Source organism: Nocardia xishanensis NBRC 101358 (assembly GCF_001613365.1).
In the GTDB taxonomy this organism is placed as follows: domain Bacteria; phylum Actinomycetota; class Actinomycetes; order Mycobacteriales; family Mycobacteriaceae; genus Nocardia; species Nocardia xishanensis.
Map to the genome: position 1 here is coordinate 1 of NZ_BDCF01000058.1, position 51,555 is coordinate 51,555.

The following is a 51,555-nucleotide window of genomic DNA, read 5'->3' on the forward strand; positions in this document are numbered from 1 at the left end:
TGTCTCGGCGATTGAGTGTGTCCGCTGAACGCGCGCTCGTGCCGATGACAGCTAGTCATGAACTTCAGCGGTGCGAGATGGAGGTTGCCAGCCGGAGCGGACAATACGCGCTCATCACAGCCCTCGTCGCGGCCATCGTCTCGAGCTAAGTCTCGGCCGGTTCCGCAGTGTATGTCAGCATCAACCAGTCGAACCGGAGCGATCGGCTGGCGGTGGTCCAAGCACTTCGAACCGATCGTCAGAAGATCTACACCGACTACTCAACGGCGTTGTTCGAGCTGGCAGCTCAGCTCGGGAACATCGCCAGTCAGCTGAGCGCGCACTACAGCAGGGGCGCGGTTCACGACGCGATCGTCACCTTCGGCCAGACAACAGTGAAGTTCCTTGCTCAGCAGAACCTCGTCATGATGGTCGGAAGCGATGACGTGCGAGGTGTCGCAGGGGGTTCATCGAGCCCTTGAGCCGCTTCACCAGCGAGCGCCTGTCGCCGTTCACCACGCTGTGGCCCCGCTATCCCGCCACAGGAGCGCCGGACGAGGCAGGATGGGAACGAGCCGAGGACAAGCTGCTGACCGCGGTCCATGCGCTCCTCAAAGAACTGGACGATCTCAATGTCAGGTTCGTGGATGCCGGACAGAAGGACCTTCGGTAGCGGTACTCGGCAACCGTGCGCTATTGCCGCTGTGCGCGGTCCGCCATTGCGTGCCGCGGATGTCAAGCAGGATCGTGACGCTAGAGTTCGCCGATACGACATCCAGTCGCCCTCGGCCGCCGTCGAAATTCGCCGATCGGCGACGCCATAGATCACCGATATAGCCACCCAAGTCATCCGACTAGGTGGCCACCGATATCGGGCCCGTCATCTATTGACCGGAATAAGACCTGACACAACAGCCTGCATCCGGCGCATGCGGTGCTCGCTGAGAGAGGCGCAGGTTGAAGGGATGCGGACTCGCTTCCACGAAAACCTCGACCAGCTTGCCGCCCAACTGCGGGTCGTGTGTCTGCGCGACCGCGCCGCCGTGGCGACCGCCACGAACGCGTTGCTGCGCGCGGACGTGGAATTGGCCGAGCAGGCCATCGACATCTGCCGAGAACTCGACACCATGCGCGATGACTGCGAACACGCTGCCGTGACACTGCTGGCGTTGCAGGCCCCGGTCGCCTGCGAACTGCGGCGGGTAGTCACCGCATCCAGCTCTCCGGCGACCTCGCTCGAATGGGCGCGTTGTCCGAACACATCGCCAACATCGGGCGCCGCCGCCACCCCGCGGATGCGGTCCCGGAATCGGTCCAGCCGATCGTTGCCCGCATGGGTGCGGCCGCGATCGCCATGGCCACCACCGCCGCCGGGGTGCTGGACTCTGGTGATCCCGACGTCGCCGCCCAGCTCGACGGCGACGACGACATGATGGACCGTCTATATCACGAGGTTCGCCGACCACGCCGTGCAGGTCGGCCGACGCACCATCTTCATGCGACCGGCCAATCGCCTGACGAGTGGCCAGCGCCCGGCGACAAATGACCGGCTAATCCAGAGAACAATTTGTGCCCAAAACCGGGCGGCGTGTCGGTGTTGTGATCGAGTCAGGTTGTGCAGGTGCGAGTTGGCGCGCCCGTAGGGTTGCTGCTATGGCGGAACCGGATTGGTATTGCGATGAGGTCATTCCCCGTGTAGCCGATGTCGATGTCGTGGTCGAGACAGATCACGTGCTGGCCTTCCGGCCGCCGATTCAAGGGTTTCGGAACCGAGCATGTGATCGTGGTACCAAAACGTCATGTCCGGTCGTTGCTGGAGCTGGATCCGGCGCTCGGGGCTCATCTGCTGTCGGTCGTCCAGGATGTCGCGCAGCGCGTTGTCGATGAGCACGGCGGCTGTCAGGTTCTGACCACGCTCGGCAGCGAACAACACAACCGGCACCTTCATCTGCATGTCGCCGCTGGTGACGTAGTGGCGCGGTTCGTCTCCCGCAAGTAGCCCCCGCGTCCCGCCGGATGGCGGCACACAACTCGTTGGTGTTCAACAAGTTCTGTCCGGCGTTTCGCCCACATTCCGGGTGGGACCGAGCCGTGGCAGAGTGCCGGGCTGAACCGTCACGGGTTCGGGACCAGCTTCGGTGTCAAACCAGCGCCGGCAGTGCTGGTTTGCCTTCCTGACGGGCGCCTTCGATGAGCTCACCCGCAAGGTCACGCACGGCCAGCACATCGGTTCCGTCCACCCCCTCACCACGCATGCGGTAGGCGGCGGCGCGCTTCCACAGATCCGGTTCGGCCGAGGACTTCTCGACCGTGGTGCCCATACCTGTCTGGTTGTCTATCACCAGGAACACCACCGGCAGCCGCCACAGCGCCGCGATGTGACGAATCCCTCGTCTCGCCGAAGGTCTTGGCCCGGGCCGAGTGCCGCGAACGGGAACTTGGCGGTGATCACCTCATGACCGGCAGCGCGGGCGGCGTCTTCGGTGAGACCGACGCTCGCGATCTCCGGGTGGGTGAATGTCGCGGCCGGGATCACCGAATAGTCGACGTGAGTGCCGTGCCCGGCGATCACCGTGTGGCGCCACACCCGCCGTGGCGACAAGTACGTTGAGTATCCGTTCCTTCATGCGTTCCTGGCGCACGACGATTCCTGCCCCGCAGCGCCACCGAATCGCTGAACTTCGTCCAAAACGCCTGCGGACCACCATGCCCGCCGGGACTATCACGGACGCATCAACCGCAGCAGCCTCGATCGACCTGGACCACGAAACCCGGGCATGGCCCGGGTTTCGGAGAGTGACTCGGAAAGACCCGCGATGTCAGCGTGTGGCGATGATGGCCGAGCCGTGGCCGAAGAGGCCCTGGTTCACCGCGATACCCGCGCGGGCGTTGTCCACCTGGCGGCCGTGGGCTTGGCCGCGCAGCTGCCACGTGAGCTCGCAGATCTGGGCGATGGCCTGTGCGGGAATCGCCTCACCGAAACAGGCCAGGCCGCCGGAGGGGTTCACCGGCACGCGTCCGCCCAATGTTGTTGCGCCGCTGCGCAACAGTTCCTCCGCACCGCCCGTCTCGCAGAGCCCGATGTCCTCGTACCAGTCCAGCTCCAGCGCGGTGGACAGGTCGTAGACCTCCGCGAGCGACAGGTCGGCGGGACCGAGCCCGGCCTCCTCGTATGCGGCGTGCGCGAGTTCGGAACGGAACGGACGGGGCGGTGCCTCGACGGCCACAGCGGAGTCCGTCGCGAAATCCGGGAGGTCGAGAACGGTTTTCGGGAACGTTGGTGTGACCGTCGACAGCGCCCGGATGCGGACCGGGTCGGCGACGCCGTGCCGACGCGCGTACTCCATCGACGTCAGCACCAGTGCTGCCCCGCCGTCGCTGGTCGCGCAGATGTCGAGCAGCCGCAACGGGTCCGAGACGATCGCCGAGGCGGCGACTTCCTCGACCGAAACCTCCTTGCGATAGCGGGCGTACGGGTTGTTCAGGCCGTGCCTGGCGTTCTTGACCTTGACTGCGGCGAAATCGTCGAGCGTGGCACCGTGCAGCGCGATCCGGCGGCGGGCATACAGCGCGAAATAGATGGGATTGGTGGCGCCGAGCAGGTGGAAACGCAACCAGTCCGGGTCATCGCGGCGTTCACCGCCGACCGGCTGGAAGAAGCCCTTGGGGGCGGCATCCGCGCCCACCACCAGCGCCACGTCGCACAACCCCGCCAGGATCTGGGCGCGTGCGTTGGCGATGGCCTGCGCACCGGAGGCGCAGGCGGCATAGCTGCTCGAGATCCGCGCACCCGACCAACCCAGCGCCTGAGCGAAAGTCGCGCCCGAGACGAAACCGGGGTATCCGTTGCGGATGGTGTCCGCGCCGGCGATATAGCCGACGTCGAGGTGGTTCACCCCGGCATCGGCCAGCGCCGCGCGGGCTGCGACCAGCCCGTATTCGACGAAATTGCGTCCCCACTTGCCCCACTGGTGCATGCCGGCACCGAGGACGGCGACGTCGCGATCATTCGTGTCAGTCATTGACCGGCCTCCACATCCACACCGTGTACTCGGCTTCCGCGTCGGCGTACAACATGCCGAGAGTCAATTCGACAGGCATGCCGACAGCCAGGTCGTCCACCGTGAGGCCGCGCACGACCTGCCCGAGAATCACCATCTGCTCGGCCTCGAGCTCCACTGCCGCAACGACATACGGCTCGAACGGATCGGGCGAGACATAGGGCGCCGGAGGTTTGTACCGGGCGTCGGCATACGACCAGATCCGCCCACGTCTGGAAAACAGATGCTCGACGAGCTCGGAGCCATCCCTCGGACCGGAACACTGCGGATTCCGGCAGGCCAGCGTGTTCCGCGGGAAATACGGTGTGGCGCAATCCTTGCAGCGACTTCCCTTCAGACGCACCACGCCGTCGTCCGCAGTGAACCAGTCTGCCACGGCGGGCCGTTGTTCTTTCTGCACAGCCCGACGGTATAGGAACACGTTCTACTTTGGGGCCGAATTCCGCTCCAGCGATCCGCGGGCGGAGGTACGGTCAGTCTGGATCGAGGACGTCCCGACACCTCGAGTCGATCTGGAGTACCACAGCGCGATGGGCACCAAAGCCATTGATCCACAGACAATCCGCAACGTCACCATCATCGGCGACCCCGACGAGACCACCCGAGTGGCCCACCTCATCCGCCGCCGCTCCGGACAGCCCGGCTCCGGCACCCGGACCACGGTCGATTGGACGACGGGCCGCGTCGAGCACGCGATCCGCATCACCGCGCTGACCAGCCATGCGCCCATCGCGGATCTCGAGCGGTCCATCCGCGTAGCCGACGGCGTGATCGCGGTCATGAACGCCACCGCAAACCCCACCCCACACCTCGAGACGATGTTCCGGGTCGCCGACGACTACCAGGTCGCCCGCCTGTGCCTGATCAACGGACTCGACCACCCCGCAGCGGATTTCGACCGCTGCGTCCGCACGATCGCCGACACCCGCGGCGCGGTCCCACTGACGCTGCAGATCCCCCTCGGCGCCCACCCCACGTTCGAAGGCGTCCTCGACCTGCTCCCGCTGTGGGCACTCGAACCGCTGGCCGCCGAACTCTACGGCAGTCAGTGGGAACTCGCCCAGCGGTGGTACGTCAACCTCGTGAAAACGGTCATGGAACAAGCCCCCTCGGATCCGAACGCCTCCCCAGCCCCGCGCGACATCCCGCTCGACCAGTTGAATCACCGCATCCGCTACCTCACCCGCATCGGTGACGTCGTACCCGTCCTATGCTGTGCAACGCCCACCAGCGATGACATCGCCACGCTCCTGGACACCATCGCCCGCTACCTGCCCTCCCCCATGGATGTCTGCCAACCAGAACACGCCCTCGACTATTGAGGCACTCGCGCCGGCCGTCACCGGCTTACCGGCCGGCTCATCCAGGTCGACCACGGCCACGGCGCGGCCGTCCGAGGCCAGGCGGCGGGAGACGGCGGCGGTCGCTACGCCACACAACACCGGCTACGCAGACGGTCAGAGGAATCTACCGAGCGGCAAACTCGAAGACGGGGAAGATGTCGTGGACGCGGTCATCCGCGAAACCCACGAAGAGATCGGGATACAGCTCGACCGCGACGAGGTACGCCTTTGTTTCCTCGACCCGCTACAAGGCGCCCGAAGGACACAGCCGCATCCCTTGCAGCACAGCATCTTCCGCGCGCAGCAACGCCACTCCATCGACGAGCTTTCCGAGGACTGCCGGCGTTGGCCGTCGGTGTCGTTGCTGTACGAGAGCGTCGGCTCCTACCAAACCGTCACCGTGCTGTAGCCACGTTGCCTGATCGAAATCGGCACAAACCGCTCGCTGTCGCTTGGCTCGGGGTGCCTGTCGCTGACGATGTCGGGTCCGAGTGGCACACCATTTGCTGCTGAGACTGCATCGCCAGCGAGCTCGACTCCAGGCCGATTCGCCGTGAAATCGCCAAGTGGCTACTGGCTAGTGGCTTGTTAGGGGGATCTCCAGATGTACGGTTTGGAATCCGAATTGCGGTTGGCGGGCGTCGTGGATGATGTGGCCGAAGGTGAGCCAGAAGTCCAGGGCGCCGGGGGTTCTGGCATCGGTGTGCAGGTACAGCCGGTCGAATTCCGGGGTGGTACTTACGTATTCGACCGCCGTCCTGACCAATCGTGTGGCCAGGCCGCGTCGGTGGTGTTCGGGTCGGACGTAGACCCGGAACAGTTGTGCGGTGTTCGGGTCGGGGAACTGTTCGGCCAGCCACGCGGGGTGGGGTGGGTGGCGGGGCCCCTGGGCGCGGATCGCGGTGGTGGCGACGATGTGACCGTCGTGTTCGGCGATCCAGAGCCGGTTGAGTGGGTGGCGGAGATACACGGTTTCGGGGTCGATCACGTCGTGGTGGTGTTCGGGCAGATAGCCGATGCCGAACACGTCATAGAAGGTGTCGAGCATGACGCTGCGGGCGCCGGGGACATCTTCGGGACCGGCCACGCGGACCTGGTAGCCGGTGGACGCGGGCGCGCTCAACGCTGTGCTCCGAGTTCGCGGTCGAGCACTTCGAGTCCCTCGACGGCGACTGGCCCGGGCCCGGTGTAGCCGAAAGGGACGGCGATGACGCGGTTTTCGCGGATCGCGTGCAGCCCGGCGAGTTCGGGTCGCTCACGCAGGGCTGTGCGGGCGGATTCGGGGGTTTGGGTGCCTTGGGTGAGCAGGATGATCACTTCGGGGTCGCGCTGGATGAGTGTTTCGGTGCTCGCGTCGAAGTTACGTTTGGCGACGTCGTCGAACACGTTGTCCAGGCCGAGGATCCGCATCTGAGTGGCGACGGTGCTGGTGCTGCCGTAGGCGCTCAGTTTGGCGCCGTCGCGGGAGATGATCAGCGCTGCGGCTGGACGGGCTGTCCGGTCGGCGCGGTGGCGGTCGGCCACGGCCGCGACTCGCTGCTTCAAGGTGGTGACCTCGGTGTTCGCGGCGGCGGACGTGCCGAACAACCGGCCGTAGAGTTCGATGTCGGCGAAGATGTCGTCGTAGCTTCCTGCGGCGTCGCGGCAATAGCCGCGGCTGACCAGCAGCGGAATGTCAACTCGCGCCAGGTCGTCGGGGGTGACCGCGGCGCCTTCGAAGCTGACAACCAGGTCGGGGGTGCGGTTGATGATCTCCTCGCGTGCGAGTTCGCCGGTGGGGGCGGTGATTTCGGTGTTCTTCAGGGCGTCGCGGTATTGGCCGGGAAACGGCGCGGTTTCGAAGGTGCGGGTGACGATGCGGTCGGCGGCGCCCGCAGCTGCGATTAGTGGACCCGCGACGGAGCCGACGGTGACCACGCGCTTGGGCGCGGCGGTAAAGGTGACGTCGCGGCCGCAGCTGGAGATCGTCATCGGAAACCCTTCCGCCGCTTTGACGGTGGCGGGTGCAGGGCTGCCGCAGCCGGTGAGCAGCACTGCGGCGAGCAGCGCGACGGGTAACGGCGCGAGCCGGGCGGGTCGGGTGAAACCTATGGACACGATGATCGGTGTTCCTCTCCTAAGGGGTGGATTTCAGGTGGGTGAGTGCCGGAATCGGCGGATCAGTACCAGCAGCAGCGGCGCACCGACGACGGCGGTGACGATCCCCAGCGGCAGTTCGCGGGGCGCGAAGACGACGCGGGCCGCGACGTCGGCGATGACGAGGAACAGTGCGCCCAGCACCGCGGACAGCGGGATCAGCCGACGGTGCGTTCCGCCTCCGCACAGACGTGCGACGTGCGGCACGATCAGGCCGACGAAGCCGATCGCTCCCGCGACCGCGACGACCGCGCCGATGGCGAGCGCGACGACGCCCAGCGCGAGCATCCGGAGCCGGACCGGTGACATGCCCAGCGCGCGGGCGGTGTCGTCGCCCGCGGCGAGCACGTCCAACCGCGCCGCCAGCAGCAGCAACGCAGCGACCGCGGCCGCTGTGACCAGCGCCGTGGTGGCCACCGACGACCAGGCCGCAGATCCGAGCGAACCGAGCAGCCAGAACAACACCGTTCGGGCGCCTTCTTGGTTGTCGGAGGCGAAGATCAGGAAGCTGGTGGCCGCGGAGAACAGGTAGCCGATGGTGACCCCGCCCAGCAGCAGCCGCAGTGAGGTCATCTGCCCGTTGATCCTGGCGATCGCGAACAGCAGGACCGTCGCGGCCAGCGCACCGGCGAACGCACTGGCCGCCAGCGCGCCCGCAGTGGTGGCCGCAGTCACTCCGAACAACAGGGACACCGCCGCACCGGTCGAGGCGCCGGAGGTGACCCCGAGGATATGCGGGTCGGCGAGCACGTTGCGGACCAAGGTCTGCAGCACCGCGCCCGCGACGGCGAGCGCCGCGCCGACCATAGCGCCGAGCAGCACGCGCGGTACGCGCACCAGCCAGACGATGGAATCCTGCGCCGGCGTCCAGTCCGCCACCGCGGGCACCCCGAAGGTGTGGTGGCCGATGATGCGCGCGACGGTGCCGGGCGGCACCCACACCGGGCCCAGCCCGGTGGCCACGATCAGCACCACGGCCAGCGCGGCGGCGAGCCCGCCGAGCCACAGCACGGTTGTCACGCGGTGGCGGGCGTGATCGAGATCGTCGGCGTCCTCGGTGCGGGGCAGAGTCGCGGTCATCGGACGGCCGCCTTTCTGGAGTCGAGTACCTCGGCGGCCGACACTTCTCTGCGGGGGCCGAACAGCAGCTGAGTCGCGCCGAAGGCGGCCGACATGTGGACGGAGACCCCGTAGACGGGTTCGAGGATGTCGGGAGTGAGCACGTCCTCGACCGGTCCGGCGGCGGCTACCAGGCCGTGGTTCAGCAGCACCAGGCGGTCGCAGTAGCGGGCGGCCAGGTTCAGATCGTGCAGCACTACCAGGGTGGTTGTGGTGGTCAGATCACGTATGAGACCGAGCAATTCGTGTTGGTAGCCGATGTCGAGATGGTTGGTCGGTTCGTCGAGCAGCAGGTGGTCGGCCTGCTGCGTCAGCGCTCGGGCGATGAGCACCCGTTGGCGCTCGCCGCCGGAGAGGGCTGTGTAGGGGCGGTCGGCCAGGTGACGCGCGCCGACGCGACCGAGCGCGGCGGCGGCGGTGATGCGGTCGGCCCGGGAGTATCCGTGTAGCGCACCGGCCCACGGGGCGCGGCCGAGCAGCACGGTCTCGGCGACGGTGATCGGCGTCTCGGCGGGCGGCTCCTGGGCGACGACGGCCAGTCGCGCGGCCAGCGCGCGGCCGCGAAGCGCCTGCACCGGAGTGTCGTCGATGGCGACCACACCCGACCGCGGCCGCAGCGCGCGGTAGAGCAGACGTAGCAGCGTGGATTTGCCCGAACCGTTGGGGCCGATCAGGCCGACGGTGGCGCCGGGTTCGGCGATGAGTCCGACTCCGTCGAGCACGATCTGACCGCCATAGGAGAAGCCCACGTCTTCCACCGTGATCATGAGTTCACGGCCTCCGCGGTGTGCCGTGGCGGCGCGGTCCAGTCCGGTGGGGCGGGTCGCCAGGTGTGGTCGATGATGATCGTGCTGGCGAAGTGGGCGCAGACGTGTTGTGCCCCAGCGATCTTCGCTGGAAGGTCCGGATCGCCCTCGTCCAGCAGAATGCCGGTCGTGGTGCCGCTGTGCGCGACGACAACCCCCGCCGCGCCCAGATCTCTGGCCGCGCTGATGGTCGCGTCGAGATGCGGCCGCGGGCGCAGCACGGTGCTGAGTTCCGCGCTGCGGGTGGCTACCGCGCCGATCGCGGTCACGTCGCGGCGCGCGACCGCGACGGTGAGTTCGGCGAGCAACTCGCTGTATTCGAGTTTGGCGGCGCCGCTGAACGCCGGTCGGTGCCGGTTGAAGGCCACGGTGTCGACGCGGCCGCCCTCGTCGCCGGTGACGATGGTCAGCGGCGGCAGCGCGCCGAGCATCGCCAGCAGCCGGACATCCCGGTGGTAGTAGGCGACCGCGCCTGGATACATCACTCCGTCGGAGGGTTCGATGCCCCGCAGTTCGGCCTCGATCTCGGCGGCGCCGATCTCGCGGCCCTCGGCGTCGGCCACGGCGCGGGCGGTGGCGACCAGGTCGGCGGTGGAACTGGCCAGGCCCTTGCCCTCCGGCAGGTCGCCGAGCAGGGTGAGTACGCCGCCACGCAGGACCGTCGAGCGCGCGAGCAGCGCGCGGGCCAAGGTCCCGGACTTGGTCTTGTGCGCGGGCACCACGGTGACCACGTGGCGATGGGGGTCGGGCTCGAACACCGCGACCGCGCCGCGTGCGATGGGCAGGGTCACCAGGAAGTCGCGGTCGTGTTCGGCGGTCACGCCTTGCAGCAGCTCGCCGCAGCTGCCGAACGCGCTGCCGACACCGACCCGCGGTGGGGCGATCACGGCGCCTGCCTGTCGATGCGGCGGGCGATCACGTGCAGCCGGTCGCCGTCGAGCCGCTCGGAGAGCACACCGTCGGCAGGCCAACGCGGCGTGGTCAGCGGGCCGGGCGCATCGAATAGCGCGAGTACCTCGAAGCCCGCACCGGTCAGCAAGTGGCGCAGCTCTTGTGGGAACAGCAATCGCCAGGCGGTGTGCTGAACGACTTGCTCGAGACAGCCCGGCCACGTCCAGACTCGCTGTCTGCGCAGCAATTGCGAGGGCAGGTCCACGGTGAGCGCGGTCCGTGAGGTGTAGGCCACCCCTTCCCAGTCGACCTGCCGGACCAGTTCCTCGTCGAGCAGTTCACGCCGTCCGCGATCGGTGAGCAGGAAGGCGCCGTTGCGCATCTCGAGGATCAGCAGACCACCGGTGCGCAGGCACGTCGCGAAACGCCCGAGCGCCGCGACCAAGTCGGCGGTGTCGTGCAGGTGCAGCAGCGTGCTGCCCAAGCAGGTGAGCACGTCCACCGGCACGCCGACCCGAAGAGCGCGGGCGTCGGCGACACTGAAATCGACTGCTGGATAACGTGTCCGGGCGTAGTCGACCATGCGCGGCGAGATGTCGACTCCCCGCACCCGGTAGCCGAGTTCGGTGAGGCGAGCCGCGTCGCGGCCGGTGCCGGAGCCGACGTCGAGCAGATCTGTGACCGTGGCGGTGCCGAAGCGAGCCACGAGGTCGGCGACGAATTGGGCGTTGCGCTCGCCGTTGTCGGGGAAAGTGCGCTCGTAGAGTGCGGGATTGTCGGTCAACAGGTTCTCGCTGAGCAGGACCGGGCCTGGGTCGTGAGCGGTCATCGAGTGGAATCGCCTTTCGCCGTGCGACTTGCCGTCGCGGTGAGCGGTCGGGGTGACGACGTGGTCACTGGAGGCAGCACGCCGCGTCGGCGCAGTAGCAGCACGGCGACGGCGGAGAGGAATCCGACGCCCGCGCACAGCAGTGCGGGTGGCCAGGTCAGCGGTCCGCCTGCGTGGTCGACGGCCGTGCCGACCAGTGAGGTGGCTGCGACGGTGAACACGCCGGAGGCCAGATAGAACGCGCCGAAGTAGGTGCCGGTCAGGTGCGGTCCGCTGAAGCGGGGAATCGCCTCGTTCACGAAAGGCTGCACCGCCATCACACCGAGCGCGAGCACCACAGCGGCAACCACGACCGGCGCGACGCGCACCGCGACGGCGACCAGGTCATGGCCCTCGGGCGACAGGACCGTCCCCGCGGCGGGCGGGCCGAGGAACGCCGCGCCCAGCACGGCCATGCCCAGCGCCATCGCCGTACCCCGATCGGTTCGGCGGGACAGCGTCCGGGTGATCGGAACCTGCAGCGCTACCACCGCTATCGTCTCCACGGCGAACAGCGCCGCCACCGCGGCCGTGCCCACGGACGGGCCGGCCAGGTCCTGCATCTGCAAGGTGAACAGGAAATAGATCTGGCTGTGCAGGGCGAACATGCCCATGAGCGCCAGTGCGAAAGCCCAGAACCGGCGATCGGCGAACACCCGCGCGAAATCCGCGCGCAGCGCGGTGTTCCGCGGCGGCGTGGGCCGGGCGGGCAGCAGGATCAGCTGGGCGACAGTCAATCCGGCGAAGACACCGGCCGCGACTACCGCGCTCGATTGGAATCCGACACCGACCAGCAGAGTCCCCACGACCGGACCCAATGCGGAGCCGGTGTTGCCGAAGACGTTGAACAGGGCGAACGCCTCGGCCGCCCGGTCGCCGCTGTCGCGCGCGATGTAGGCGCGCACCGCGGGGTTGAACAGCGCGCCCGCGAATCCGGTGAGCACCGACGCGAGCAACACCACCGGTAGCGAACCACCGATGGCGAACAGCGCGAACCCTGCCGCGCGGATGCCCGCGCCGACGACGATCACCCCGCGCGCGCCGAGCCGATCAGAGGCCGACCCGCCGACCAGGAACAGACCCTGCTGGCTGAGATTGCGCACGCCGAGCACCACACCGACCACCGCCGCCGACAGCGCCAGATCGGTGCGCAGGTACTCGGCCAGGAACGGCACCAGCATGAAGAACCCGATATTGCCGATGAGCTGGTTCACCAGCAGTAGCCGCACCGAAAGCGGAAAAGTGCCAAACCCACCGAGCCCGGTCATGCGGCCGCTCGCACGCGCCGCACCCCGAGTCCAGGCCCGTCCGGTCGCCGCAGTGTGCCGTCCGCACCGCCCAAACCCGTCCACGGGTCGTCCGCCAGCAACAAATGTCCGTCCAGATCCACCCAGCGCGCGACCCCGACCAGCTGGGCGGCGGGGGCGATGCCGAGCGAGCTGGAGGCCTGGCAGCCGAGCAGCACCGGAAGGGCGCGGGCCCGCGCCCAGTCGAGCATCGTCAACGCAGCATCGAGTCCACCGCATTCGGCGAGTTTGATGTTGATTCCGCCGATACCGTCGGGCAGCCGATCCAGATCGGCGACAGAGCCCGCGTCCTCGTCGGCGAGCACCGGCATCGGCACCTGCTGGGCCACCGCGGCGAGCTGACCGGGATGTCCTGCGGGCACCGGTTGTTCGACGGCGGCGATTTCCTGGTCGGCGAGCGCGTCGAGCACCGCGACGGCGGTGCGGACGTCCCAGGCCCCGTTCGGGTCGAGCAGCAGTTCCGCGGTCGGCGCCGCCGAACGAATCGCCCGGACGCGGGCGATGTCCTCGGCTGGTTCCGTCGCGCCCGCTTTGATCTTGAGCACAGTGAATCCGGTACCGGCCAGCCGGTGGGCGGTGGATTCTGCATCCGCGGGGCTCATCAAGCCGATCGTGTAAGCGGTGTGCACCGAATCCCACTGCGGCAGACCGAGATAGGCGCACAGTGGCATTCCCGCGCGGCGGGCGAGGATATCGTGCACCGCGGTGTCGAGTGCGGCGACCACAGGCAGCGCGAACTCCGCGCGCAGGCGCGGCAGCAGGCCGCGGACCTGCTCGGGATCGGCGCAGCCCGCTATCCGGTCGGCCAGCCCGTGCAGAGCGGTGTCGATGGCGTCGAGGTCCAGGCCGAGGCGGGGACTGCCGACGACTTCGCCGTGTCCGGCGTGCCCGCCGGCGTCCAGCGTGACCCATACCGCCGAACGCGCCGACATAGTGGCGCGCGAGATTCGCAGGGGGCGGGCCAATTCCAGGGTGGTGGCCGTCCACGTCATTCTCACGCGCGGATCTCCTTGCTCAATGGGTCGCGCACCACGGCGCAGCGCGCCCACCCGTGTGCCTCTTCCGCGTCGGGCGTGGGAAGTTCCGCCGGTTCGGCGACGGCCGGCCGCAGCAGGCCGTTATGTCGGCACCAGTCGTCGTCGTAGATGCTGCGCAGATAGCGGTGTGGGCCGTCCGGGAAGACGGTCAGTACGCGTGTACCGGGCTCGCGGCGCGTGACCCACGCGGCGACCAGCGCGGTCGCCCCGGTGCTCCAACCACCGGCGACACCCACCTCGGCGGCCAGTCGCCGGCAGGAGGCGACGGCTTCGGACGGACCCACCCAGTGCACCTCGTCGAAGTCGTCGTAGGCGACGTTGCGCGGCAGGATGCTGCTGCCCAGGCCGCGCATCAGGCGCGGGCGCGCAGGCTGACCGAAGATGCGCGAGCCGACCGAGTCGACACCGATCACCCGCAGCTGTGGCCAGTGTGCGCGCAGCACCCGGGTCAGGCCCCCGCAATGACCGCCGGAGCCGATACCCGCGACGAGCACATCGGCGTGGCCGACTTGCTCGAGCAGTTCGCGGGCCATGTCCGCGTAACCGGCGGCGTTATCGGGATTGTCGTACTGATCGGGCCAGTATGCGCCGGGAGTGGCGTCGAGTAATTCGGCCAGCCGATCGAGTCGGGCGCGCTGCCAGCCACCCTCCGGATGGGGGTCGCGAACCACTTCGAGACCGATGCCGAAGGCGGTGAACAGCGCGCGCATCTCCGGCTCGAGTTCGTCGTCGACTACGAGCACGATGGGATGGCCGAGCGCCTTTCCTGCCAGGGCTAGGCCGAGTCCCAATGTGCCACTGGTGGATTCGATCACCGGCGCGCCCGGGGCGAGTTCTCCGCGGGCGCGGGCGGCGCTGAGCATGGACACCGCCGCCCGCGCTTTCATGCCCGCGATACTCGCGGCCTCCAACTTGGCCAGGTAGCTGCCTGCTCCGACCGGTATCGGCACGACGGGAGTGCCGCCGACCAACCCGAGGAGCGCGGGCTGCGGGCCGGGGCTGGTCATGAGGTGCACGAGGGTCCCTCGTCTCGGTAGCGGAACAGGGTGCTGGGGCCGCCGTCGAGGGAGAAGAAGGGATACGGTTCGGCCGATACCGCCGTAACGCCTCGGCTGAGAAACCAGGGCAGTACCGCACTGCCGGTCTGGGCGAACAGCACCAAGGGGATCGACCTGGCGTTCGCTTCGGCCAGCAGCGCGTCGAATGTCCCGTTGCCCAACGTCATTCCGGTGACCAGCAACGCGTCGTAATCGGGTGGCGCGTCGGCGACGCTGCGGTAAACGGGCTCGTCCCATTCGGTTCGCCCGCCGACCAGGTCGCACGGCAAGTAGCCGACGCCACGGGCGCGCAGTGCCGCGAGCAGGGAGCCGACCACGCCGACGACCAGCACGCGCCGCGCGCCCGACGGGAGCAGATCCACCACCGCTTCGGCACGCTGCCGGGACTTCTCGAGCGAGCTGCTCCCGGACACACGGACGGGCTCGGCGGCGACACCGCCCGCGGCGGGATGCGGCCGCAGATGCATCAGATATGCGTCCAGGGCTGCGATCCGGACCGCTCGCAGCCGATGGGTGAGCAGGTGCGCGAGCGTGGCGCCGACGCAGTCGTCGAGCACGTCGGCGCGGGCGGAACCGTCGTCGGGCTCGAGCCCGCAGGAGCCGACGGCCGCGCCGACGCGAATGCTCAGCACCTCGTTCTGGTAGCCACCGCGACGTCCGGCGTGCCGGGTTCCGTAACGGGTATGGAATGCAGTGGCCACCGCCAGACGGGCCGGGTCGGCGCCGAGGCGGGCCTCCCGTGCCCAGACGGTGAGTTCGTCAACCGAGCGGGGACGCGGTATCAGAGCGAGATCGGCGGTGGTCATGACGTCACCTGCGCGACATCCACGATGAGCTTGTCGATGCGATCGCACGCCAGATCTCCTGCGGCGCCGGGTTGCTCGTCGACCACCATGACATGGCCGAGGTAGGTGTTGTTGTCGGTCGCGATCCGGACCTGGGTGCCCGGCTCGGCCAGGGTGTGCTCGACGATGCTCGGATCGTCGTCCCACTGCTCGGCGCCCGATATCGCCGTGAGCACACCCGTGCGGTCGGCGACCGCGAACGCGATGGCGGCGCTGCCCGTCCCGGTGGGGCGCGGGGTCAGATCGGGGGTGCCGCCCGCGGCAACCTCGGCATGAACGGCCGCGAGGTCGATGCCGGTCACCCGGCGTACCAGCTCGGTGATCCGATTGCCCGCGGGGCGGGGATTCACCTCGATCAGCCGCGGGCCGTCGCCGGTGAGTTTGACCTCGGTGTGCGCGACGGTGTCGTCGAGGCCGAGTGCCGCAATCGCGGCACGGGCGACCGCGCTGACCGCCGCCCGCTCGTCGGCGGTCAGCGCTGCAGGGAACATGTGCCCGGCCTCGATGAACGCAGGCGCTCCGGTCAGGCGCTTGTCGGTCACGCCGACCACGGTGGTGTGGCCGCGCACGGTGACCGTCTCGACACTGAATTCCGGTCCGTGCAAACACTCTTCGAGCAGGATCTGCGGCGCCCGTGCCTGTCCGCGCACGTTCATCGGGAAACCGGCGATACGCGCGACAGCCGCACGCAGCTGCTCCTCGTCGTCGACGCGGCGGACGTACATGCCGCCGCACAGGTCCACCGGTTTGACGACCAGCGGGTATCCGAGTTCCGCTGCCGCGTCGGCCAACTCCTCCCATCCCTCGGCTACGGCAAACGCCGGGCCGGGCACACCGGCGGCCCGGCAAAGCGCGCGGGTGCGGTGCTTCTGGCAGGCCGCGGCGACGGCCTCCCTGCCGGGCCCGGGCAGACCGAGCTCCGCAGCGATCGCCGCGACCGTGGGCAAGTAGTAATCACACGAGGACAACACCCCCTCGAACGCCAGCACCTCGTGCAGCTCGCGCACGTACGGCACAAGCGCCACCTCGTCGTTGGTCTCGGCGGTCAGTACGTTGACCGCGCCCAGCAGCGGATGAGGGCCCGGCTTGCCGCGCAGGTAATGGCCCAGATCTCGGGTGAGAAAGCTGAACGTATGTCCACCGTCGCGTATCCCGGCCGGAAGCAACGTGCTCATCGAGCCGACCCAGCTCTCCACCATCAGCAGATGTCCCACAAACCCTCCAAGCCTCGACCGAGCGGCACATAATGATAACCATTCTCATTAACATGGCAAGCGCAATCGGTGCTGTCCATCCAAAGATGCTGTTGCCCAATGGGTTTCATCAAAAGTTGTAGATAACGATAATCATTATCGATAATCTGTCTGTCGTGCACCTCGCACGACCGAGATCACGATGAGGAACCACCATGCTGATGAGGTCCTTTGCCGCGCCCGCACTGGCGCTGGCCGCCCTGACCGCCGCCACCGGCACCGCGCACGCCGACCCGGGCGAAGACCAACCCATCTCGTTCACCGCGCACGCCACCGACACGTCCTCGATCATCGAAATCGACGCCGGCTCATTGGTGATCGAGGACCGAGCCCTGAAGGTGAAGTCCCGCGACGGCGTCACCGTCGCCGGTGCGCCGCTGACGTTCACGATCGACGACTTCGAGTTCCCTATGGCCGCCGAAATCTCCGGTCGCACAGCGACACTGACTCCGAACCTGTCGATGGACCAGGCCGTCTACAAGCCCGTCGCGTTGCCCTACGAGGACAAGGCGCCCTGGAAGACCGAGTACGACCGCGAACAAGCCGCCTGGTCCCGCATGACCAGCACCATCAGCATGGGCGCCACCATCGGCACCCTGGTTGGCGGCCTCGGGGGCGCCGCAATCGGCTGCGTGCTCGGCGGCATCGTCGGAGCTACGGTCGCCTCAGCAACCATTGTCGGCATGTTCGGCCCCTTCATCCCCGCCGCGGCGGTCGGGTGCCTCGGAGGCATAGTCGCTGTCGGCGCGATCGGCACCGTGGCGGGACAACTGCTGGTCACCGCGCCGGTGGCAATCGGTGCCGCAATCCAATACTTCACCACCATCAACCAACCCGCTCCTGCGCCAGCAAAATGATCTGCTGACTCAATAGCGCAGCGCCACAATCCATCAACAACCATGACCGCAAGAGCCCAGTCGGCGCAGACGTTCGATCGGCGACTGAGCATCGAGCTGCCCGTCGGCCTGCACCGCGCTGCGCCCTCCTACGGCACCATCTAGCGCGGTCAATGCCCTGATGGATGCCTTCGGGGTGCTCCGCCTCGAAGGCATCCATAGTATTGAGCTGCGCGTTCTGGTTCGAATACGAGACTGCCCCAATACGTTACGTGGCTGGGGATAACGGCGTAATGGCAGACGGACTTCGGTGCGGAACCGAGTTGGTACGTCCAGCTCCTGATAACAAGGGAATCGAATTCGGTCCATTATCACAGGGTTGGTCGACGGGCCGATTCGGCGGCTTCTTCGCGGGTGTCTTCGTCCAGGTGGTGCCATTCCTTGCGCTCGGGGTACTGGTCAGCGGCGGCATCGCGGCCCTCGTCTCGCCCGCTGTGCTACGAAAAAGTCTGCCGCGCAATGAATCAGCGGCGGTGGGCGTCGCGGTGCCGGCGGGGATGGCGCTGCCGGGGTGTGAGTGCGGTGTCGTGCCGGTGGCACGTCGGCTGACCGACCAGGGTGCGCCGGATTCGGTCGCGCTGGCCTTCATGCTCTCGGCGCCCGCCATCCACCCGGTGGTGTTGATCGCGACGGCGGTCGCCTTCCTGGGCGAACCCGGGATGGTGGCGGCACGGTTCACCGGTTCCCTGGCCACCGCAGTGGTGATGGGTCTGATCTGGTCGAAGATCGGGCGTCCGGCGTGGGCGCTACCGCGCGGCCGCGGACCCAATTATTGCGTGACGGGTCGAACGCGCTGGGAGGTCTTCACTGAAGCCGCCCGACACGATTGTTGCAGGCCAGCGCGTTTCTCGTGCTCGGCGCTGCGGCCGCCGCCGCATTGCACGTGCTGGTGCCGCCCGCCTGGTACGAACAGTTGGCCGGGCAGATGGTGATCGCGATCCTGGTGGTGGCGGTGCTGGCCATCGTGCTGGCGCTGTGCTCTGAGGCCGACGCCTTCGTCGCGGCGAGCATGTCGACGTTGCCGTTGCTGCCGCGGCTTTGGCCATCCTTGGGGCGAACATTACCGCGCAATCGGTGTGTCGGCGACGTTCGTGTCCTGGACCAGCGGTGTTTGGCGCGGACGGTCGCATTGCTCGGTGTAGTTCCCATGTTCGATGTGCCCTACAGGGCGCACAGGAGGACCGCATCTGACCTGGGGTTTCTCGATATGGTCATTTTGGGGACTATCCGGAAACCCAGTTGACCTGCGGAAACGCTGTCGCAGGTTTGTGCCCTCGGCGGGGCGCTATAAGGATGGGACCGGGTCTGACCGGTGGTTTTCCTGGGAACCGCTGATAATCGAAGAAACGTTCGCGCGCTTGGGATGAGGGATCGTTCTGGGTCGGTCGGGTTGCTCAGTCGCTCAGCAGTACCACCGCAGGCTTCTCGAGAGACTCCCTCGAGGCCGGCCGATGCGTTACGCACCGGCCACACTTTGGGCGCACGAGCTATTCGAAGCCTGCTGGGTATTCGCCAGGACGTCGGTCTTCTCAGCGAGCAGTACGACACCGCCACCGGTGGCTATCTGGGCAACCAACCTGAGGCGTTCAGCATGCTCGAACTGGTCGACAGCCCGCCCGGCTCAGCGAAGCGTCGGTCGAAACCGCAGCGCCTGTGGTCAGGCCGCCTATCCGCCGAATCCCACCAGGGCGGAGGCGAGGTCCGGGACCGCGAGCACCTCCAGTGCTTGCTGACGGACATCGGGGCAACTCTGCGTGGTGACTGTGTCGACGACGGTCTTGTCCTTGACGACGTCGTCGGTCAGCTCGTTGCGGGCCGCCCAGTTCTGCACGGTTCCATTGAAGCTGGTCTTGGCAACCGTCGAACCTTGGCCGCGCCAGTTGTCGAGTTCGGTCTGGATCATGTCGCACAACTGCTGACTGGCTTCGGAGCTGATCTCGGCGCCCGCCGTCGGCGAGGTCGCCGGGGAGGTAGTCGGCTGTGTCGTAGTGACGGGCAGTGTGGTCATGGTCATGGTTTCCTGCGCGGTGTCGTTGCCGTTGTCATCGCAGCCGGTGAGCACGATGCCCGCGACCACTGTCCCGGCGATGAGAACGGAGCGGGTAATTCGACCCCGGTCGGTGATCATGTCATCTCCTTCTGGTCGAGGCGCAGGTCTCCCGTTCGGAAGCCCAGGTGAACGCCGTTCATCACGGTCAAGCGTGGTTGATCTCTGACAACTTGGAATCGCTCTGACACGACTTCGCCGATGCGTATACCGGCCTGGGACTCGGCGCGCTCGCGACATGGGGTTCGAAGCCGAGCCGTTTCGACCGGATGCGGTGCCATTGATCGAAATTGTGCCGGGCAAACGGGCAGCTCGTGGCACATTCCAAAGATTTCTCGCGCTGCAGCGTCGCCGCGGCGACGGCACCAGACATCATCGAAATGAAGATCCCGCCGCCACGGTGTTATGGGCGGTGCTGGTAAACGTCCGGTATGCCGTCGTGGTCGTCGTCCCGGGTGTCCTTTTCGGCAATGCGCCGGTAGGTCCGATTGCGTAGCCGCACCACCATCGACGCCAGAACGACGGAGGCGAGAGTACCGATCCAGGCCCCGATGCGGACATGATCTTCCCGCAATGGGTTCCCGGCGAAAGGTGAGCTCCCCGATGAGCAGCGACACTATGAATCCGATCCCCCAGCAGCGCGACTCCAGGCGCTCGGCATTCTGTCCCGCGTGCGACCTTCTCGGGCTGGGTGTGAAGGCGGGATGGCGGTTTCTGGAGGCCGGAGTCGGCGGTGGATCCTTTGCGCGATGGCTGTGCAGTGCCGCATTGCCCGGCGGTCGAGTGCTCGCGGTCGATGCCGACCCGCGCCACCTCGCCGACCTACCTGGCCTCGGCGGCGAAGTCGCCCAGCTCGACCTCGTCGCCAACGACATCCCTGAACGCGCATCGATTTCGTCCACACCCGAGTCGTCATGCTGCACATCGCCGACAGGGACATCGTTCTGGAGCGATTGGCCCGAGCGCTGACGCCGGGCGGCGTTCTCGCGGGGTGATCAAGGATCTGGTTTCGATCGACGAGCGTCCGACCGAGGTCGAAAACCGCACCACCGCAGCGTGCGCACGAGCGGGTCGGGATCCGCCGCACAGCCGCAGCGACACGACCGGGACCAGAGCTGGCGACCGGGCACCGGAGTCTCGATTCTCGCGATCCGGCAACTGGCTGCCGCCGCGAGCGCATGCGTGCATACCGATCGGGTGATCCTGGCGGATGCCAGAGATCCGCGTTGGGGAGTAGTCGATGTCGATGGCGCCGCATCCTTCGACCAGGCACGGGCTGGTCGGTGAGGCGCACACCGGCAGGCCAAAACGCTGCACTCCGGGCTACTGTGTTTCGCAACGGGAGGTGATCCCAGAGGCTTGGCGAACCCCGGACTGGTGAGTACAAATCAGTCTGTCGTCACCGAAATGACGCGGGAGCCCAAGCGTGACAAGCAGACAACTACGCGGGAGTTGTTCATCTTCGTAATGGCTCCTACGTAACCCGCGATGCGGCTGAGTCGCGAGGTATCAGGCCGTCTTGGGTCGCCACGAGGGTCCGGAGCATCGCGACCGCGGTCCGTACCCGGGCGAGCCGGTGCAGGTCCCGCGGCACGACCAGCCAATATTTCCGTGTGACGGTGACCTCCTCGGCGAGAACGCGCTCGAGCCGCGGATCGGAATCGCCGAGATAGCGGGGCAGAACGGCGACACCGAGGCCACCGGCGACGGCGGTCCACTGGCCGGTGATGTTGTTGGTCTGAATGCTCACCCGAAGCCCCGGAAGAATGTCATCGAGGATCCGGAGGGCGGGAATGTCGAGCAACGCGTCGACATAGCCGATCAGTCGATGGTCGCGCAGGTCGAGCACGCGAGTAATGCGTGGATGCGCGGCAAGGTAGCCGCGCGTCGCGAACAGTCCCAACTTGTAGTCCGCGAGTTCGCTGACTTCCACGGACCTCGGCGACGGCGGCTCGAGGGTGACCGCGATATCGAACTCCCGGGTCGCGACGACGTCCTGCCTTGTCGCGGTGACGATTTGAATATCGAGGTCGGGATGCTTTGCGCACAACTCGGCCAAATTCGGTGCGAGGAGAAATGCGCCGAAACCATCGGGAGTGGCGATCCGGACCGTGCCCGACAGCCGGCCGCCCGTCGCGATGCTGTCCATCGCGGCCAGCAGGGTCGACTCGACCGCCTCGGCGTGGGCCAGCAGGCGGTGTCCCGCGTCGGTGAGCACCCATCCGCTGGGTGCCCGATCGAACAGCCGGACTCCGAGTGAGCGCTCGAGCGCGGCGATTCGGCGACTCACGGTCGTGTGATTGACACCCAGCCGCTGCCCGGCGGCAACGAGCCGGCGAGTTCGGGCAACCTCGAGGAAGTACCGGAGAGCATCCGCATCGATCACCGTCGAATGTTAAACGGGCTGTGCGAAGGCGCACAGCGCTGTGCCGATTTGGCGATTGCGATCTGCGACATGTCGCAGGAGACTCGACCGCAGCAGGAAGGAATTCGACAGTGATCGCACACCTCGCACTGCCGCGCATCCTGCGCATCGGCGGCGGCGCGGTCCGTGAGATCGGCGATGTGATCGCAAGTCTCGGGCTGACCCGCCCGCTCGTGGTCACCGATTCGTTCGTCGTCGGCACCGGAGCGGCGGAGCGAATGATCAAGGACCTCACGGCCGCTGGACTGTTACCGAGTCTGTTCGCGGAGACGGTCGCCGATCCCACCACCGATTCGCTTGCCACCGGCCTGCTCGCCATCCGCGAGCACGGCTCCGATTCGGTCATCGGATTCGGTGGCGGCAGTCCGATGGACACCGCCAAGGCGCTGGGTCTGCTCGGCCGGCAGGGCGGGCCGATGTCGGGCTACAAAGCTCCGCGCGCCAATGCCGGTCCCGCGCTCCCGGTCATCGCGGTCCCGACGACGGCTGGAAGCGGCCCGGAGGCAACGCTGTTCACGTTGATCAGCGACAGCGCCGGTGGCGAGAAGATGCTGTGCATCGGACCCGCGTTCCTGCCGGTCGCCGCGGTGATCGACTACGAGTTGACGGTCTCGATGCCGCCGCGCCTGACGGCCGACACCGGCGTGGACGCGCTCACCCACGCCATCGAGGCATACGTCAGCACGAAGGCGAACCCCTTCTCCGACAGCCTCGCTCTCGTCGCCATCGGCACCATCGGCCGCGTGCTGCGCCGCGCCTACGCCGATAGCGACGATCTCGAGGCCCGCGAGCAGATGATGCTCGCCGCCACCACCGCGGGGATGGCGTTCTCGAATTCGAGTGTCGCTCTCGTACACGGAATGAGCAGGCCGATCGGCGCGCATTTTGCTGTCGCACACGGTCTTTCGAACACCCTGTTGCTGCCGGACGTCACGGCGTCCTCGGTCCGCGCGGCAGCGGCCCGCTACGCCGACTGCGCCCGCGCGCTCGGGGTGGCCACCGGCCTGGACGACAATGCCACCGCAGCAGGCAATCTCGTCTCGGCGCTGGCCGAGCTGTGCCGAGACCTGCGAGTGCCCAGGCCCGCGGCCTACGGAATCGACAGAGACCGGTGGCACGAACTGATCCCGGTCATGGCCGAACAGGCGCTGGCATCGGGGTTCACCCCCAACAACCCACGCGTCCCGGCCGATGCCGAGATTCGCGACCTCTACGAGCAGATCTACAGCTGAACCCCACCCACACCTTCGAGGATTGTCATGACACGTTTGCTTCACATCTCGGCTTCGCCGCGCGGCGAACAGTCCGAGTCGATCGCCTTGGCCGCCAGCTTCCTTTCCACCTACGTGGAAGCCCATCCGGAGGCGGTGATCGACGAATGGAATCTCTGGGAGACCGACCTGCCGGACATGGGACCGGCCGCCGCGCAGGCGAAGATGAACGCCCTCAACGGCACCGCCCTCACCGACGCTCAAAACGAGAGCTGGAATCGGGTGCTGGACACCTTCCGCCGCTTCGACAGCTACGAGCACTACCTGTTCAGCGTGCCCATGTGGAATCACGGACTGCCCTATATCCTCAAGCATTTCATCGACGTGATCTCCCAGAACGGCATGCTGTTCGCCATCGACCAACAGGCCGGGTACCGCGGCCTGCTCACCGGCAAGAAGGCCGCCTCGATCTACACAGCCGCCGTCTACCATCCCAACAGCCCGGACGAGTTCGGCGTCGACTTCCACGCCAGCTACTTCGACTACTGGCTGCGTTTCGCGGGCATCACCGACACGGCGCGAATCACCTTCTACGCCAATATGTTCGAGGACGACATCGACGCGTGTCGGCAGCATGCCCTCCAAGCGGCCGCCATTCTGGGCAAAGGCTTCTGAACCGCCGGTGTCTGACCGCTCGGGCGGATGTCCGCTCCTGCCGCTTCCCGCGCGGTTCTAACCGGCCACGCCACCGAGGCTGAAGATCAACGGCCCGAGGACATCTCGGGTCGGCAGTCCGCAGGTAGCGGCGCGCCCATGCCGACTATTGCGCAGTTGGAGGGGATCCGACTCCTGGGGTTCCCCTGAAGTAGTGGACATCCGAGATAGCGGGACGGATGGTCCCTGGAAGGGATGTTCACCATGCCTGGTCCCCGTCGATCGTATTCGCCTGAGTACCGGGTGGAGGCGGCGCATCGGGTGATCGATTCGGGCCGTCCGGTGCGGGAGGTCGCCCGCGAGTTGGACGTGCATGAGAACCTGCTGCACAAGTGGGTGCGCGAAGAGCGGCGTCGCATGGCCGCGGCGGGGCAACCGGGTGGCCGACGCGGCGATCCCGATGATGGTGGCGGGCAACCTCTTTCTGTTGACGAGCGCGCGGAGCTGGTCCGGTCGCGGGCGAAGGTCGCTGAACAGGCCAAGGGCATCGCGTTCTTGAAAGAGCTTCGGCGTACTTTGCGGCACGGCATCCGAAGTGAGCAGGTTCGAGTTCATGGCGGCGGAGTGCCCCGGATTCGATGTGACCCGGATGGCCGAACTGCTCGGCGTCTCGACCTCCGGCTACTACCGCTTCCTGCAAGTGAGGGCCTCGACGGAGGTGTCGGCGCAAGTGCAGCGGCGACGGGATCTGGAGGTGAAAATCCTGGCCCACCACCGCGCCTCGGGCGGCACCTATGGATCGCCCCGGATCACCGCCGATCTGCATGCCGAGGGCGAGCGGGTGTCGAAGAACACCGTTGCGGCGATCATGGCCGGTCTCGGTATCGAGGGCATAAGCCCACGCACGTTCAAGACCACCACGATCAGCGATCCGGCTGCGGCATGCCAGCCCGATCTGGTCGGTCGCCGTTTCGACCGTGGCCGTCCCGATCGGGTGTGGTCATCGGATATCACCTATCTGACCTGCGGCGAGGGAGAGATGTTCCTGTGTGCGATCCGCGACGAGCACTCCCGCCGGGCGCTGGGCTGGGCGGTGGCCGACCACATGCGCGCCGAGTTGGTCATCCACGCCGTCGACCGGGCAGTGTTCGTACGTGGCGGCCGCTGCCGGGGCGCCATTCTGCACAGCGACCGCGGCGGCCAGTACACCGCACAGGCCACCGCCGAAGCGTGCGCGCGGCATGGCTTGCTCCGGTCGATGGGCGCGACAGGGATCTGCTGGGACAACGCCGGCGCGGGATCGCTGTGGTCGACGTTCGAACACGAATGCTACTACCGGCACACCTACGCCACGAAGCCCGAACTAACTGCCACAGTTGACAATTGGATGCGATTCTACAATCATCAGCGGCGCCACTCGGCTATCGGAATGCGCTCGCCAATAGACTACGAGCAGTCCATCAAGGCCGCCCCTGAAGCAAGCTAACCTTGTCCACTTTTTCGGGGGAATCCCATCTCGCCATGTCAGCGCAAGCTAATATCCAGCTTCTTCCGCTTCTTCTAATTTCTTTCCCCCACAACATATTCCAACCCTCAAGCACACTGCAGCACAACATCTAGATGCACATGGTCGCCGCAGATGGAATCCCGCTCCCCCGCCACCACGGGTTGCTGGTTACAGCATCAACTTTCCTGGACGCGGCACTAGAAAGGGCGAAACCGTCACTCCAAGGGGTGCGCGGCGCTACCGCGCACCGCGCACCGCCACCCATCCAGGCAGCGCACTGGCCGTGCGATTCAGCGCAGGATGCGGATTCAACCGGCGGTGTCTACTGCTTGCTGGAGTTTATCGGTCTGTCCGAATAGCACACCATAGCGTCACCTTGGCTGCCACCAAGCAAAATGAACCGACCGTCGTGATCTATGCTCGCTATTTCTTGTCGAATTGCCAGCGCTGGTTCGAGCCGTCCCAGCAATTTCCTTGAATCACGTTCGCACCATGGGCGACGCTGGAGTCCTGCACGTCCAGGCATTGTTCGCTGTTGTAGTTGATCAGGTGGTAGTACAACGGGGCGTCGTTGCCGACCGGCTCCACCTTCCACTGCTGGTTATCGGTGTCTCTGCAGCCAGCCTGAACCACCGGAGCCCCATGGTCCAGGCTGAAGTTGACGACATCGAGGCACTTCTGGGAATGCTTCACTTGGACCATGAAGTACCCCGTGCGGTAGTCCGACTTCACCAACTTCCAGTTCTGATTTCTTCCGTTCCCGCACCTGGCTTGAAGCACGGGAGCACCGTGGTCGTAGCGGATGTCGGCGACATCGAGACACAGGTGGCTATGTTGTACATGGATTTCGTAATACGTCTCCGCGTCGGGAGCGACAGGTTCGGCTTGGGCAGCAGGTCCCCAAACCACCGTGCTTGCCAGCGCGGCGGCGATGACCGCCACGCCTGCGCGGAAGTTGTTCTTGTTCTCGAGATCCTCCTCGAATGGGCGGCGGGTACTGAAAGGCTTGCTGATCGTCATGCGGTCGATCGTGTTCGAGAAGCCCGATGCCGGAATCCGTACTCCCACGCAGGGCTGGTACGGATGTTCAGTGCTGCTGCACGCCCCAGGCTGCCACCTGGGTGCGGTTCGTCAGCGCGAGCTCGGAGGATGTGCTGCACATGGCTTTCGGCGGCGCGCTCGGAGAATGTGCATGAGCGCGGCGATCTGCCGATTGGTGAGCCCCTGCGCGAAAGCCTGGCGACTTCGCAGTGGCGGCGCGTAGCGTACCCGGGCGATCACCGCGGAGCGTGGCGGCGAGCTCGTCGGCACGGGGCCGCAGGGGTGCCATGCCCAGACGCTCGGCCACCGTGGGGACCCGCGCGCACAGTGTGGCCGCCTCGTCGAGATCGCCGGGTCGGCGACCGCCCGCGAGCACGCGGACCAGCTCGAATTCGGCCAGCGCGGCATACGGCGGAGTTTCCGAGCCGGTTGCCATCGGCAAGCCCGAAAGCGAGGCCGCCACCTGATCCGGTACGGCGCCGGCTCGATCACCTGGGATCGGGCCGGTGTCATGCCGAGTCAGGAGCGCAGGCGCCACGCCGCGATCTCGGTTCGATTCTGAAATCCCAACTTGGCCAATATGCTGCTGACATGCGTCTCCACCGTGCGCTCGGACAGTACGAGCCGAGTGGCGATTTCGCGGTTGGCGAGGCCATCGGTGACCAGGTCCGCGACTTCGGTTTCGCGGGTGGTCAGTGGGTTCGCGTTGCGGGCCGCCCGGTCGATCTCGGCGAGCAGCGCATCGGCGGCCCGCAGGCGGTGCGTCATATCGAGTCGCCGAAATTCCTGTGCCGCTTCGGTTATCGCCGACCGGGCGGCGCGCAGATCCCCGGGCGTGCCCCGGGTGCGCAGCGCGTCGGCCAGCCCGAGGCGGCTCAGCGCCAGAAATGGGCGCGCGCCGATCCGGCTGTCCATCGCGATCGCACGCTGGTAGTGCTCGATCGCGGCGTCGACCCTTCCGGCGGTGAGCGCGAGGTCGGCGATCGGGCGGGCGATCGAACCGGAGCACAGGACAGCGCCGCCGTCGCCGAGGTAGTAGCCGTCGTCGGGGCCGAACGCCTGGTAGGCGCGCTCGGCGGTTTCCTTGTCGCGTAACAGCACCGCAGTGAAACCGAGGTTGTAGAGCAGCCCGAGCCAGTGCGGACCGACCTGAAAGGTGCCGGGTAATTCCCGGAACTCCTGGAACAGCGCGCGTGCTTCGTCGAGATCGCCTGCCAGGGCGCGTGTCATCGGGAGGAAGATCCGGATCAACGGTATCTGCGGCGCATGGCGCATCGCCGCCAATCGCTCGGCGGCTTCGGTTTCGGATGCATATCCCTGCACCATGTTCATCAGCCCGCGGAATGCGTGGTGCAAACCGAGCAGCGACTCGTCTCCCATCCGGATGGCGAGTTCGAATGCGGCGTTATTGCTTTCGTCCGCGGCGGCGAAATCGCCGGTCAGTGCGGCGCGGGTGGCATCGAGCCGATGCAGATGCCAGCGGGCGATCGGCAGGCGTCCCCGCTCGGCGACCTGCTCCAGCGCTATGATCGCTCGGTCGGCCAGGGCGAGATCACCGAGTTGGAATGCTGCCGAGGCCAGCCATAGATAGCCCCACAGCCGGGCCAGTGGCTGACGCGCCCGGTCGCCGATTTCGATGGCGCGTTCGACGAGTTCCATCCGCTGGGCTAGGAATTGCGGCGCCGAAAGGGCGAGGTGGCGGGCGTGGATGGCATCGAGCAGAGTGTCGGGATCGCCGCTGCGTTCGGCGGTCGCCATGGCCGTCGCGGAAAGCTCTCTAGCACGGTCGCATTCGCCGATCTGTGCGGCCGCCATGGCACGATGCGCGGTGAGCCGGGCGATCGACGCGCCGTCGGTATCAGCGGATAAGCCGTGTAATGCACTGCGGCACAGTTGATCCACCGTGGCGATTACCCTCGGGGTACCGATACCGTGCACCACCAGCGCGGCCGCCACCACGAGGTCGTAGCGGGTTACCCGCTCCGCGATCGCCCCGGCCTGTGCGCAATGGTCGATGCTGTCGTCGATGCGTCCGGCCTCGAATTCGCTGCGCGCGAGTTCGATCAACAGCTCGGCCCGCAGCGGCCCGGGTGCGCTCGGTCCGGTCGCCTCGATTGCCCATCGGTGGAAGCGGATCGCCTCGTCGTACGCGGTAGCCGTGCGGGCAGACTCGGCGGCGATGCGAGCCCAGTGTGCGCAGTTGGCGTCGGTGTCCGGGCCACTCGCCCTTCGCAGGTGGGTCGCGATCGGTCCCGCCGCCGAAGGATCGCCGTCGGCGCGTGCGGCGAGCAACTCAGCAGCGCTGCGGTGCAATGACATTCGCTCCGACAGCGACAATTCGGCGTAGATCGCATCGCGGATCAGCGCGTGGACGAATGCGACTGCGCCGTTATCGGGGTGCCGGACCACACCGGCGGTCACCGCCGTATCGAGCGCCGTTTCGACGTCAGCGCCCGTGAGCTGTTCGAGTAATTCCGGTTCGATCCGCTCACCGAGCACGCTCGCCGCCCGCAGTACCGTCTGGGTCGCCGCATCGAGCCGATCCACCTGCGCCAAGGCCAGCCGTCGAAAACTTCGACGGGACAACGGATCCGGATCGGATTCGCCGGACGATTCGACGACGATTCGAACGTAGAGCGGGTTGCCGCCGGTGCGTTCGTGTAGTCGGTCGGCGGCCGCGGTATCCAGGGTGGGCGCGGCGTGGCGCAACCAATACCGGACCTCCTCGACCGATAGTCCGGTCAGCGGCATCGTCTGGGTGTGCGGCATCCGTACCAGGTCCGGCAATTGTTCGAGATAGGGCCCGTCGTCGGTGTCGCGTGCGGTGGCCAGGAGGAGCAGCCGCTGGTGCGGGAGTTCGGCGGCGACGTGCCGCAGCAGCAGTAGTGAGGTCCGGTCGGCCCAGTGCAGATCCTCGAGCACCACCGCGAGTCCGGCCGGGGCCGCGACCGCTTCGAGCGCTTCGGCGAAGGCGGTGAACATGCGAAACCGTTGCGAGGCCGAATTTTCCCACTGCGCGGCGTCGCCGCCCGCCCGTGCTTCGGCCAACTCCGGAAGGTCGCGGCCGAGCCGATGCCACGGCCACAGCGGCGGCATCCCCGCATCGTCGACAGCGAAGCCACGGCCGACGCGCAGCCCGCACTCCGCGGCCAGCGCCGCGGCGTGCTCGGCAAGCCGGGTCTTGCCGATTCCGGCTGGTCCGTCGATCAGGACCAACCGCCCCGGTCCCGCGGCGGCCGCGAGCACAGCGGCCCGCAGCCGGGCGAGCTCGCGATGACGACCGATCAGCGGGTCCTGCACAGGTAGCAGTATCCACGCGTTCAGCGGACCGCGCGTGAGGTTCAGTGCCGCGCATACGTGGTGACACTGATTCGCGCCGCTGCTGTTCCGACGAAGCTGACTACATCACTCCCGCAGATCAGGAGCATTTCCGATGTATGCACAACTCGTCTATTTCGACGGACCACGCAGCACTGACCAATTGGTCGCGGCGGACTTCGCGACCCAGCACCGCATCGAACCCGCGCTCGCCGCTGTCCCCGGACTGCTCGGCACCTACGAGCTGCGCCGCCACGACGGGTCCGGGGTGATCGTGGTGTTCGCCGAATCCGAGGATGTGCTGCTCGACGCACAGCGCGCGATCCTCGCCACCGAACTGCTGCCCGGCGAGGATATGGCACTGCTGCCCGGCCCCGACCGGGTGGAGACCTATCCGGTGATCGCGTATCGCGGCTCCGCCGACATCTATGCGGATCGGAGCCGGCGATGACGTGGACACTGCTCGTCGAGCCACAGCTGCGACGCGGCCAACGACACTGGGTGGTCGACCCGGTGCACAGCCGAGCCGAATTCAACGTCGCCAACTTCGGCCGCACGGTTTACGGCCGGGCGCCGATCCGGAACGGTCGCTTGACCACCGGGCCCCGCGGTACGCCCGAAACTATTTCCGGCACGGTCGATCTGGGTGCGATCGACACCGCGCATGCCCGGCGCGACCGGGATCTACGTGCCCGTCGCCTGCTCGACCTGGACCGGTATCCGCTGATGACCTTCACCGCCGACTACATCACAGATCTGGCTGGTGAGTGGCGAGTGACCGGTATGGCACAGGTGCGCGGACGACGGGTCGAACTCATCTGCACCGTGACCAGATTCATCCTCGGTCCCGATGACACCGTCCGGCTACTCGCCCATGCCGTGCTGGACCGGCGGGAAATCGGTATCCGGGCACCGGAGTTGACGATCGGACGGTATATCGCGATCGCGCTGAATGTGCTTTTGCGCACGGAAACCGAGTCGGACTGACGGTTTCCGGCGCGGGCGGACGAGGGGTCAGTCCGCGCCGGAGATCGAGTGCGGATGCTCCGAACAACCGAAGGATCGAAGCCGAACCTCGTGCACGGGGGCCGTGCTAGACGAACTTCTCGGGCTCGTCCCCGAAACCGTTGAACCGAGCACGGATCGACGGTTCGCCTTCTACGGGCGCTGCTCCACCGAGGACAACCAAGACCCCGAAACCTCGTATCGGTGGCAGCGCGGCAACGCCGAAAAGTTCGTCGCCGACGGCGCGATCCTCGAGGACTACTTCGACGTCGGCCAGTCACGCTCGGTGCCATGGCATCGCCGCCCCGAAGCCGCGCGCCTGCTGGCAGACCTGAAGAGCCACACCCGCGGCTGGTCGGCGATCGTGGTCGGTGAAGGGACACGCTGCTGGTTCGGCAACCAGTTCAGTCTCGTAGCGCCCCGCATCCAAGCCCACAAGGTCGAAGTCTGGGTCCCCGAACTCGGCGGACGCTTCGATTCCCACAACGTGACCCACTCGATCATGATGAGCATGCTCGGCGGCCTCAGCGAATCCGAACGCCAACGCGTGCAACAACGCACCCGCGCCAGCATGGACGCCCAAGTCCTCAACAAAGGCCGCCACCAAGGCGGCCGAGCACCCTACGGCTACATCGTCGTCGACGGACCACCACACCCCAACCCGAACCGAGCCTCCGACGGCTCCCGACTACGGATCCTGTCCCTGGACGTGGCTACCGCACCGGTGGTCCAGCGAATCTTCCGCGACTACATCGCAGGCCGGGGCGACAAGGCCATCGCCCACGAACTCAACCGCCAAGCGATCCCCTGCCCCTCGGCACACCGACCCGAGCAGAACCGGCACCGATCCCAAGACGGATGGCAAGCCAGCACCGTCTCCGCCATCCTGCAAAACCCGCGCTACACCGGCTACGCCATCTTCGGCCGCTGGAACAAACACGAAGAACTCCTCGACCCCGACGACGTCGCCGCAGGCCACATCACCCGCCTGCGCCGCTCCCCCAACCACCGCATCATCCGATCCAAGAAACCCGCCCACCCCGCCATCATCACCGTCGAAACCTTCACCCAAGCCCAACTCATCCGCCGACAACGCGCCAGCACCGGCATCGGCGCCCGCGGCCGCCTGGAACGCACCAGGAGACCTTCGCCGCGCGAATATCTGCTGCGCGGCCTGCTGCGCTGCGACGCGTGCGGCCGCAATTGCCAGGCACCTGGCGACCCCGACCATGGCCAGACCCCACACGACCCGTGCTGGCCTCTCCCGTCACCGGACGGATCACCCGCGGCAAATCCTTCTCGCTGCGCACCACACAACCGCTCGTGATAGCGGCGGTGATGGACGCGATGGACTACGACGTCTACCTGTTCACCGACACCGAAAACCGGCGAAGACGCCGTCCTCTACCGCGCCGGACATACCGGGGCACGACTGGCCCGCCAGCACCGCGTCCACCCGCCACACTCATCCAACGGCACAACGCCGCATCCCGCACCATTGACCATCACCCCCCGCCCGGCGCCGATACTCACCGAAACCCACGCGGCCGACCAGGTCTGCGGCTTCCGGCTGCCGTTCCTGTTCTACACCGACCACAGCTCCGGCCGCGGACACCTGATCTACCGCCGCGACCACACCGACCTGGGCACGATCACCCCACCCGCGGCACCGCCGACCTCTAGGCCTCGATTCTTCACCTTCCCGGATATTTGCTAATATTCGCAATTAATGATGGAGGCGAATGGATGCGGGTGACGCCGATCAGCCGACTGCGCGGCACCGTGCTGCGGTGCACGGACTGCGGCCTGCTGTGCCGAACGTCCGCATTGGCACACGGCGATACCTCATGCCCACGATGCCGAGCACATACGCTGGTCGCGCTCAGTACCGGAGAACCGTTCATCTCCCCGAACCGCGACTGAACATCCAGCGCCCTCGGCACTGTTCGTCGCACCCACATCCATTACACGGAAGAAGGATCATGCCCGTCGCCACCCTCAACGGGATCCGGCTCAGCTACGACGTCACCGGAACCGGCCCATTGGTGCTGCTCATCATGGGAACCGGCAGCCCCGGGCGAGTCTGGCGCACCTACCAGGTCCCCGCACTGATCAAGGCCGGATTCCGGGTGGCCACCATGGACAACCGCGGCATCGCCCCGTCCGACGAATGCGCCGACGGCATGAGCATCGACAATCTCGCCTCCGACGCCGCCGCACTGATCGAACACCTCGGCGGCGCACCCGCACATGTGGTCGGTGCATCCCTGGGCGCCCGAGTCGTCCAGGAACTGGCGCTGTCGCGACCGGAACTGATCGGCAAGGCCGTCATGCTCGGCGCCGTCGGCCGACCGCACCCGCTGTCGCACACCCTCAACCTCGGCGAGCAAGCACTGCACGATCAAGGCGTCCAGCTGCCGCCGCAGTACGCCGCAGCTATCAAGGCGATGCTGAACCTCTCACCACACACACTCGAAGATCCGGACAAGGCCCAGGAATGGCTCGACATCTTCGAATTCACCAGTCCCGCCAAGCTTTCCGCAGGGGTCCGGGCACAGATCGGGATGGATCGTTCCCGCGATCGGCTCGCCGACTATGCCCGCATCACCGCACCGAGCCTCGTAGTCGGGTTCGCCGACGACCGCATGGCACCCGCGGTGTTCGGCCGCGAGGTCGCGGCCGCCATTCCAGGCGCACGATACATCGAGATCGAACGCTGCGGGCACTACGGCTACCTGGAACGCCCCGACGAGGTAAACCGGGTCCTCATCGAGTTCCTCACCGCCCGCGACATCTGATCCGAACCGACTGTGCCGCAACATATTCAACACAACTATCCGTCGAGGAGAACCCCCATGGCCGATACCCTGCCGCCATGTCCCGCGTGTTCGAGCGAATACACCTACGAGATGGGCACACTACTGATCTGCCCCGAGTGCGCACACGAATGGTCACCCGAGACCGCCACGGGTGCTGCCGACACCGACGACGGTGTGATCAAGGATTCCGTGGGCAACATCCTGACCGACGGCGACACCGTCACCGTGATCAAGACTCTCAAGGTCAAGGGCAGTACCACCGGAATCAAGGCCGGAACCAAGGTCCGCAACATCCGCCTCGTCAACGGCATCGGCGACCACGACATCGACTGCAAAGTCGACGGCATCGGGCCCATGCAACTCAAATCCAGCGTGGTCAAGAAAGTCTGATCTCACTGCGGATCCATACGAAAGGCCCGGCAGCCCCGCGTAACGTATTCAGATGACCGCAGGTGTGGTGGGCGCCACCGCACTGACCACGTGCTGCGAACCACCGCCGGTACGGTCCCCGCCGTGCTACTCCCCTATACCGCGCAAAGAAGCGCACCGGGGCGATGCCTGCGTGGTTGGTGTGCGGTAGCCGCAGCGCGGTCAGCCTTGGGCTTCAGCGGTTGTGGCGAACAGGTGCAGCAGGGTGCTCCAGCCGCCGCCCTGTTCGACGATGGTGTCGTGGATGGCTTTACCGTCGACGAGTCGGTCGAGGTGACGGTGTTCGAGGGTGACGCCGGTCTGCTCAGGACCTTCGGCGGCGAAGCGGACCTCGATCTCGCTGGCGTTGGCGGGATCCGGGTCGTATTGCCAGTGGCCGTTGATCTGCCAGGTCACCACCAGTCGGTCCGGCGGCTCCCACACCAACACGCGGCCCCAATCGCATTCGGTGCCGTCGACCCCACGCTCATACCAGCGTCCACCCTGACGGGGTTCGAGGATCGCGTCGGCCATCTCGGCTTGGCCTATGTGGTATGCCGCTGGCCACCAGCTGCCGAACGATTCGGTGAAGAACGCGAACGCCTTGTCCAGCGACATGGCCACAGTCGCTTTGCCCTGCAAGACGGGCAAGATGGGTGTGCTCATGAAGGTTGCTCCTATTCGGGATCGATTGCCGCCACGTCGACGGCCTTCTGAAAAGCGGTCAGCGCGTCATCCCAGATCCGCTGGAAATACGCCTGAATCGCGGCGAGCCCATCCGGGTTGATCCGATAGATCCGCCGCGTCCCGTCCGGTGTGGCCACCACCAACCCGCCGTCCTTGAGCACCCGCAAATGCTGCGACACCGCTTGCCGGGTGATCGGCAACGATTCGGCCAGCTCCCCCACCGACGACGGCCGCCGCGCCAGACGCTCGAAGATCGCCTGCCGCATCGGATCCCCCAGAATCGCCAGATCTACATCTTTGAAAGCAGCCACGTACGTAAGTCTGCGCTTTCATATGCGGTGGCGCAAGCCCGCCGCGCGACCGAGGAGTAGAGCGGGCGAACGGCCTGAATGCCGCCACCTTCTGATCGGTGTGACGAGCGTGGTTGCATCGCGAGGGGAGGGCCTCGACGAGCTGCGACATTCGTGAGATGACGGTCGATGATCCGCCGGGTCGACAAGCTGGTTTCTCGGGGTTCTCTCAGCTGAACCCGTGTTGAACCCCGCAGGCCACCACCTGCGGTTTTTCGATGATTCGACTCGAAAAAGTCACCCGCCCTCCTGCATAACCGCAGGTAGAGCGGGTGACCTGGTGTACTAGTTGTGTCCGGAGGGGGACACATGCCTTAACCACAGAGATCGACCTGCAGAAACGATGATCGACTACGAGTCCACCCGGTGGGCCGCGTCGGCTCGAAGCATGCGGCTCGGGCGACCGGTCGGCGCCATCGCCCAAACCGCCACCGCCTCAGCAGACACATCCCCGAAATCGAAACCATGGGAATCAGCATCCACTGGCTCCGCCACACCACCCTCACATGGGTCGAACGCACCCGCGGCGAAGCAGTCGCACGCGCCTACGCCGGGCACTCTCAATGGTTCGGCAACAATGTCACCGGAATCGATACAACAGCGGGACTACCCGAGATCGCAACGGCACTCAGCGCTCCGACCGGCGAGCCACACCCGCTCCTCAATCCACACGTCGTCGAACACGAAACATCATCGATCTGGTCGCGAGATGCCCCCGCCGTCCACGCAGCCGGCCCCACCGGTCACACCGCGGCTATCGTCGTGCCGTGTCAGCTCGATCCCGCTCTCGAACCGAAGGCATTCGACTCATAGGAGCTGCCTGCCACGTCGCGCAGCATCGCAAAACAGGTGTCAGTCCTCGGCATTCCGCTGGAGGACTGACACCCGCGCATCCAGCGCACTGTCCTCCGCGCCCGCCTTCCTCCAGGGCACCTCGCCGACCCCGAATGGGAGGGCGTGCTCGCCGCCGAGGACAAACGCAGCCTGACCCCGCCGTTCTGGTCGCACGTGCTGCCGTACGGCGAGGTCAAGCTCAACATGAACTCCCGGCTCGCGCTCAGCGGATTGGTGGTCACACGCCAGGCCCCGATGTTGCTGCCGGACAGTGATGTTCGCGGTCTTTCCGTCGGGCAGCAGTCCATCAAAGGAGACGTGCACTCAGGTGGTGCCGCGTCGGCGCCGCGCCGCCCGCAACTCGGGGTCGAGACGTTCACGCATGAAACCGTCGGCCCCTGGGCCGGCGAGGAAGGCGAGGTTGACGGCCGAGAGGGGGCGTCCGCTGTGCTGGTCCACGAGGCCGGGCATGATCTCTTCCCCGGTGTCCCGATCGGTCAGGACCACGCTCGGCGCATCCGATCCCGTGTGTTTGCGGCCCCAGGCGTACAGGGCGACGAGGACCGGAGAAAGGTCTCGCCCCTTGTCGGTGATGACGTACTCGTAGCGGGGCGGGGACTGGCTGTAGCGTCTGCGTTCGAGCAGCCCGGATTCGACCAGAGCGCGCAATCTCCTGGTCAGCATATTCGGGGCGATGCCGAGGTTGCGTTCGAACTCGTCGAATCTGGTGAACCCGTCCAGCGCGTCGCGCACGATCAGCAGCGTCCACCAGTCGCCGACATACTCCAGAGCGCCCGCTATCGGGCACCCCATCGCCTGGAAACTCGTTCGCCGCACCTGCTGATCCTTTCGCCGTCCATGACCTTACAGTAACTTGCATAATAGTAGTTACTGGTTCTAGCGTGGGCGCCGCAGCCGGACCACGAGCTGCCACATCTCACCCCTGGTGAACGATCGAAAGGCACCCTTGTGACTTTCTCCCCCGACAGCACCCGAACTACCACGCTGGTAATTGGTGCGGGCGGACGACACGGCGGCACCGGCTCACATGTCGTGCGGCGTCTTCGCGAACACGACCACGCGGTCCGCGTGCTGGTCCGCGCTGATGACGAACGCGCACAACACCTTCGCGCTCTCGGCGCGCAAATCGTAGTGGGCGATCTGCTGGATCGCCGGACGCTGGATGCGGCCGTGCGGGACGCGGACACCGTGTATTTCACCTATCCGGTCGCTCCCGGCATCGTGCAGGCCGCCGCCAATCTGGCTTCCGCGATCCGGCACGCCGCGACCACGCCGCGACTGGTCGTGATGTCCATGGCGGTCTCGGCCCCCGACAACCCCAGTGGGCTGGGACGCGCGCAATGGGTCGCCGAGCAGGTGCTGTCCTGGGCGGGACTGGAACCGACGATCTTGCGGATCCAGGCCCTGTTCTACGAGAACATCGTGCTGTTGCATGCTGGATCCATCCGCGAGACCAGCAGCTTCGCCAACAGTTTCGGCGATGTCGCGGTGCCGTGGATCGGCGGTCTCGATGCCGCCGATCTCGCCCTGGCCGCGCTGACCGACCCGGCCCGATACCCTCGCGGCACCACGCTCTACCCGCAGGGGGCGACCATGCACAGCCACGCCGAGATCGCCGCTCTCATCGAAGCCGAAACGGGAACACCGGTCCGATACACTTCCATCCCTGCCGGTCAATGGCAGCGCGAACTGGAAGCCCTCGCACACAACGGCACCGAACCATCCGTCAATCCAGCAATGGCGCAGCACATTTCGGCCATCGGTGCGGTATTCTCCCAGCTGCCCTCGGCCCCGCCGGTCGATACCACCGCACTCACCGAGGCCATCGGCCGTTCGCCGCAGACGTTCGCCGAGTTCGTCCGCGAACACGGTCACCAATTCGTTGCGGCCCCCAGTCGTTGATCGATCGGATCCGGGCGTGTATGCACCGAGAGCTGAACAGCGTGCGACCGCCGCGGAGGGGCTGCCCCTGCTCGACACCGCCGTCTGACCGCTGGTCGACGGATGCACTGGGGTCGCGCAGCGGCCCGCGCCGCGGTCAGCGGTTCGGGCCGAGGGGGGTGCATCGCCGCGCGATCAGTGGGTACTGCGCGATCCCGGCACGACGCGGAGTGCGCTCAGTCAGCCAGGTTTGCACCGCGTCACGCTGTCCAGATGGGTGTAGATATCGAGGGTGGTCGTGTTGTTCTTGTGTGGCATGCGCCGGGTCACGTCGGCCAGGCTGTAGGCACCGTCCGCCAACAGCGATCCGTACAGGTGGCGGAGCGAGTGCAAGCCCATCTGCTGGCGCATCTTTCCGTCGGGCCCATGGCACCAGCTTTGCTGGCTCTTTTGCCGAGCTCCGACGCTGCGGCGTAGACACGGTTCCTCAGCGCCTTTTGGGACATACGCCCGCCTGAACGGCTCGCATCGAACTCGATGAACTCGCCGGTGGTGCGTCCGTCCAGCTGACCTACCAGCCAGTCCACGACCCAGGGATCGACCGGGATCTGCGTACCCGATGTTTCGGTCTTCAGCGGCCCGTCGTGTGTACCGATCCTCTTTCCGTCGACTCATCGAGATGGCTTGTATTGGGTGACAGGCTGATAAGTGCACGATCCTACGTTGAGGTCTTCGATGTTCGCGCCGAGCGCTTCGCTGAGGCGAAGTCCGACACCGACACCGAGCGCGAGGGCGATGCGTGTCTCCTCGGGCATCAGATGAAAGAAGGTCCAGAACTCCGTCATCGTCAGACAGTAGGCGGCGAGCTCAGGGCGATCCCGGTTCGGTTTGGCGTAGGTCTCGATAGAGCAGGGCATCACCACGGTGAGTTCGGCTCGTTTCGCTGCAGCCATGATCCGGGTGAGCAGGCGATGGATATCGACTCGGCAGTCGAACGAATAGCCCGTGCGACGGAGTCCGGTCATCGGTTTCAGGACGTGCGGTTCGCCCCACTTCGTGGACCGCTAGCCTGTCGAGATACTGGAGGATGAGCCTGATCTTGCTCTGGTCGCCACCGTAGGTCCCCATCGATCGCCTGGAGATCGAGCCATTCCCAGCACCATTCGGTCGTCATGACCTGAGATCATCTTTCGTGATGTGCTGTCCGGCTGCCATTCTGATATGGGGGGATCTATGACCTACGACGACTGCGGCTGGCACTCGGACACAACCGCGGAGTTGGGCCTGGACCGCGAAGTAGGAGCAACCCATATCGGGATGTTCTACGCATGGGCCGTCGCTCACGACCTGCATTCGCCGACCGTGCTCGTCTGGGGCGAACCGGAACCGGTGCCACGACCTGGGCTGGCCGCGTTGCGCGATCGCACGAAAACACCCGGCCGCTACCTGCTCGACCACTGCTGCGGCGAACTGAACGAGGGAGACCTCAACGCCACCGGACAGGCCTTCGCGAAGGCCGTCTACCGGCAATACCTCCGCGCCTATGAATCCATCCCCGCGATCGCGCGGTATGAGACCACCTATCACGTCCCCGATACCTGGGAGATCTACGACGCCGTCGCGGTCTTGCTCGACGAGGCGTGGACGGAGTGGCAGATACACGCTGGCTGACCTGCCGAAAGACGCGCGAAGGCACGGACTTCACTACGGAAGTCCGTGCCTTCGCGCATTATTCGCGTAGGTGGCAGCGCTCACGAGGAGCGCGGGCTCACCAGGAGCTCTTGTGCACGCCGGGGAGCTCGCCACGGTGGGCCATCTCGCGCAGGCACACGCGGCACATCGTGGAAGACTCGGCTGACACTCGGTCAGAGCGCCCGCTTCAGCCCGACGTGACTGTTGTCGTACCCGAGCCGCGCATAAAAGGCGTGAGCCCGCTCGCGGACCCGGTCTGTGGTGACCTGCGCGAGTGTCGCACCTCGGTGCCTGCCGTGGTCGTGTGCCCACTCGAGCATCGCGGTTCCGATGCCACGAGAGCGTTCCGAGGCAGCGACCCGGACTCCCTCGATCTGGAGGCGGGTGGCGCCGCCGCGGGACAGCCCCGGAATGATGGTGAGCTGCATGGTGCCGACGATCCGGTCGCCCTCGTCCCGGACCACGGCCAGATAGTGCGACGGGTCCCTGGTGACGGCGTCGTATGCCTCCTCGTAGCGGGCAATTTCGAAACCTTCACGGGTACGGCCGATCTCGTCGTCGGAGAGCAGCGCGACCAGCGCTGGCACGTCGGCACGCCCCGCCCGCTGCACACGATAGATCCGGTCGCCGAGTCGGAGCCGACCACCGACCGAAGCCCGCGCCCGTGACTGTAGTCGGGCGATCAGCGTGTCCAGCCAGGCGCCGACGTGCCGCCGGGCTTCGGGAGTGTCCGGATACCGGCAGCGCAGGTGCAGCCCCGCCTCGTCGAGGATGAACCAGAGCATCACGCCGTCGGTCCGAATCGTCGCGCCGACGTACTGCGCCTCCAATCCGGTCGCGTCGACTCGCACCGGCAGCCGACGCAGGTCCAGCCACGAAATCGCGAACATCCCCGGCGCCTCGGGCATCCCGCCCCACGGACGCAGGATGTCCTCCAGTGGCCAGGACCCCATCCGGACGGCCTCCTTCACCGCCTCCGCGCTGGCACGGGGATCGGAGTCGGCCGACTCGAGCACCGAGTTGGTGATGAACCACCCCACCGAGTCGTGCCAGGTGGTGTCGTACCGACTGTGCACCGGAAACACGGCCCGCAGTGCGGTGCCGGCCAACTCGTGGGTCACCTCGGTCATCGCCCCCACCACCAGCGCCAAGGTCGAGACGCCGTCGTCGCGGGCCTGCGCCGAGAACGCGGCGCTGTCGTCGACGTCGAGGACATCGCGCACCTCCACGCGCTCCTCCTGCAACGTCGCCTCACCCAGCGGCAGCGGGAACCGTGGCATCACATCGCCGCTGCCCGCCAGCACCTCTGCCCAGCGGCGGTGCACCTCGTCGGGTGCCGACGGCAGGTCCCGCAGCGCGCGGGTGTGCTCCGCGAAGGCGGGTGCCGGCGGCAACGACGGTGCACGACCCTTCTGCACCGCGGCCAGCGCGGTGAGCAGGTCGCGCGCGATCACCAGCATCGACCACATGTCGACGTGCGCGTGGTCGGCGGCGACCACCACGGTCGGCCCTACCGCGGTCTCGAGCACGCAGAGCCGGTACGACGGACGACCGTACGGTGAACAAGCACGGTCGAGCACGGCGCGGAGCGCATCGTTGACCGCCTGCCCCGGAGCGATCACATGCTCGACCCAGCCGCCGGGGCGGATATCGACCTCGTGCAGCCGAGGCTCGCCGTCCTCGCCCGGCACGAAGACCGACCGCAGCGTGCCGTGCCGCTCGATCACCGCCAGCCAGCAGGTCGCGAGCTCGTCGGGCGGTACCGGCGCGGAGAGCCTGAAGGACAACGCCATCCAGGATCCCGCTCGGTCGCCGGCGCCGACGTGGCGCCGCTGGTCGAAGGACACGGGAAGTGACCGGCCCACCCGACCCGCAATGACGTCGAAGCCCAGCAGGCGGCCGAACGGCAGGCGCAAGTGCGCGACGTTGGTCAGCCGCATGACGGTATCCTAGGCTTCTTCCCGAGCGATCGCCGTCTCACCAGCACCCTGGAGCCGCCGTGCCGACCTTCCGTGTTCCCGGCGCCGACCTCGCCGTGGAACTGAGCGACGAGGGCGGCCACCCCGTCGTCCAACTCCACGGCCTCACCTCCAGCCGCCACCGCGACCGTCTGATGGACCTCGATCTCGGCCGCGGACTCAGCGGAACCCGACTGCTGCGGTACGACGCGCGCGGCCACGGCCACTCGACGGGCCGTACCGTCCCCGAGGATTATCGGTGGCCGGTTCTGGCCGATGACCTGCTGAAACTGCTCGACCACTGGTTCCCCGGTGAACAGGTGCACGGTGTCGGTCCTTCGATGGGCACCGGGACACTGCTGCATGCCGCTGTCCGCGATCCTGGCCGATTCGCCGGCCTCACCCTGCTGGTGCCCGCGACCGCCTGGCGCACCCGCGCCGCGAAGGCCGACATCTACCGGAAGAATGCTCGCTTGATCGAGGAACAGGGACTCGACGCCTTCCTCGGTGCCGATCTCACCGTGCCTCGCCCGCCCGCCACCGTCGGAACGCCGGAAACCGTGCCGGATGTCGCCGAGCACCTACTGCCCTCACTGTTCCGCGGGGCAGCGATGAGCGACCTGCCCGCCCCCGAGGCGATCGCCGCGATCGAGGTGCCGACCACGGTGTTGGCCTGGATCGACGACCCCGCCCATCCGGTGTCGACCGCCGAGGCGCTGGTGGACCTGCTGCCGACGGCCACACTGGAGGTGGCGCACACACCGACCGATCTCGCACGCTGGCCGAGCATCCTGTGCGAGGACGTAGCACGACACGGGTAGGCACGACGCCGTGGCGATTCGTTCTGGGGCCAACCGCCCGATACGATCGCCCGTGCCCACAGCTCGCCATCGGCCGGTCCGACGGGGGCCGAGCGCCCAAATGTACGCTCTGGCTATACGGAACTGATCGAATCGGTCCCAGGACGGGTGCATAACAGCCGAGCGCCAGCCGGATCTCGTGTGGCGCAGCGCCAGGCCGCACGCCCCGCGCCCGCCGGTGATAACACCACTGACGTCGTGAATAACGTTGCGGCACAGAACTATTCGTTGCCATGTGCTTGTGGTCGGCTCCGCTGGTGGCGGATCACCGAACGGGTCAGCAACTGACATTCGAGTGTCGGTCCTCGCGTCGCAGGCAAACTGCGAGACGACATGAAAATGTCAGTCGGACGGCGAAATCGAAATGTCAACTGGCTCTAGCCATCGATAGTCTGCCGCGTATCAGTCGCCGTAGACGAAAAGTGATGCCTGGACCCGGAGGATGTGGTCGGGGCGTTCCTGCTCGTAGCGTTCGAGGATCTCGGCGTACTTCTTGCGTTTGAACAGCCGCACGTTGGCGGGGTCTTCGTCGAGACCGCATTCGAGTGCCAACTGCGCTCCGTCGTGCAGGGCGGTGTTCCGGTCGGGGTACACCCAAACATCCAGGCGTCCACCACCGCTGTAGCCCTCGTGGGCGAGCGTCCATACTGCTGGGCTCGTCTCGATCTCGACCGAGCCGTCGGGATGATATGCCTCCGAAGAGATTTCGTGTCGAATGAACGCGGCGGACTTGGTGCGGCTGCCTCGCCGACTGCGGATGATCGGCTGACCATCGTCGACGGGGAGTGAGGGCTGGGGCTCCTGGTCGCGGCGATCGGTCACCTAGAGCAGGTTATCCGCATTCGGGATGCTCGGGTCGGGCTCCGGGGAAGGTATCGGCACTAGTGAAGACTTCGTACCGGATCCGGGGAGGTATCGGTGCGCCGGTTCTGCGTGTATCAGCGATGGCCTGTGCTTCGGCAAGGACGCGTCGTCCTTGCTCGGGGTCGTCGAAGAGGGCCTCGACGAGTTGGTGGGCGGGGTCGGTCTCTGCGGGAAGGCGGTAGAGGACGAAAGCCAGCCACGCCACATGGCTGCGGTTGATCCATTGTTGTTCTGGTTGCCCGTTGAAGGTGGCGATGCGTCGGCCCTGGCGAGGTGCGGAGTCGGGATCGAGTACGCGCAAAGCCGCGGTGTCCTCGTAGAGGAGGCTATTGATCAGGGTGTTGCGGGTCAGTTTGTCCATGTCGGGAGCGTGTTGCTCGATCGCGGCTTCGAGGTGGCCGATTGTGTGGAGCTCACCCGCACGCCATGCGGTGTAGATCCGTTCGAGTAGCGATTGCCGGTACGGCTGGTCGGGTGGAACGCGCAGCCGGACCGGCTGATCGGCGGCGTGGGCAACGACAACGTGCCGAAGCGGTGAATCGTCCTCCCCGGCGGATCCGTTTTCGGGTCGCGGGCGGTCGGATCGATGCGGTCGCGGCAGCGTGCGTATGCGATCGCGGGTTTTCCTGGGGCAGGGCGACGCTGGCTGATTTCGAATGCTCCGAGTGCCTCGATCAGACGCTTGAGTTTGGTGTAGCCGTAGGTGCGGGTGTCGAAGTCGGGTTGCTTCTACGACAAGTGGCGCCGCGCGCGCCCGAACGGCAAGAGCGAGGCGTGGGCGACCGCCGCCGCGCAGTCCGAGCAGATCCAGAAATGGCTGGATGAGGGCCTGACGCTGACCAAGGTCCATATCCTGCTCGGCCGTCAGGGTGTGGTGGTGTCGCATCGGACGTTGAACCGTATGCGACAACGGAATTGGGTTCGGAAAGCGCAAGACCACCGGCCGGCGACTGCGATCCCGGCGTGGAGATTCAGGTCGACTTCGGTCGGATGGGTTGCTCACCGATGCCGCCGACGGGCGGCGGCGGGTGGTGAAGGGTCTGATCGTCACGGCGGTGTATTCGCGGCACATGTTCGTCTGGCCGACCTACGCGAAACGCTCAATGATGTCATCGCGGGGTTCGAGGCGGCGTGGGCGTTCTTCGGCGGGGTGTTCGCCGTCGCGATCCCCGACAACATGAAAGCGATCGTCGACACCGCCGACGCCACCCGATTTTGTCGGCGGTCATCAGTTCGCGGGAGACCAGGCGCACCACGTCGGAACCGCCGCGGGCCTCCGCGATCAGGGTCGTGGCCACCTCGGCGGCGCCGCCCAGGGCGGGGCGCACGTCCACCGGCCGGGTCCCGTCGGGGCTCTCCTCGACCGCGATGCCGATCAGGGCGAGCACGCCCTTGTCGACGTCGGGATCGGTGAATTCCAACGTCGCCCAGCCGAGCACCTCGCGGGCCCGCACGGTGAGCAGCGCCGGGTCGCCGGGCCCTGACCCCACGAAAAGGATCCGACCGGGATTCTTCTTCGTCACTCGGCTCATCGTTGGTTCTCCATTGGGCTGGGATTGCTGTCGTCGGTGAGCTCAGCGGATTCCTCTGTGACGCTGAGCAGTTCGCGCGCCCCCAGCTCCAAGAGTTCGCGCGCCAGTGCCCGGCCCGGATCCGCTGTTCGCGCTGCCCAAGTCCGTCCGGGTTGGATCCGCGCCGCTCAGGTTCGCGTTGGTCAGTTTCGCGTAGGTCAGGTCTGCGACGACTAGGCTGCTGTGTCCAGTAAGGGCTCCGAGGGATTGACCCTCTGGGGGGTGCAATGCGGCAGCGATACGTGGCCGATTGCGGTATCGGCCCACGATTTTGGGTTTCCGGGTCTCGACCATGACGCTTGGTGAGGATGCTCGTAGTGGTTTGCCGAACCCCACTCAAGCAGTTTTGACGCGGAGGCGTCGTCCGCGGGGATCGGGACGCGCAGGTACTACTGCGGCAGTTCAGGGCAGACCTGGGGTTCGTCGGCCGCATCGGTTCCTGCTGATCCTCGGGCTTCGCATTGCCGAAGACGCGGGCTGAGTCGTGAACCATCGGCGGCGAATCTTCCGAAGCAGGTGAGTGATCGAGACGGGTCGATGCCTCGGAGTCCAGGCGGCGGCGCTTGAGCTGCTCGAGCCGCGCTGCGGTGACCTCCGCGGTCTGTGACTCGTCGAACCGGATATCCAGGCGCCGCGCCCAGTAGGTGATGGTGGCTGGGTCGACACCGAGTAGGGTGGCGATCTCGTTGCGGCCCTTGCCTTCAGCGTGCGGCTCGACGATGCGTTCGCGGTCGATGTCGGTGAGCTTGCCGGGCCGACGTCCCGAGGATCGGTTCTCGACAAAATCATCGGCACTGTTGCGACCTAATCATTGCGGAACGCTGGTCGATGATCGGGCGGGATCGGCCCAGTCGATGACCGCGCCGATGCTCTTGACGCCCACGACAGATCGTTTGGATTGCGCCGACGGCGCGAACCAGGTCGATAGGTATCCGGCGAAGGGCGGGGTGCTTGCGTCGTTGTGGTGCCGCATCCGGGCAGGAGTAGTCGATGCCGCCCAGATCGCGCTGGTGGCAGTGACTGTCATGGGCCTACCTCCTGACGGCGTTGCAGTGCAGGATGTTTCCTGCTGTTGCGGACGCGTTGGCGCGTTTCAATGCCGTGATACCGTTGCGCGGTGCATAGCAATCCGACACTGATGCATGCCACAGCCGATCGGATCGCCGCGCGAGCGGATGAGTTCTGGGAAGACGTGGAGGCGTTGCGCAAAGAGGCCGATGCAGTCATGTCGACCGACTGGACGGGGGAAGCAGCAAATACACACGCCGCATTGTGGACGGAGTGGGTCGAATCGGCGCGCAAGGTCGCGGTGGCGCTGGGCGAAGATGCGGCACTTATCCATCAAGCGGCGGACGCGTATACGAAAACCGATGGCGACAATGCGAGCGCGATCGCTTACGTCCAGTTCGATCTGGGTAACATTTAGTGACGTCGTATAACGTCGATACCGAACGCGTGCTCGCTCTCGTGGAAAAGGCTCGCCAAATCGGGCAGCAGATAGAACAGCGCATCGCTGATGTGGAGCGTGAGGTGGCGGGACTGCATATCGAGTGGGAAGGTGATGCCGCGGCTGCACATCGTAGCAAGCATGACACCTGGCAGAGCGAGATGCAGGACATGAAGTCCGCTCTGGCCGAGCTCGAAACTGCCGCTCGCGCCGCGCATGACCGGTATGTGGCCAATGTCGAGCACAATAAGGGCATGTGGCCCTGATGACCCCCATCACCGTGAACACCGGCCTGGTTTTCAACGCCGCATCCCTATACGAAAAGGCACGCAATAGCGCCGACGGTGTAATCAAGTCGCTCGCCTCGGCGCTCGACAAGGACTCCGGCTGTGCAGGCAGCGACAGTGCGGGACGCACCTGGGCCAGCAGCTATGACCCGGCGGCGGTCAATGGCGTCGCTGCTGGAACGAATATCGTCAATGCGTTCGGCAAGCTTCACGACCTCCTGGCGTTCACTGCGGTCAATCACGTCAATACCGAGAAGCGGAACAAGACACCGCCGGAGTCACTGGACCCCGATCCCGCTGTGCTGGCGCCCGCGACCGCACCGACATTCAAGGCAGCATTCGGTGGGGACACCGACCCACCGTTCGGCTGGGGGATGATCAGCAGCTGGCTGCAAGGCCACACCTGGCCGAACGGTGACCCAGACAAGCTGCGAAGACTCGGCACCGCGTGGAGAACCGCAGCAACGGGCCTGCGGTCTGCCAGCGACGGAACCGGGCAAGCATGGGTCGACCTGGAGGAAAACGCGTCCGGCGAGCTACCTCAAGCTCTCGCCCAGATGGATGCTGTGTTCACGAGTGTCGACAACGTCGCGAACCAGTACGAGAACCTTGGTCGCGCTTGTGACGAGTGGGCCCAGCAGATCGAAGACGCCCACGGCAAGATCCTCGCCATCCTGGCCGGCGCGGTCGGCATCGGCCTCATCGCCGGTGTCGTCGTCGGGTTCTTCACCGCTGGAACCGGGGCAACGGCAACGACCGCCGCCACCGGCAGCGCCGCTGGCGCCGCGGTGGTCACCGTGCTCGTCGGATTCGAGACCGCCGCAGCCGTCGCCGCTGGTGTCACCGTCGCCACCGGCGCGGCAGTCATAGGGGTAACCACCGAGCTGCAACCCCTGCTCGAGGCCAATCCGACCCAGTTCAACGCCAGCACTGGGGCGGGCGGGGCCAACCACAGCTACGTTCCCGCGCCTAAGGGCAATTTGCCCGGCTTTCCCAAAGCGAGGCCAGCCAAGAAGATGGGACCGCGCTTCAGGCAGCGATGGGAAGACAACAAAGGGAACTCGTATGAGTGGGATTACCAACATGGAAAGGTGGAAGCGTATGACAAGAATGGCAACCACCTAGGCGAGTTCGATCCCAATTCGGGAGCCCGGACCAAACCTGCCGATCCTTCACGCAGGCCAGGCAGATGAGAATGGAACCGATCCCGATCGACCCATAGCCCGAGTACTGGAGAATTCATTGAACTATCTGGAAGCCTACGACAAACAATCGGGATTGCTCGTTGTCGAGTACCCGTTGCACGGTATCGATGTTCCAGACTTGAAGAGGATGTTGGGCATCGACGAGAGTATCGAGATCTATGGATACGATCTTCTTCCAGCGCAAGCGGAGGAGCTCGCTCGGTACATCGATGAGCCATTCACGATCGACAGTTCATACGACTATCAAGTCGGCTTCTATCGCGAGTAATCCATTCGATCGAGACAGATCAATCCAATCGTCGGGAGTCAGCGTGGATTATTTGGACCAGTGGAATGAAGAACAACGCCGAGTCGCGGCTGAATGGCGTCGACGACATGCTTCCCTACAGCGGGCCCTCGGGCAGGTAACGGTCCACGTCGGCTCACGCAATGGCGAGCTCGGGGTGACGGTGGATGCACACGGCAAGGTCACCGATCTGCGGCTCACACCGCAGGCGCTGCGACTTGGAGAGGCTCAGCTCCGCCGAACACTGTTGGAGACTATCCAGCGTGCGCAGGCCGACGCACAACGTCAGGCCGAGGCCACCGCGCGGCCCTACATCGATGACCCCGCTGCCGCAACGGCGGTGAGCTTCATTCGCGAAGCGCTGGGAGACAACAGTCACTCTCCACACCGCATGTGACATACCGCCAAACGGACACCCATAGTGACCCGAATGAAGGGGCCGCGAACCGACTTCGGTAGCAGGTCGTCCGTTGACGCCCCGACAGTTCGACATGTTGGCGCAGTGGCGCAACATTCTGTTTGATTCAACCCGGTTGCGGGCACGTGAGTACCGGTCCGCTCAGATGCGGAACCGGGTGGCCTAGGAGGAGATCTTGCGGTCGGCACGATCACGCACAGCCGAGATCGGGTTCGGCACCGGTGCGCCGGAGGCGGCGTCGATCACCACAGGGCCATCACCGCGGCCACAAGCATGCCGATCTACCTATGCAAGCCGCGAAGCCCGTGGCAACGCGGCACAAACGAGAACACGAACCGACTGCTGCGCCAGTACCTGCCCAAGAACGCCGACCTACGCCAATTCAGCCAAGCCGACCTCGACGCGATCGCCGAAGAACTCAACAACCGCCCCCGCAAGATCCACCGATACCGCAGTCCCGCAGAGGTATACGCCGACCACCTCGACAGCGGTGACGCATAGCCGCCTCGAGTTCGAGGCGTTGCTCGACAATCGGAATCAGTCACCGAGGTCAGGCAGGGTTTCCTCCGGTAGGGCAGGTCGGCGGTTCTCGAGCCAGAATCCGTATTCCCGCAAGTAGGTTTCGAGGCCGTTGTCCAAGTAGCTGCGGAAGTCGCGTAGCCCCTTGGCGGCATCGCGGGTCTGGGCGTCTTGACTGATGGACCACTTGCTGTCGACAGCATCAATCCATGTTCGGACTCGCGCGCGATCGGCCCACCATGTGCGTATCAGTTCCAGGTTCCAGTGGTCGTCGCCATCACAGGCGTACGACAAGAACGGGTCGGTCCAGGCCGCTGACAGCACCAGCTGTGTCTGCCACGCGTTCTGTGGCTGACGAAACACCAACTCGCCGCCGTAACCGTCTTCGTAGACGATGTGGTCGGGCGCGATCGGGCGACCTGCCCAGCAATTGTCGGTCTGGGCGCCATAGAACGGGCCGGGCACGTTACGCCAATCCCGGTGCTCCCACATCCCGCGGAGATAATCTTCCGGGGGATCCAGCAGCCTGCCGTCGTCCCAGCCGAGGTTCCTCAGCGATGCCGAGGCCCGCACAGTGGGTAGTGGGTCCCAATACACCGGCTGATGATAATGGCAGTCCGTGCGAGATAGGCTCGGCGAGTCAGCAGCGGTGATGCACTGACCAGTTGAGCCCAAGATCGTCTGCCGACAAACTCGACACTCACTGTGACTCGCGGCGCTGAATGGCGGTGATTTCGCGATGCGGGGGTGGCGGTGACTTCGGGGTGGTGGGGAATCACATCCGGGCGAGATATCGAGCGCGATGCGGGTCGCGGCCGCACAGTTCTCGTCATCGCCGAGCGGCCGCTGTGGTCGTGCCCAGTACATGGTCGAGGAGATGGTCGATGAGTGCGGTCGCGGACTGCGCGGTGCTGTAGCCCTGGAGCATGCTTTGGGCGAGTCCACCGATTGCCATGAGGATGAGTTCGGCGTCGAGATCCGGGTGACGCGGGCCCGATCCGTCGGCGTGCTGGGCTCGACGGAGCTGGTCGGCGACGATCGTGACCAGTGCGCGAGGCGCGGCGAAGGTTTCTTCCGCGGTGATGCCACCGCCGATGATCGCCGCAGTGCCGAAAGCGCCGAGCACGACGGCTTCTTCTCGGCGTTGCTCGTCCAGGGGAAGCAGTTCGGTCAGGACCGCGCGGATCGCTTCGCGGGGTGCGGCGTCCTGGCCCAGCGTGGTCCACCGTTGGGTGAATCGGGCGCCGGCGTCTTCCATCACCGATCGGTGGGTCGCCAGCAGGAATTCGCTCTTGGTTCCGAAGTAGTACTGCACCAGCCGTATCGAGAATCCGGCCTCGGCGGCGACGGTTTGAAAGGTCACCGCTTCCAGGCCGCCGCCGACGATGACCCGGCGTGCGGCGTCGGTGATCTGGCGTCGCCGCACTTCATGGTCGACCAGTCGTGGCACGAGACCTGCGCTTTCCTCTTGTATCTACTACCTCGGACGAGATGATACGAGGATACCGCATACATGTTACGGTCATACCATAGAGATGATACGGTCGTACCGTATCAGCGGATCGAAGGGGAGGCTCATGCCGAAGATCGGGCGATTCACCAGCGAGGAAGCCAAGGCGGCCTTCCTACGCGCCTATGACACCGTGGCCGCGAAATGGCCTGTGCCCTCGACCGATATCGACGTCGAAACATCTTTCGGCACCACGCGCGTACGCAAATCCGGAAACGGGGACGGTGCACCGATCGCGCTGCTGCCGGGCATCGGGGGGAACGGGCAGGTATGGCTCAACTTCATCGAGGATCTGGCGCGCGAGCACGTCGTGTACACGCCGGACGTCATCGGGTGGGCGGGACGCTGTGTGCAGACCGCACCCGTGCGCGACACGGCAGATATCGCGAAGTGGATGATCGAGGTGCTCGACGGACTCGGTGAGGACCGCGTCCATCTGGCCGGGAACTCCCTGGGCGCTTGGCTGGCCGGTGCCGTCGCGGTGCACCGCTGCGATCGTCTGGTGAGTCTGACCATGTTCGAGCCCAGTGGTGCGACCTTCGCCAAGCCGCGCTGGGGTCTGCTGTTCAAATTCGTTGTGGCCGGTGCGCGGCCCACTCCCGAGCGGATGCGCAAGTTCAACAAGTGGCTGATGCCGGGCGTCGAGTTCACCGACGAGGAGTTCGCACTCGCCATGGCGACCGTGAAGTTCCGGTCCGGTATGCCGTGGGACCGCCCCTTCACCGACGAACAGCTGGCCGCCATCACCGCACCGAGCCTGGTACTCTTCGGCACCGACACCGTCGTCAACGATCCACAGCTCGGGGCGGCACGCGCCCGAAATCACATGCCCTCGGCCGAGACCGAGATCTATCCGGGCATCGGACACGATCTGCTGTGGGCGAATCCGGAACAAATAATTCCGCGCTTCCTCGACTTCGTCGCCAACCACGACCAAGTCCGAGCGTGAACCCACACGGTAGGCGATGGGCAAGCCAGGCAACCTCATTCGAGGCGCACCAAGGTCCAGCTCCTCTCCCATAGACGCCAAACCACCGACGGCGCGGATCGTCCCACCCTGCAGAGGCAAGCATGCGCGGATCAGCCAGGTGTCTCGTGAACGATCATTCACGAGACACCCTGCCGCGCCTT

At 66.1% G+C, this 51,555-nt stretch carries 60 protein-coding genes and 7 pseudogenes; 30 read left to right on the forward strand and 37 right to left on the reverse strand.

What is annotated here, in order from left to right; all coding sequences use genetic code 11:
* The first annotated feature begins 167 nt into the window (after window positions 1–167).
* Both NX1_RS30260 and NX1_RS30265 read left to right on the forward strand, forming a co-directional pair.
* On the forward strand, window positions 168–461 hold the full coding sequence (locus NX1_RS30260) for a hypothetical protein (protein WP_068066922.1): 294 nt from the start codon (window positions 168–170) through the stop codon (window positions 459–461).
* Complete coding sequence (locus NX1_RS30265) at window positions 458–652, forward strand: hypothetical protein (RefSeq protein WP_068066927.1); 195 nt, start codon at window positions 458–460, stop codon at window positions 650–652. Before NX1_RS30260 ends, NX1_RS30265 begins: the two co-directional genes overlap by 4 nt.
* A 211-nt stretch (window positions 653–863) precedes the next feature.
* On the opposite strand, the gene NX1_RS37235 is transcribed toward NX1_RS30265, so the two are convergent.
* On the reverse strand, window positions 864–1,127 hold the full coding sequence (locus NX1_RS37235; protein WP_174555544.1) for a hypothetical protein: 264 nt from the start codon (window positions 1,125–1,127) through the stop codon (window positions 864–866).
* Between NX1_RS37235 and NX1_RS38760 the strand changes: the two genes are divergently transcribed.
* Both NX1_RS38760 and NX1_RS30275 read left to right on the forward strand, forming a co-directional pair.
* Entirely contained in the window at window positions 1,059–1,412 is a 354-nt protein-coding gene (locus tag NX1_RS38760; RefSeq protein ID WP_373864932.1) for a phosphate signaling complex PhoU family protein, read from the forward strand. The genes NX1_RS37235 and NX1_RS38760 overlap by 69 nt on opposite strands.
* 269 nt (window positions 1,413–1,681) lie before the next feature.
* Entirely contained in the window at window positions 1,682–1,978 is a 297-nt protein-coding gene (locus tag NX1_RS30275; protein WP_218024204.1) for an HIT family protein, read from the forward strand.
* 142 nt (window positions 1,979–2,120) lie between these two features.
* Here NX1_RS30275 and NX1_RS30280 read toward each other — a convergent pair whose 3' ends face one another.
* The 4 genes from NX1_RS30280 to NX1_RS30295 all read right to left on the reverse strand — a co-directional run bounded on the left by NX1_RS30280 (window position 2,121) and on the right by NX1_RS30295 (window position 4,440).
* On the reverse strand, window positions 2,121–2,300 hold the full coding sequence (locus tag NX1_RS30280; protein WP_068066929.1) for a thiamine pyrophosphate-dependent enzyme: 180 nt from the start codon (window positions 2,298–2,300) through the stop codon (window positions 2,121–2,123).
* A 17-nt stretch (window positions 2,301–2,317) separates the two neighbouring features.
* Window positions 2,318–2,581 (reverse strand): oxidoreductase dimerization domain-containing protein, encoded by a 264-nt coding sequence (locus NX1_RS38225; RefSeq protein ID WP_084501862.1) that lies wholly within the window; start codon window positions 2,579–2,581, stop codon window positions 2,318–2,320.
* Between the two features lie 217 nt (window positions 2,582–2,798).
* Complete coding sequence (locus NX1_RS30290) at window positions 2,799–4,001, reverse strand: lipid-transfer protein (protein ID WP_068066940.1); 1,203 nt, start codon at window positions 3,999–4,001, stop codon at window positions 2,799–2,801.
* Window positions 3,994–4,440, reverse strand: coding sequence for a Zn-ribbon domain-containing OB-fold protein (locus NX1_RS30295; protein WP_245668733.1), 447 nt, complete (start codon window positions 4,438–4,440; stop codon window positions 3,994–3,996). The genes NX1_RS30290 and NX1_RS30295 overlap by 8 nt, the downstream gene beginning before the upstream one ends.
* 130 nt (window positions 4,441–4,570) lie before the next feature.
* Between NX1_RS30295 and NX1_RS30300 the strand changes: the two genes are divergently transcribed.
* Both NX1_RS30300 and NX1_RS38495 read left to right on the forward strand, forming a co-directional pair.
* Window positions 4,571–5,362, forward strand: coding sequence for a GTP-binding protein (locus NX1_RS30300; protein ID WP_068066945.1), 792 nt, complete (start codon window positions 4,571–4,573; stop codon window positions 5,360–5,362).
* The gene (locus NX1_RS38495; protein WP_281217446.1) at window positions 5,328–5,792 is read left to right on the forward strand and encodes an NUDIX domain-containing protein; all 465 of its coding nucleotides are present in this window, start codon (window positions 5,328–5,330) and stop codon (window positions 5,790–5,792) included. Before NX1_RS30300 ends, NX1_RS38495 begins: the two co-directional genes overlap by 35 nt.
* 168 nt (window positions 5,793–5,960) lie before the next feature.
* Here the strand turns inward: NX1_RS38495 and NX1_RS30310 are convergent, their stop codons facing one another.
* Genes NX1_RS30310 through NX1_RS30360 form a run of 11 tightly spaced genes read right to left on the reverse strand, consistent with a single transcriptional unit; the run spans window position 5,961 to window position 16,664 of the window.
* Window positions 5,961–6,506, reverse strand: a complete 546-nt coding sequence (locus NX1_RS30310; RefSeq protein ID WP_068066950.1) for a GNAT family N-acetyltransferase — start codon at window positions 6,504–6,506, stop codon at window positions 5,961–5,963.
* Entirely contained in the window at window positions 6,503–7,480 is a 978-nt protein-coding gene (locus NX1_RS30315; protein WP_068066956.1) for an ABC transporter substrate-binding protein, read from the reverse strand. The genes NX1_RS30310 and NX1_RS30315 overlap by 4 nt, the downstream gene beginning before the upstream one ends.
* A 33-nt stretch (window positions 7,481–7,513) precedes the next feature.
* Window positions 7,514–8,599, reverse strand: a complete 1,086-nt coding sequence (locus NX1_RS30320; protein WP_068066957.1) for a FecCD family ABC transporter permease — start codon at window positions 8,597–8,599, stop codon at window positions 7,514–7,516.
* A complete protein-coding gene (locus tag NX1_RS30325; RefSeq protein WP_068066961.1) occupies window positions 8,596–9,405 on the reverse strand; it encodes an ABC transporter ATP-binding protein in 810 nt (269 codons plus the stop codon). Before NX1_RS30325 ends, NX1_RS30320 begins: the two co-directional genes overlap by 4 nt.
* Window positions 9,402–10,331 carry a GHMP family kinase ATP-binding protein gene (locus NX1_RS30330; protein WP_068066963.1) on the reverse strand — a complete coding sequence of 310 codons (930 nt, stop codon included), beginning with the start codon at window positions 10,329–10,331 and terminating at the stop codon, window positions 9,402–9,404. Before NX1_RS30330 ends, NX1_RS30325 begins: the two co-directional genes overlap by 4 nt.
* Window positions 10,328–11,164 carry a class I SAM-dependent methyltransferase gene (locus tag NX1_RS30335; protein ID WP_068066965.1) on the reverse strand — a complete coding sequence of 279 codons (837 nt, stop codon included), beginning with the start codon at window positions 11,162–11,164 and terminating at the stop codon, window positions 10,328–10,330. Before NX1_RS30335 ends, NX1_RS30330 begins: the two co-directional genes overlap by 4 nt.
* Window positions 11,161–12,471 carry an MFS transporter gene (locus tag NX1_RS30340; protein WP_068066968.1) on the reverse strand — a complete coding sequence of 437 codons (1,311 nt, stop codon included), beginning with the start codon at window positions 12,469–12,471 and terminating at the stop codon, window positions 11,161–11,163. The genes NX1_RS30335 and NX1_RS30340 overlap by 4 nt, the downstream gene beginning before the upstream one ends.
* Window positions 12,468–13,502, reverse strand: a complete 1,035-nt coding sequence (locus NX1_RS30345; protein ID WP_068066970.1) for a mandelate racemase/muconate lactonizing enzyme family protein — start codon at window positions 13,500–13,502, stop codon at window positions 12,468–12,470. Before NX1_RS30345 ends, NX1_RS30340 begins: the two co-directional genes overlap by 4 nt.
* A 2-nt stretch (window positions 13,503–13,504) precedes the next feature.
* Window positions 13,505–14,554: a PLP-dependent cysteine synthase family protein gene (locus NX1_RS30350; protein WP_068066971.1), complete on the reverse strand. Its 1,050-nt coding sequence runs from the start codon at window positions 14,552–14,554 to the stop codon at window positions 13,505–13,507.
* The gene (locus NX1_RS30355) at window positions 14,551–15,411 is read right to left on the reverse strand and encodes a Rossmann-like domain-containing protein (RefSeq protein WP_068066973.1); all 861 of its coding nucleotides are present in this window, start codon (window positions 15,409–15,411) and stop codon (window positions 14,551–14,553) included. The genes NX1_RS30350 and NX1_RS30355 overlap by 4 nt, the downstream gene beginning before the upstream one ends.
* Window positions 15,408–16,664, reverse strand: a complete 1,257-nt coding sequence (locus NX1_RS30360) for an ATP-grasp domain-containing protein (RefSeq protein WP_068066977.1) — start codon at window positions 16,662–16,664, stop codon at window positions 15,408–15,410. The genes NX1_RS30355 and NX1_RS30360 overlap by 4 nt, the downstream gene beginning before the upstream one ends.
* A gap of 194 nt (window positions 16,665–16,858) precedes the next feature.
* Here NX1_RS30360 and NX1_RS30365 point away from each other — a divergent pair, with 194 nt between their 5' ends.
* Together NX1_RS30365 and NX1_RS30370 are read left to right on the forward strand one after the other, a co-directional pair.
* A complete protein-coding gene (locus tag NX1_RS30365; protein WP_068066980.1) occupies window positions 16,859–17,560 on the forward strand; it encodes a DUF8020 domain-containing protein in 702 nt (233 codons plus the stop codon).
* Window positions 17,561–17,832: 272 nt separating this feature from the next.
* Window positions 17,833–18,638, forward strand: a pseudogene (locus NX1_RS30370) (permease); the annotation flags it as partial.
* A gap of 627 nt (window positions 18,639–19,265) precedes the next feature.
* Here the strand turns inward: NX1_RS30370 and NX1_RS30375 are convergent.
* On the reverse strand, window positions 19,266–19,727 hold the full coding sequence (locus tag NX1_RS30375; protein ID WP_068066983.1) for a hypothetical protein: 462 nt from the start codon (window positions 19,725–19,727) through the stop codon (window positions 19,266–19,268).
* A gap of 67 nt (window positions 19,728–19,794) precedes the next feature.
* Window positions 19,795–19,977, reverse strand: a pseudogene (locus NX1_RS38835) (hypothetical protein); the annotation flags it as partial.
* Window positions 19,978–20,560: 583 nt separating this feature from the next.
* Between NX1_RS38835 and NX1_RS38765 the strand changes: the two are divergent.
* Window positions 20,561–20,641, forward strand: a complete 81-nt coding sequence (locus NX1_RS38765) for a class I SAM-dependent methyltransferase (protein WP_157120235.1) — start codon at window positions 20,561–20,563, stop codon at window positions 20,639–20,641.
* 479 nt (window positions 20,642–21,120) lie between these two features.
* Here NX1_RS38765 and NX1_RS30385 read toward each other — a convergent pair whose 3' ends face one another.
* Window positions 21,121–22,032: a LysR family transcriptional regulator gene (locus tag NX1_RS30385; protein WP_068066988.1), complete on the reverse strand. Its 912-nt coding sequence runs from the start codon at window positions 22,030–22,032 to the stop codon at window positions 21,121–21,123.
* Here NX1_RS30385 and NX1_RS37060 point away from each other — a divergent pair.
* From NX1_RS37060 to NX1_RS30405, 5 genes and pseudogenes are all read left to right on the forward strand, one after another.
* A complete protein-coding gene (locus tag NX1_RS37060) occupies window positions 21,943–22,146 on the forward strand; it encodes a hypothetical protein (protein WP_169812309.1) in 204 nt (67 codons plus the stop codon). The two genes, NX1_RS30385 and NX1_RS37060, sit on opposite strands and share 90 nt — an antisense overlap.
* Window positions 22,143–23,303 carry an iron-containing alcohol dehydrogenase gene (locus NX1_RS30390; protein ID WP_068066990.1) on the forward strand — a complete coding sequence of 387 codons (1,161 nt, stop codon included), beginning with the start codon at window positions 22,143–22,145 and terminating at the stop codon, window positions 23,301–23,303. The genes NX1_RS37060 and NX1_RS30390 overlap by 4 nt, the downstream gene beginning before the upstream one ends.
* Window positions 23,304–23,330: 27 nt before the next feature.
* Complete coding sequence (locus tag NX1_RS30395; RefSeq protein ID WP_068066994.1) at window positions 23,331–23,957, forward strand: FMN-dependent NADH-azoreductase; 627 nt, start codon at window positions 23,331–23,333, stop codon at window positions 23,955–23,957.
* Window positions 23,958–24,200: 243 nt separating this feature from the next.
* Window positions 24,201–24,353: pseudogene (locus tag NX1_RS38770) on the forward strand (transposase); the annotation flags it as partial.
* Between the two features lie 178 nt (window positions 24,354–24,531).
* Entirely contained in the window at window positions 24,532–25,422 is an 891-nt protein-coding gene (locus NX1_RS30405) for an IS3 family transposase (protein WP_157120220.1), read from the forward strand.
* A 444-nt stretch (window positions 25,423–25,866) separates the two neighbouring features.
* Here NX1_RS30405 and NX1_RS30410 read toward each other — a convergent pair whose 3' ends face one another.
* From NX1_RS30410 to NX1_RS30420, 3 genes are all read right to left on the reverse strand, one after another.
* Window positions 25,867–26,463 carry an RICIN domain-containing protein gene (locus tag NX1_RS30410; RefSeq protein ID WP_084501865.1) on the reverse strand — a complete coding sequence of 199 codons (597 nt, stop codon included), beginning with the start codon at window positions 26,461–26,463 and terminating at the stop codon, window positions 25,867–25,869.
* Window positions 26,464–26,530: 67 nt separating this feature from the next.
* Window positions 26,531–26,920 (reverse strand): hypothetical protein, encoded by a 390-nt coding sequence (locus tag NX1_RS30415; protein ID WP_157120222.1) that lies wholly within the window; start codon window positions 26,918–26,920, stop codon window positions 26,531–26,533.
* Window positions 26,921–27,003: 83 nt separating this feature from the next.
* Window positions 27,004–29,784 (reverse strand): ATP-binding protein, encoded by a 2,781-nt coding sequence (locus NX1_RS30420; RefSeq protein ID WP_068067004.1) that lies wholly within the window; start codon window positions 29,782–29,784, stop codon window positions 27,004–27,006.
* Window positions 29,785–29,917: 133 nt separating this feature from the next.
* On the opposite strand from NX1_RS30420, the gene NX1_RS30425 reads away from it, so the two are divergent.
* From NX1_RS30425 to NX1_RS30450, 6 genes are all read left to right on the forward strand, one after another.
* Window positions 29,918–30,253 carry a hypothetical protein gene (locus NX1_RS30425; RefSeq protein WP_068067007.1) on the forward strand — a complete coding sequence of 112 codons (336 nt, stop codon included), beginning with the start codon at window positions 29,918–29,920 and terminating at the stop codon, window positions 30,251–30,253.
* Window positions 30,250–30,789 (forward strand): YceI family protein, encoded by a 540-nt coding sequence (locus NX1_RS30430; protein WP_068067009.1) that lies wholly within the window; start codon window positions 30,250–30,252, stop codon window positions 30,787–30,789. Before NX1_RS30425 ends, NX1_RS30430 begins: the two co-directional genes overlap by 4 nt.
* Window positions 30,790–30,892: 103 nt before the next feature.
* Window positions 30,893–32,134, forward strand: a complete 1,242-nt coding sequence (locus NX1_RS30435; RefSeq protein WP_068067011.1) for a recombinase family protein — start codon at window positions 30,893–30,895, stop codon at window positions 32,132–32,134.
* 171 nt (window positions 32,135–32,305) lie between these two features.
* Complete coding sequence (locus NX1_RS30440; RefSeq protein ID WP_068067014.1) at window positions 32,306–32,524, forward strand: hypothetical protein; 219 nt, start codon at window positions 32,306–32,308, stop codon at window positions 32,522–32,524.
* Between the two features lie 265 nt (window positions 32,525–32,789).
* Entirely contained in the window at window positions 32,790–33,605 is an 816-nt protein-coding gene (locus tag NX1_RS30445; RefSeq protein ID WP_068067017.1) for an alpha/beta fold hydrolase, read from the forward strand.
* 57 nt (window positions 33,606–33,662) lie between these two features.
* Window positions 33,663–34,016: a zinc ribbon domain-containing protein YjdM gene (locus tag NX1_RS30450; RefSeq protein ID WP_068067023.1), complete on the forward strand. Its 354-nt coding sequence runs from the start codon at window positions 33,663–33,665 to the stop codon at window positions 34,014–34,016.
* Between the two features lie 201 nt (window positions 34,017–34,217).
* On the opposite strand, the gene NX1_RS30455 is transcribed toward NX1_RS30450, so the two are convergent.
* The 3 genes from NX1_RS30455 to NX1_RS30475 all read right to left on the reverse strand — a co-directional run bounded on the left by NX1_RS30455 (window position 34,218) and on the right by NX1_RS30475 (window position 36,742).
* Complete coding sequence (locus NX1_RS30455; RefSeq protein ID WP_068067026.1) at window positions 34,218–34,700, reverse strand: SRPBCC family protein; 483 nt, start codon at window positions 34,698–34,700, stop codon at window positions 34,218–34,220.
* 11 nt (window positions 34,701–34,711) lie between these two features.
* Window positions 34,712–35,032 (reverse strand): ArsR/SmtB family transcription factor, encoded by a 321-nt coding sequence (locus NX1_RS30460; protein ID WP_084501867.1) that lies wholly within the window; start codon window positions 35,030–35,032, stop codon window positions 34,712–34,714.
* Window positions 35,033–36,229: 1,197 nt separating this feature from the next.
* Window positions 36,230–36,742, reverse strand: coding sequence for a winged helix-turn-helix transcriptional regulator (locus tag NX1_RS30475; protein WP_218024206.1), 513 nt, complete (start codon window positions 36,740–36,742; stop codon window positions 36,230–36,232).
* A gap of 132 nt (window positions 36,743–36,874) precedes the next feature.
* Here NX1_RS30475 and NX1_RS30480 point away from each other — a divergent pair, with 132 nt between their 5' ends.
* A complete protein-coding gene (locus NX1_RS30480; RefSeq protein ID WP_169812310.1) occupies window positions 36,875–37,828 on the forward strand; it encodes an NmrA family NAD(P)-binding protein in 954 nt (317 codons plus the stop codon).
* 219 nt (window positions 37,829–38,047) lie between these two features.
* Here NX1_RS30480 and NX1_RS36650 read toward each other — a convergent pair whose 3' ends face one another.
* On the reverse strand, window positions 38,048–38,218 hold the full coding sequence (locus tag NX1_RS36650) for a site-specific integrase (protein ID WP_169812311.1): 171 nt from the start codon (window positions 38,216–38,218) through the stop codon (window positions 38,048–38,050).
* 260 nt (window positions 38,219–38,478) lie between these two features.
* The gene (locus NX1_RS30485; RefSeq protein WP_068067043.1) at window positions 38,479–38,832 is read right to left on the reverse strand and encodes a hypothetical protein; all 354 of its coding nucleotides are present in this window, start codon (window positions 38,830–38,832) and stop codon (window positions 38,479–38,481) included.
* Between the two features lie 208 nt (window positions 38,833–39,040).
* On the opposite strand from NX1_RS30485, the gene NX1_RS30490 reads away from it, so the two are divergent.
* Window positions 39,041–39,478 carry a DUF7832 domain-containing protein gene (locus tag NX1_RS30490; RefSeq protein ID WP_068067045.1) on the forward strand — a complete coding sequence of 146 codons (438 nt, stop codon included), beginning with the start codon at window positions 39,041–39,043 and terminating at the stop codon, window positions 39,476–39,478.
* 97 nt (window positions 39,479–39,575) lie between these two features.
* Here the strand turns inward: NX1_RS30490 and rpsN are convergent.
* Window positions 39,576–39,647, reverse strand: a pseudogene (gene rpsN / locus NX1_RS35695) (type Z 30S ribosomal protein S14); the annotation flags it as partial.
* 25 nt (window positions 39,648–39,672) lie between these two features.
* On the reverse strand, window positions 39,673–41,439 hold the full coding sequence (locus NX1_RS30495; protein WP_068067048.1) for a GNAT family N-acetyltransferase: 1,767 nt from the start codon (window positions 41,437–41,439) through the stop codon (window positions 39,673–39,675).
* Window positions 41,440–41,498: 59 nt separating this feature from the next.
* Between NX1_RS30495 and NX1_RS30500 the strand changes: the two genes are divergently transcribed.
* Window positions 41,499–42,278, forward strand: a complete 780-nt coding sequence (locus NX1_RS30500) for an alpha/beta fold hydrolase (protein WP_068067052.1) — start codon at window positions 41,499–41,501, stop codon at window positions 42,276–42,278.
* A gap of 441 nt (window positions 42,279–42,719) precedes the next feature.
* On the opposite strand, the gene NX1_RS30505 is transcribed toward NX1_RS30500, so the two are convergent.
* The 6 genes and pseudogenes from NX1_RS30505 to NX1_RS36655 form a co-directional block, all read right to left on the reverse strand.
* Window positions 42,720–43,139: a hypothetical protein gene (locus NX1_RS30505; RefSeq protein ID WP_245668739.1), complete on the reverse strand. Its 420-nt coding sequence runs from the start codon at window positions 43,137–43,139 to the stop codon at window positions 42,720–42,722.
* A gap of 10 nt (window positions 43,140–43,149) precedes the next feature.
* On the reverse strand, window positions 43,150–43,542 hold the full coding sequence (locus NX1_RS35700; RefSeq protein ID WP_084501868.1) for a hypothetical protein: 393 nt from the start codon (window positions 43,540–43,542) through the stop codon (window positions 43,150–43,152).
* Window positions 43,530–43,898: pseudogene (locus NX1_RS38775) on the reverse strand (OST-HTH/LOTUS domain-containing protein); the annotation flags it as partial. The pseudogene NX1_RS38775 and the gene NX1_RS35700, both read right to left, overlap by 13 nt.
* A gap of 494 nt (window positions 43,899–44,392) precedes the next feature.
* Window positions 44,393–44,713: pseudogene (locus NX1_RS30515) on the reverse strand (SAM-dependent methyltransferase); the annotation flags it as partial.
* A 42-nt stretch (window positions 44,714–44,755) separates the two neighbouring features.
* Window positions 44,756–45,046 (reverse strand): pentapeptide repeat-containing protein, encoded by a 291-nt coding sequence (locus NX1_RS38780; RefSeq protein ID WP_084501869.1) that lies wholly within the window; start codon window positions 45,044–45,046, stop codon window positions 44,756–44,758.
* Window positions 45,047–45,560: 514 nt separating this feature from the next.
* On the reverse strand, window positions 45,561–45,779 hold the full coding sequence (locus NX1_RS36655) for a hypothetical protein (protein WP_157120228.1): 219 nt from the start codon (window positions 45,777–45,779) through the stop codon (window positions 45,561–45,563).
* Window positions 45,780–45,869: 90 nt separating this feature from the next.
* Between NX1_RS36655 and NX1_RS30520 the strand changes: the two genes are divergently transcribed.
* The 6 genes and pseudogenes from NX1_RS30520 to NX1_RS30540 form a co-directional block, all read left to right on the forward strand.
* Window positions 45,870–46,178: a WXG100 family type VII secretion target gene (locus NX1_RS30520; RefSeq protein WP_157120231.1), complete on the forward strand. Its 309-nt coding sequence runs from the start codon at window positions 45,870–45,872 to the stop codon at window positions 46,176–46,178.
* Window positions 46,178–46,465 (forward strand): WXG100 family type VII secretion target, encoded by a 288-nt coding sequence (locus NX1_RS30525; protein ID WP_068067063.1) that lies wholly within the window; start codon window positions 46,178–46,180, stop codon window positions 46,463–46,465. The genes NX1_RS30520 and NX1_RS30525 overlap by 1 nt, the downstream gene beginning before the upstream one ends.
* The gene (locus tag NX1_RS37525; protein WP_084501874.1) at window positions 46,465–47,679 is read left to right on the forward strand and encodes a colicin E3/pyocin S6 family cytotoxin; all 1,215 of its coding nucleotides are present in this window, start codon (window positions 46,465–46,467) and stop codon (window positions 47,677–47,679) included. Before NX1_RS30525 ends, NX1_RS37525 begins: the two co-directional genes overlap by 1 nt.
* A gap of 49 nt (window positions 47,680–47,728) precedes the next feature.
* Window positions 47,729–47,959, forward strand: coding sequence for a DUF7683 domain-containing protein (locus NX1_RS37065; protein ID WP_068067067.1), 231 nt, complete (start codon window positions 47,729–47,731; stop codon window positions 47,957–47,959).
* A gap of 43 nt (window positions 47,960–48,002) precedes the next feature.
* A complete protein-coding gene (locus NX1_RS35715; protein ID WP_169812312.1) occupies window positions 48,003–48,374 on the forward strand; it encodes a YbaB/EbfC family nucleoid-associated protein in 372 nt (123 codons plus the stop codon).
* 267 nt (window positions 48,375–48,641) lie between these two features.
* A pseudogene (locus NX1_RS30540) lies at window positions 48,642–48,896 on the forward strand (IS30 family transposase); the annotation flags it as partial.
* A gap of 36 nt (window positions 48,897–48,932) precedes the next feature.
* Here the strand turns inward: NX1_RS30540 and NX1_RS30545 are convergent.
* Window positions 48,933–49,511, reverse strand: a complete 579-nt coding sequence (locus NX1_RS30545; RefSeq protein ID WP_245668740.1) for a ferredoxin family protein — start codon at window positions 49,509–49,511, stop codon at window positions 48,933–48,935.
* A gap of 232 nt (window positions 49,512–49,743) precedes the next feature.
* Entirely contained in the window at window positions 49,744–50,364 is a 621-nt protein-coding gene (locus NX1_RS30550) for a TetR/AcrR family transcriptional regulator (protein ID WP_068067072.1), read from the reverse strand.
* A gap of 127 nt (window positions 50,365–50,491) precedes the next feature.
* Here NX1_RS30550 and NX1_RS30555 point away from each other — a divergent pair, with 127 nt between their 5' ends.
* Window positions 50,492–51,373, forward strand: a complete 882-nt coding sequence (locus NX1_RS30555; RefSeq protein WP_068067074.1) for an alpha/beta fold hydrolase — start codon at window positions 50,492–50,494, stop codon at window positions 51,371–51,373.
* Window positions 51,374–51,555: the final 182 nt, after the last annotated feature.

What these genes read in the sequence shown, in the direction of transcription:
- NX1_RS30275 (WP_218024204.1), top strand. Translation starts at nt 1,682, where the DNA reads ATGTCGATGTCGTGGTCGAGACAGATCACGTGCTGGCCTTCCGGCCGC.
- NX1_RS30280 (WP_068066929.1), bottom strand. Translation starts at nt 2,300, where the DNA reads ATGGGCACCACGGTCGAGAAGTCCTCGGCCGAACCGGATCTGTGGAAG.
- NX1_RS30290 (WP_068066940.1), bottom strand. Translation starts at nt 4,001, where the DNA reads ATGACTGACACGAATGATCGCGACGTCGCCGTCCTCGGTGCCGGCATG.
- NX1_RS30300 (WP_068066945.1), top strand. Translation starts at nt 4,571, where the DNA reads ATGGGCACCAAAGCCATTGATCCACAGACAATCCGCAACGTCACCATC.
- NX1_RS38495 (WP_281217446.1), top strand. Translation starts at nt 5,328, where the DNA reads ATGTCTGCCAACCAGAACACGCCCTCGACTATTGAGGCACTCGCGCCG.
- NX1_RS30320 (WP_068066957.1), bottom strand. Translation starts at nt 8,599, where the DNA reads ATGACCGCGACTCTGCCCCGCACCGAGGACGCCGACGATCTCGATCAC.
- NX1_RS30325 (WP_068066961.1), bottom strand. Translation starts at nt 9,405, where the DNA reads ATGATCACGGTGGAAGACGTGGGCTTCTCCTATGGCGGTCAGATCGTG.
- NX1_RS30335 (WP_068066965.1), bottom strand. Translation starts at nt 11,164, where the DNA reads ATGACCGCTCACGACCCAGGCCCGGTCCTGCTCAGCGAGAACCTGTTG.
- NX1_RS30340 (WP_068066968.1), bottom strand. Translation starts at nt 12,471, where the DNA reads ATGACCGGGCTCGGTGGGTTTGGCACTTTTCCGCTTTCGGTGCGGCTA.
- NX1_RS30345 (WP_068066970.1), bottom strand. Translation starts at nt 13,502, where the DNA reads ATGACGTGGACGGCCACCACCCTGGAATTGGCCCGCCCCCTGCGAATC.
- NX1_RS30350 (WP_068066971.1), bottom strand. Translation starts at nt 14,554, where the DNA reads ATGACCAGCCCCGGCCCGCAGCCCGCGCTCCTCGGGTTGGTCGGCGGC.
- NX1_RS30355 (WP_068066973.1), bottom strand. Translation starts at nt 15,411, where the DNA reads ATGACCACCGCCGATCTCGCTCTGATACCGCGTCCCCGCTCGGTTGAC.
- NX1_RS30365 (WP_068066980.1), top strand. Translation starts at nt 16,859, where the DNA reads ATGCTGATGAGGTCCTTTGCCGCGCCCGCACTGGCGCTGGCCGCCCTG.
- NX1_RS30375 (WP_068066983.1), bottom strand. Translation starts at nt 19,727, where the DNA reads ATGATCACCGACCGGGGTCGAATTACCCGCTCCGTTCTCATCGCCGGG.
- NX1_RS38765 (WP_157120235.1), top strand. Translation starts at nt 20,561, where the DNA reads ATGCTGCACATCGCCGACAGGGACATCGTTCTGGAGCGATTGGCCCGA.
- NX1_RS30395 (WP_068066994.1), top strand. Translation starts at nt 23,331, where the DNA reads ATGACACGTTTGCTTCACATCTCGGCTTCGCCGCGCGGCGAACAGTCC.
- NX1_RS30410 (WP_084501865.1), bottom strand. Translation starts at nt 26,463, where the DNA reads ATGACGATCAGCAAGCCTTTCAGTACCCGCCGCCCATTCGAGGAGGAT.
- NX1_RS30415 (WP_157120222.1), bottom strand. Translation starts at nt 26,920, where the DNA reads ATGGCAACCGGCTCGGAAACTCCGCCGTATGCCGCGCTGGCCGAATTC.
- NX1_RS30425 (WP_068067007.1), top strand. Translation starts at nt 29,918, where the DNA reads ATGTATGCACAACTCGTCTATTTCGACGGACCACGCAGCACTGACCAA.
- NX1_RS30430 (WP_068067009.1), top strand. Translation starts at nt 30,250, where the DNA reads ATGACGTGGACACTGCTCGTCGAGCCACAGCTGCGACGCGGCCAACGA.
- NX1_RS30445 (WP_068067017.1), top strand. Translation starts at nt 32,790, where the DNA reads ATGCCCGTCGCCACCCTCAACGGGATCCGGCTCAGCTACGACGTCACC.
- NX1_RS30450 (WP_068067023.1), top strand. Translation starts at nt 33,663, where the DNA reads ATGGCCGATACCCTGCCGCCATGTCCCGCGTGTTCGAGCGAATACACC.
- NX1_RS30455 (WP_068067026.1), bottom strand. Translation starts at nt 34,700, where the DNA reads ATGAGCACACCCATCTTGCCCGTCTTGCAGGGCAAAGCGACTGTGGCC.
- NX1_RS36650 (WP_169812311.1), bottom strand. Translation starts at nt 38,218, where the DNA reads ATGCGCCAGCAGATGGGCTTGCACTCGCTCCGCCACCTGTACGGATCG.
- NX1_RS30485 (WP_068067043.1), bottom strand. Translation starts at nt 38,832, where the DNA reads ATGACCGGACTCCGTCGCACGGGCTATTCGTTCGACTGCCGAGTCGAT.
- NX1_RS30490 (WP_068067045.1), top strand. Translation starts at nt 39,041, where the DNA reads ATGACCTACGACGACTGCGGCTGGCACTCGGACACAACCGCGGAGTTG.
- NX1_RS30495 (WP_068067048.1), bottom strand. Translation starts at nt 41,439, where the DNA reads ATGCGGCTGACCAACGTCGCGCACTTGCGCCTGCCGTTCGGCCGCCTG.
- NX1_RS35700 (WP_084501868.1), bottom strand. Translation starts at nt 43,542, where the DNA reads ATGGACAAACTGACCCGCAACACCCTGATCAATAGCCTCCTCTACGAG.
- NX1_RS38780 (WP_084501869.1), bottom strand. Translation starts at nt 45,046, where the DNA reads ATGGTCGAGACCCGGAAACCCAAAATCGTGGGCCGATACCGCAATCGG.
- NX1_RS36655 (WP_157120228.1), bottom strand. Translation starts at nt 45,779, where the DNA reads ATGACAGTCACTGCCACCAGCGCGATCTGGGCGGCATCGACTACTCCT.
- NX1_RS37525 (WP_084501874.1), top strand. Translation starts at nt 46,465, where the DNA reads ATGACCCCCATCACCGTGAACACCGGCCTGGTTTTCAACGCCGCATCC.
- NX1_RS30555 (WP_068067074.1), top strand. Translation starts at nt 50,492, where the DNA reads ATGCCGAAGATCGGGCGATTCACCAGCGAGGAAGCCAAGGCGGCCTTC.